The sequence below is a fragment of the Pseudomonas sp. B424 genome (assembly GCF_055408345.1).
The window spans coordinates 55,874-112,153 of the sequence record NZ_JBUZTL010000009.1 but is presented as its reverse complement, the minus strand read 5'-3'; the positions used below and the strand labels follow the sequence as shown (position 1 = coordinate 112,153).

The 56,280-nt window shown below is 58.7% G+C and carries 56 protein-coding genes (2 of these 56 only partly in view); 26 read left to right on the top strand and 30 right to left on the bottom strand.

All coding sequences use genetic code 11. The features are described from left to right. Positions 1-179, bottom strand: partial view of a glutathione peroxidase gene (locus ACZRMS_RS13265; protein ID WP_463995613.1) — the 5' portion only. The gene continues 316 nt to the left of window position 1, outside the view; the window shows 179 of its 495 coding nt (coding positions 1-179); the start codon lies at positions 177-179; its stop codon lies beyond the left edge, outside the window. 134 nt (positions 180-313) lie between these two features. After that, positions 314-799, bottom strand: a complete 486-nt coding sequence (locus ACZRMS_RS13260) for an FKBP-type peptidyl-prolyl cis-trans isomerase (protein WP_048360060.1) — start codon at positions 797-799, stop codon at positions 314-316. Here ACZRMS_RS13260 and ACZRMS_RS13255 point away from each other — a divergent pair. Genes ACZRMS_RS13255 through ACZRMS_RS13245 form a run of 3 tightly spaced genes read left to right on the top strand, consistent with a single transcriptional unit; the run spans position 768 to position 4,172 of the window. Continuing rightward, complete coding sequence (locus ACZRMS_RS13255; protein ID WP_463995612.1) at positions 768-1,106, top strand: DUF3565 domain-containing protein; 339 nt, start codon at positions 768-770, stop codon at positions 1,104-1,106. The two genes, ACZRMS_RS13260 and ACZRMS_RS13255, sit on opposite strands and share 32 nt — an antisense overlap. Before the next feature lie 60 nt (positions 1,107-1,166). Continuing rightward, on the top strand, positions 1,167-3,266 hold the full coding sequence (pta, locus tag ACZRMS_RS13250; RefSeq protein ID WP_463995611.1) for a phosphate acetyltransferase: 2,100 nt from the start codon (positions 1,167-1,169) through the stop codon (positions 3,264-3,266). Then, a complete protein-coding gene (locus ACZRMS_RS13245) occupies positions 3,267-4,172 on the top strand; it encodes an acyltransferase (protein WP_463995610.1) in 906 nt (301 codons plus the stop codon). 174 nt (positions 4,173-4,346) lie between these two features. On the opposite strand, the gene cysN is transcribed toward ACZRMS_RS13245, so the two are convergent. From cysN to ACZRMS_RS13230, 3 genes are all read right to left on the bottom strand, one after another. Next, the gene (gene cysN, locus ACZRMS_RS13240) at positions 4,347-6,245 is read right to left on the bottom strand and encodes a sulfate adenylyltransferase subunit CysN (protein WP_463995609.1); all 1,899 of its coding nucleotides are present in this window, start codon (positions 6,243-6,245) and stop codon (positions 4,347-4,349) included. Between the two features lie 9 nt (positions 6,246-6,254). Then, positions 6,255-7,172, bottom strand: a complete 918-nt coding sequence (cysD, locus tag ACZRMS_RS13235; RefSeq protein ID WP_131655038.1) for a sulfate adenylyltransferase subunit CysD — start codon at positions 7,170-7,172, stop codon at positions 6,255-6,257. 222 nt (positions 7,173-7,394) lie between these two features. Further along, positions 7,395-8,153, bottom strand: coding sequence for a Nif3-like dinuclear metal center hexameric protein (locus tag ACZRMS_RS13230; RefSeq protein ID WP_463995608.1), 759 nt, complete (start codon positions 8,151-8,153; stop codon positions 7,395-7,397). A 99-nt stretch (positions 8,154-8,252) separates the two neighbouring features. On the opposite strand from ACZRMS_RS13230, the gene algW reads away from it, so the two are divergent. Further along, complete coding sequence (algW, locus tag ACZRMS_RS13225) at positions 8,253-9,410, top strand: Do family serine endopeptidase AlgW (RefSeq protein ID WP_048360066.1); 1,158 nt, start codon at positions 8,253-8,255, stop codon at positions 9,408-9,410. Between the two features lie 46 nt (positions 9,411-9,456). Here the strand turns inward: algW and hisC are convergent, their stop codons facing one another. From hisC to ACZRMS_RS13175, 10 genes are all read right to left on the bottom strand, one after another. Further along, positions 9,457-10,509, bottom strand: a complete 1,053-nt coding sequence (hisC, locus tag ACZRMS_RS13220; RefSeq protein WP_463995607.1) for a histidinol-phosphate transaminase — start codon at positions 10,507-10,509, stop codon at positions 9,457-9,459. Positions 10,510-10,511: 2 nt separating this feature from the next. After that, the gene (gene hisD, locus ACZRMS_RS13215; RefSeq protein WP_463995606.1) at positions 10,512-11,840 is read right to left on the bottom strand and encodes a histidinol dehydrogenase; all 1,329 of its coding nucleotides are present in this window, start codon (positions 11,838-11,840) and stop codon (positions 10,512-10,514) included. A 162-nt stretch (positions 11,841-12,002) separates the two neighbouring features. Further along, positions 12,003-12,638: an ATP phosphoribosyltransferase gene (gene hisG, locus ACZRMS_RS13210; RefSeq protein WP_048360068.1), complete on the bottom strand. Its 636-nt coding sequence runs from the start codon at positions 12,636-12,638 to the stop codon at positions 12,003-12,005. Positions 12,639-12,818: 180 nt separating this feature from the next. Next, positions 12,819-14,084 (bottom strand): UDP-N-acetylglucosamine 1-carboxyvinyltransferase, encoded by a 1,266-nt coding sequence (murA, locus tag ACZRMS_RS13205; RefSeq protein ID WP_463995605.1) that lies wholly within the window; start codon positions 14,082-14,084, stop codon positions 12,819-12,821. Positions 14,085-14,115: 31 nt separating this feature from the next. Beyond that, the gene (locus tag ACZRMS_RS13200) at positions 14,116-14,355 is read right to left on the bottom strand and encodes a BolA family protein (RefSeq protein WP_003439919.1); all 240 of its coding nucleotides are present in this window, start codon (positions 14,353-14,355) and stop codon (positions 14,116-14,118) included. Positions 14,356-14,470: 115 nt separating this feature from the next. Continuing rightward, positions 14,471-14,776, bottom strand: a complete 306-nt coding sequence (locus tag ACZRMS_RS13195) for an STAS domain-containing protein (RefSeq protein ID WP_463995604.1) — start codon at positions 14,774-14,776, stop codon at positions 14,471-14,473. Beyond that, positions 14,773-15,432 carry an MlaC/ttg2D family ABC transporter substrate-binding protein gene (locus ACZRMS_RS13190; protein ID WP_463995603.1) on the bottom strand — a complete coding sequence of 220 codons (660 nt, stop codon included), beginning with the start codon at positions 15,430-15,432 and terminating at the stop codon, positions 14,773-14,775. Before ACZRMS_RS13190 ends, ACZRMS_RS13195 begins: the two co-directional genes overlap by 4 nt. Before the next feature lie 11 nt (positions 15,433-15,443). Next, the gene (mlaD, locus tag ACZRMS_RS13185) at positions 15,444-15,911 is read right to left on the bottom strand and encodes an outer membrane lipid asymmetry maintenance protein MlaD (RefSeq protein WP_463995602.1); all 468 of its coding nucleotides are present in this window, start codon (positions 15,909-15,911) and stop codon (positions 15,444-15,446) included. Beyond that, on the bottom strand, positions 15,911-16,708 hold the full coding sequence (gene mlaE, locus ACZRMS_RS13180) for a lipid asymmetry maintenance ABC transporter permease subunit MlaE (protein ID WP_463995601.1): 798 nt from the start codon (positions 16,706-16,708) through the stop codon (positions 15,911-15,913). The genes mlaD and mlaE overlap by 1 nt, the downstream gene beginning before the upstream one ends. Further along, on the bottom strand, positions 16,708-17,517 hold the full coding sequence (locus ACZRMS_RS13175) for an ATP-binding cassette domain-containing protein (RefSeq protein WP_048360074.1): 810 nt from the start codon (positions 17,515-17,517) through the stop codon (positions 16,708-16,710). Before ACZRMS_RS13175 ends, mlaE begins: the two co-directional genes overlap by 1 nt. A gap of 292 nt (positions 17,518-17,809) precedes the next feature. Between ACZRMS_RS13175 and ACZRMS_RS13170 the strand changes: the two genes are divergently transcribed. From ACZRMS_RS13170 to ACZRMS_RS13125, 10 genes are all read left to right on the top strand, one after another. Continuing rightward, positions 17,810-18,784, top strand: a complete 975-nt coding sequence (locus ACZRMS_RS13170; protein WP_463995600.1) for a KpsF/GutQ family sugar-phosphate isomerase — start codon at positions 17,810-17,812, stop codon at positions 18,782-18,784. Then, positions 18,784-19,308: a KdsC family phosphatase gene (locus ACZRMS_RS13165; RefSeq protein WP_048360076.1), complete on the top strand. Its 525-nt coding sequence runs from the start codon at positions 18,784-18,786 to the stop codon at positions 19,306-19,308. The genes ACZRMS_RS13170 and ACZRMS_RS13165 overlap by 1 nt, the downstream gene beginning before the upstream one ends. Positions 19,309-19,316: 8 nt before the next feature. Further along, the gene (gene lptC / locus ACZRMS_RS13160) at positions 19,317-19,889 is read left to right on the top strand and encodes an LPS export ABC transporter periplasmic protein LptC (protein ID WP_463995599.1); all 573 of its coding nucleotides are present in this window, start codon (positions 19,317-19,319) and stop codon (positions 19,887-19,889) included. Beyond that, entirely contained in the window at positions 19,876-20,421 is a 546-nt protein-coding gene (gene lptA / locus ACZRMS_RS13155) for a lipopolysaccharide transport periplasmic protein LptA (RefSeq protein ID WP_048360078.1), read from the top strand. Before lptC ends, lptA begins: the two co-directional genes overlap by 14 nt. Continuing rightward, positions 20,421-21,146, top strand: a complete 726-nt coding sequence (lptB, locus tag ACZRMS_RS13150) for an LPS export ABC transporter ATP-binding protein (protein WP_016781798.1) — start codon at positions 20,421-20,423, stop codon at positions 21,144-21,146. The genes lptA and lptB overlap by 1 nt, the downstream gene beginning before the upstream one ends. Before the next feature lie 238 nt (positions 21,147-21,384). Further along, positions 21,385-22,878 carry an RNA polymerase factor sigma-54 gene (locus tag ACZRMS_RS13145; protein WP_463995598.1) on the top strand — a complete coding sequence of 498 codons (1,494 nt, stop codon included), beginning with the start codon at positions 21,385-21,387 and terminating at the stop codon, positions 22,876-22,878. 75 nt (positions 22,879-22,953) lie between these two features. After that, positions 22,954-23,262: a ribosome hibernation-promoting factor, HPF/YfiA family gene (gene hpf, locus ACZRMS_RS13140; RefSeq protein WP_016781796.1), complete on the top strand. Its 309-nt coding sequence runs from the start codon at positions 22,954-22,956 to the stop codon at positions 23,260-23,262. A 12-nt stretch (positions 23,263-23,274) separates the two neighbouring features. Continuing rightward, the gene (ptsN, locus tag ACZRMS_RS13135; protein ID WP_463995597.1) at positions 23,275-23,739 is read left to right on the top strand and encodes a PTS IIA-like nitrogen regulatory protein PtsN; all 465 of its coding nucleotides are present in this window, start codon (positions 23,275-23,277) and stop codon (positions 23,737-23,739) included. Between the two features lie 2 nt (positions 23,740-23,741). Next, positions 23,742-24,599, top strand: a complete 858-nt coding sequence (rapZ, locus tag ACZRMS_RS13130) for an RNase adapter RapZ (RefSeq protein ID WP_048360081.1) — start codon at positions 23,742-23,744, stop codon at positions 24,597-24,599. Between the two features lie 15 nt (positions 24,600-24,614). Next, the gene (locus tag ACZRMS_RS13125) at positions 24,615-24,887 is read left to right on the top strand and encodes an HPr family phosphocarrier protein (RefSeq protein WP_463995596.1); all 273 of its coding nucleotides are present in this window, start codon (positions 24,615-24,617) and stop codon (positions 24,885-24,887) included. 138 nt (positions 24,888-25,025) lie between these two features. Here the strand turns inward: ACZRMS_RS13125 and ACZRMS_RS13120 are convergent, their stop codons facing one another. Genes ACZRMS_RS13120 through ACZRMS_RS13100 form a run of 5 tightly spaced genes read right to left on the bottom strand, consistent with a single transcriptional unit; the run spans position 25,026 to position 28,801 of the window. Next, positions 25,026-25,919 (bottom strand): ZIP family metal transporter, encoded by an 894-nt coding sequence (locus tag ACZRMS_RS13120; RefSeq protein WP_463995595.1) that lies wholly within the window; start codon positions 25,917-25,919, stop codon positions 25,026-25,028. A gap of 27 nt (positions 25,920-25,946) precedes the next feature. Then, the gene (locus tag ACZRMS_RS13115; protein ID WP_463995594.1) at positions 25,947-26,558 is read right to left on the bottom strand and encodes a superoxide dismutase; all 612 of its coding nucleotides are present in this window, start codon (positions 26,556-26,558) and stop codon (positions 25,947-25,949) included. Position 26,559: 1 nt separating this feature from the next. Then, positions 26,560-27,009, bottom strand: coding sequence for a hypothetical protein (locus ACZRMS_RS13110; RefSeq protein ID WP_463995593.1), 450 nt, complete (start codon positions 27,007-27,009; stop codon positions 26,560-26,562). Between the two features lie 27 nt (positions 27,010-27,036). Further along, positions 27,037-28,413, bottom strand: coding sequence for a class II fumarate hydratase (locus ACZRMS_RS13105; protein WP_463995592.1), 1,377 nt, complete (start codon positions 28,411-28,413; stop codon positions 27,037-27,039). Continuing rightward, complete coding sequence (locus ACZRMS_RS13100; RefSeq protein ID WP_463995591.1) at positions 28,406-28,801, bottom strand: FagA protein; 396 nt, start codon at positions 28,799-28,801, stop codon at positions 28,406-28,408. Before ACZRMS_RS13100 ends, ACZRMS_RS13105 begins: the two co-directional genes overlap by 8 nt. A 318-nt stretch (positions 28,802-29,119) precedes the next feature. Between ACZRMS_RS13100 and ACZRMS_RS13095 the strand changes: the two genes are divergently transcribed. The 5 genes from ACZRMS_RS13095 to ACZRMS_RS13075 all read left to right on the top strand — a co-directional run bounded on the left by ACZRMS_RS13095 (position 29,120) and on the right by ACZRMS_RS13075 (position 35,254). Beyond that, positions 29,120-29,683, top strand: a complete 564-nt coding sequence (locus ACZRMS_RS13095) for a fimbrial protein (RefSeq protein ID WP_463995590.1) — start codon at positions 29,120-29,122, stop codon at positions 29,681-29,683. A 62-nt stretch (positions 29,684-29,745) separates the two neighbouring features. Continuing rightward, entirely contained in the window at positions 29,746-30,480 is a 735-nt protein-coding gene (locus ACZRMS_RS13090; RefSeq protein ID WP_463995589.1) for a fimbrial biogenesis chaperone, read from the top strand. Between the two features lie 148 nt (positions 30,481-30,628). After that, positions 30,629-33,118, top strand: a complete 2,490-nt coding sequence (locus tag ACZRMS_RS13085) for a fimbria/pilus outer membrane usher protein (protein ID WP_463995588.1) — start codon at positions 30,629-30,631, stop codon at positions 33,116-33,118. A gap of 50 nt (positions 33,119-33,168) precedes the next feature. Beyond that, on the top strand, positions 33,169-34,197 hold the full coding sequence (locus tag ACZRMS_RS13080; protein ID WP_463995587.1) for a fimbrial protein: 1,029 nt from the start codon (positions 33,169-33,171) through the stop codon (positions 34,195-34,197). 43 nt (positions 34,198-34,240) lie between these two features. After that, entirely contained in the window at positions 34,241-35,254 is a 1,014-nt protein-coding gene (locus ACZRMS_RS13075) for a fimbrial protein (RefSeq protein ID WP_463995586.1), read from the top strand. Positions 35,255-35,532: 278 nt separating this feature from the next. Here ACZRMS_RS13075 and pmbA read toward each other — a convergent pair whose 3' ends face one another. Beyond that, positions 35,533-36,879 carry a metalloprotease PmbA gene (pmbA, locus tag ACZRMS_RS13070; protein ID WP_463995585.1) on the bottom strand — a complete coding sequence of 449 codons (1,347 nt, stop codon included), beginning with the start codon at positions 36,877-36,879 and terminating at the stop codon, positions 35,533-35,535. Between the two features lie 107 nt (positions 36,880-36,986). Here pmbA and yjgA point away from each other — a divergent pair, with 107 nt between their 5' ends. Further along, entirely contained in the window at positions 36,987-37,508 is a 522-nt protein-coding gene (gene yjgA / locus ACZRMS_RS13065; RefSeq protein ID WP_048360091.1) for a ribosome biogenesis factor YjgA, read from the top strand. Positions 37,509-37,555: 47 nt separating this feature from the next. On the opposite strand, the gene tldD is transcribed toward yjgA, so the two are convergent. The 8 genes from tldD to mreB form a co-directional block, all read right to left on the bottom strand. Beyond that, complete coding sequence (gene tldD / locus ACZRMS_RS13060) at positions 37,556-38,998, bottom strand: metalloprotease TldD (protein WP_463995584.1); 1,443 nt, start codon at positions 38,996-38,998, stop codon at positions 37,556-37,558. A gap of 180 nt (positions 38,999-39,178) precedes the next feature. Further along, entirely contained in the window at positions 39,179-40,018 is an 840-nt protein-coding gene (locus ACZRMS_RS13055; protein WP_463995583.1) for a carbon-nitrogen hydrolase family protein, read from the bottom strand. 91 nt (positions 40,019-40,109) lie between these two features. Beyond that, positions 40,110-43,922: a YhdP family protein gene (locus ACZRMS_RS13050; protein ID WP_463995582.1), complete on the bottom strand. Its 3,813-nt coding sequence runs from the start codon at positions 43,920-43,922 to the stop codon at positions 40,110-40,112. A 75-nt stretch (positions 43,923-43,997) separates the two neighbouring features. After that, complete coding sequence (rng, locus tag ACZRMS_RS13045; RefSeq protein WP_463995581.1) at positions 43,998-45,455, bottom strand: ribonuclease G; 1,458 nt, start codon at positions 45,453-45,455, stop codon at positions 43,998-44,000. 56 nt (positions 45,456-45,511) lie between these two features. Then, positions 45,512-46,117, bottom strand: coding sequence for a Maf family protein (locus tag ACZRMS_RS13040; RefSeq protein ID WP_463995580.1), 606 nt, complete (start codon positions 46,115-46,117; stop codon positions 45,512-45,514). Positions 46,118-46,169: 52 nt separating this feature from the next. Next, positions 46,170-46,658, bottom strand: coding sequence for a rod shape-determining protein MreD (mreD, locus tag ACZRMS_RS13035; protein ID WP_463995579.1), 489 nt, complete (start codon positions 46,656-46,658; stop codon positions 46,170-46,172). After that, positions 46,658-47,725, bottom strand: coding sequence for a rod shape-determining protein MreC (gene mreC, locus ACZRMS_RS13030; RefSeq protein WP_463995687.1), 1,068 nt, complete (start codon positions 47,723-47,725; stop codon positions 46,658-46,660). Before mreC ends, mreD begins: the two co-directional genes overlap by 1 nt. A gap of 143 nt (positions 47,726-47,868) precedes the next feature. Next, a complete protein-coding gene (gene mreB / locus ACZRMS_RS13025; RefSeq protein ID WP_003439856.1) occupies positions 47,869-48,906 on the bottom strand; it encodes a rod shape-determining protein MreB in 1,038 nt (345 codons plus the stop codon). Positions 48,907-49,116: 210 nt separating this feature from the next. Here mreB and gatC point away from each other — a divergent pair, with 210 nt between their 5' ends. The 6 genes from gatC (at position 49,117) to ACZRMS_RS12995 (ending at position 55,553) form a co-directional block, all read left to right on the top strand. Next, entirely contained in the window at positions 49,117-49,404 is a 288-nt protein-coding gene (gatC, locus tag ACZRMS_RS13020) for an Asp-tRNA(Asn)/Glu-tRNA(Gln) amidotransferase subunit GatC (RefSeq protein ID WP_016781778.1), read from the top strand. A 15-nt stretch (positions 49,405-49,419) separates the two neighbouring features. Further along, on the top strand, positions 49,420-50,871 hold the full coding sequence (gatA, locus tag ACZRMS_RS13015; RefSeq protein ID WP_463995578.1) for an Asp-tRNA(Asn)/Glu-tRNA(Gln) amidotransferase subunit GatA: 1,452 nt from the start codon (positions 49,420-49,422) through the stop codon (positions 50,869-50,871). An 11-nt stretch (positions 50,872-50,882) separates the two neighbouring features. Next, positions 50,883-52,328 carry an Asp-tRNA(Asn)/Glu-tRNA(Gln) amidotransferase subunit GatB gene (gene gatB, locus ACZRMS_RS13010; RefSeq protein ID WP_463995577.1) on the top strand — a complete coding sequence of 482 codons (1,446 nt, stop codon included), beginning with the start codon at positions 50,883-50,885 and terminating at the stop codon, positions 52,326-52,328. A gap of 138 nt (positions 52,329-52,466) precedes the next feature. After that, on the top strand, positions 52,467-52,838 hold the full coding sequence (locus ACZRMS_RS13005) for a septal ring lytic transglycosylase RlpA family protein (protein WP_463995576.1): 372 nt from the start codon (positions 52,467-52,469) through the stop codon (positions 52,836-52,838). 51 nt (positions 52,839-52,889) lie between these two features. Beyond that, positions 52,890-53,930, top strand: a complete 1,041-nt coding sequence (locus tag ACZRMS_RS13000) for a calcium/sodium antiporter (RefSeq protein WP_463995686.1) — start codon at positions 52,890-52,892, stop codon at positions 53,928-53,930. A gap of 138 nt (positions 53,931-54,068) precedes the next feature. Continuing rightward, positions 54,069-55,553 carry a PhoPQ-activated pathogenicity-related family protein gene (locus ACZRMS_RS12995; protein ID WP_463995575.1) on the top strand — a complete coding sequence of 495 codons (1,485 nt, stop codon included), beginning with the start codon at positions 54,069-54,071 and terminating at the stop codon, positions 55,551-55,553. Here the strand turns inward: ACZRMS_RS12995 and ACZRMS_RS12990 are convergent. Next, positions 55,550-56,280, bottom strand: partial view of an AEC family transporter gene (locus ACZRMS_RS12990; RefSeq protein ID WP_463995574.1) — the 3' portion only. 211 nt of this gene lie beyond the right edge of the window; only the last 731 of its 942 coding nucleotides appear in the window; its start codon lies off the right edge, out of view — the gene reads right to left on this strand; its stop codon occupies positions 55,550-55,552. The two genes, ACZRMS_RS12995 and ACZRMS_RS12990, sit on opposite strands and share 4 nt — an antisense overlap.

Genomic DNA, 56,280 nt, shown 5'->3' with positions numbered 1-56,280 from the left:
AATACGCTGAAGCCCTGGCCCTTGTACTGCTGATAGAGGTTTTCCAGCGCCGCATATTGCGGCGTCAAACCACATTTGGAGGCGACGTTGACCACCAGCACCACGTTGCCCTTGAAAGTTTCCAAGGGCAGTGGCTGGCCGTTCAGCGTGTCTAAGATCAGGTCGTGAAAAGCACTCATGACGGACTCCAAAATTCCCGGTCTATGTTCAGGCAATCGCTCAAGATGCCGATTGCCATAATCATCAATGATGCAAAAAGGCGCCCGCAGGCGCCTTTTTTAAGCTAGTTCACACGTGAGCTTAGCAGCACTTGTCAGTGCTGATGACCGCCTTCACCGTGGACGTGGCCGTGAGCGATTTCTTCTTCGCTCGCGTCACGGATAGCAACAACCTTGACCTTGAAGTTCAGACGCTGACCAGCCAATGGGTGGTTGCCGTCTACAGTCACGTCGTCGCCGTCCAGATCACGGATGGTCACGATTTGCATCTGGCCGTCCGGCGCCGAAGCGTGGAACTGCATGCCAACTTCCAGTTGGTCAACGCCTTCGAACATGTTGGCGCTCAAAGTGCTTACCAGCTCGGCGGAGTACTCGCCATAAGCGTCTTCAGGTTCAACGCTGACTTCCAGCTCATCACCAACTGCCTTGCCAACCAGAGCCTTTTCCAGACCCGGAATGATGTTACCTGCGCCTTGCAGGTAGACCAGCGGCGCGCCGCCGGCGGAGCTGTCGATGACCTCACCAGCGTCATTGGTCAGGGTATAGTCGATGGAGACAGCCTTATTGGCGGCGATCGTCATGGGGCGAGACCTTTTGCAAAAAAATAATGAGTGCGCAAGTTTAACCAAGCAATCGCCTGAAAGCGAACACAACCAAGACCAACGGATAATTTTGAAAACTTCAACGATCATTGGCTGGCGTCAGGATGAAGAGCAACACTGGGTTGTCGTGCTTTCCTGCGGCCACACCCAGCACCAGCGTCACCAGCCGCCCTGGCAATCGAGGCCCTGGGTGCTTGATCCATTGCAGCGCCAGAAAAAAATAGGCCAGCCCTTTGCCTGTGGCTGGTGTGCTCAAGACGCGGATAGCGCTAATCTTGGCAATTGATTCAGGCACCAGCCCCGTTAATCGGGCGTTGCCCTTGCAATGCCACGTCAGGAAGCTCGCATGCAAACTTTCTTTATCGCCCCCACTGACTTTGGTGTGGGCCTGACATCCATCAGCCTCGGCCTGGTTCGCACACTGGAACGCGCCGGTTTGAAAGTCGGCTTTTTCAAGCCCATTGCCCAGCCCCATCCGGGCGACCTTGGCCCCGAGCGCTCCACCGAGCTGATGGCCCGCACCCACGGCCTCAAGCCGCCTACCCCGCTGGGGCTGGCGCATGTCGAGCGCATGCTCGGCGACGGCCAGCTGGATGAATTGCTCGAAGAAATCATCAGCCTTTATCAGCAGGCCGCCATCGGCAAGGACGTGCTGATCGTCGAAGGCATGGTGCCCACCCGTACTGCCAGCTACGCGGCGCGGGTCAACTTGCACCTGGCCAAGAGCCTGGACGCCGAAGTGATACTGGTCTCGGCCCCGGAAAACGAAGTGCTGACCGAGCTCTCCGGCCGTGTCGAGTTGCAGGCCCAATTGTTTGGTGGCCCCAAAGACCCGAAAGTGCTCGGCGTCATCCTCAACAAGGTTCGCACCGACGAGACCATGGAGGCCTTTGCGGCACGCCTCAAGGAACACTCGCCGCTGCTGCGCAGTGGTGATTTCAAGCTGCTGGGCTGCATTCCGTATCAACCTGAACTCAACGCCCCGCGCACCCGCGATGTGGCCGAGTTGCTCGGTGCCCAGGTGCTCAATGCCGGGGATTATGAAACCCGGCGCATGTCGAAAATCATCCTGTGCGCACGCACGGTGCTCAACACCCTGCAACTGCTCAAGCCGGGCGTGCTGGTGGTGACCCCGGGCGATCGCGACGACATTATCCTGGCTGTCAGCCTGGCCGCCATGAACGGCGTGCCCCTGGCCGGCCTGCTGCTGACCAGCGACACCCAGCCCGACCCGCGCCTGATGGAGCTTTGCCGGGGGGCCTTGCAGGCGGGGTTGCCGGTGCTCTCGGTAAGCACCGGCTCGTACGACACTGCCAACCGCCTCAATAGCCTGAACAAGGAAATCCCGATTGATGACCGCGAACGTGCGCAAATCATCACCGACTTTGTTGCCAGCCACCTCGACGCCCAGTGGCTGCATCAACGCTGTGGCACGCCACGGGAAATGCGCCTGACCCCGGCGGTGTTCCGCTACCAGCTGATCCAGCGCGCCCAGCAAGCCAACAAACGTATCGTGTTGCCAGAAGGCAGCGAGCCCCTGACCGTACAGGCCGCCGCTATTTGCCATGCTCGCGGTATCGCCCGCTGCGTCTTGCTGGCCAAGCCCGAAGAGGTTCAGGCGGTGGCCAAGGCCCACGGTTTCGAACTGCCCGAAGGCCTGGAGATTCTCGACCCGGATCTGATCCGAGCCCGCTACGTCGAACCAATGGTGGCCCTGCGCAAAACCAAAAGCCTCAACGCCCCGATGGCCGAGCAGCAACTGGAAGACCCGGTGGTGATCGGCACCATGATGCTGGCACTGGACGAGGTCGACGGGCTGGTTTCCGGCGTGATCCACTCCACGGCCAACACCATCCGCCCTGCCCTGCAACTGATCAAGACGGCGCCGGGCTGCACCCTGGTGTCGTCGGTGTTCTTCATGTTGTTCCCCGAGCAGGTACTGGTGTACGGCGACTGCGTGATGAACCCGCACCCGAGCGCCACCGAGCTGGCGGAAATCGCCCTGCAAAGCGCCGACTCCGCCGCCGCATTCGGCATCACCCCGCGGGTGGCCATGATCAGCTATTCCAGCGGTGAGTCCGCCACTGGCGAGGAAGTCGAAAAAGTCCGCGAAGCCACCTTGCTGGCCCACGAAGCCCAGCATTCACTGCTGATCGACGGTCCACTGCAATACGATGCCGCCGCCAACGAAGCGGTGGCCAGACAACTGGCGCCCAACAGCCAGGTGGCAGGCCGGGCCACGGTTTTCGTGTTCCCGGACCTGAACACCGGCAACACGACGCACAAGGCCGTGCAGCGCAGTGCCGATTGCGTCAGCCTCGGGCCGATGCTGCAAGGCCTGCGCAAACCGGTGAACGACCTGCCACGCGGCGCGCAAGTGGACGACATCGTCTACACCATCGCCCTCACGGCAATTCAAGCCGCCAACCGACCTATGGATGTGTAAATGCTGGACTTCCTCCCTGCGCCGATACGCGGCGTCATTGCTTCACTGCTGCTGGCGATCAACACCATCCTGTGTTGCACGCCCCTGTTTATCGTCGCGATTTTCAAGCTGTGCCTGCCGTTCCCGGCGGCGCAACGGGTGACAGACGAGTTGATGCGCCGTATCCACGAAGCCTGGGTCGGCAACAACAATCGCTGGATGGATTTGCTGCGCAAGACCCGCTGGCATATCAAGGGCCTTGAGGGGCTGGACTATGAGCACTCGTACCTGGTCACCAGCAACCACCAGAGCTGGGTCGACATCATGGTGCTGCAATACGTGCTCAATAAACGCATTCGCCCGCTGAAGTTCTTCCTCAAGCAGGAGCTGATCTGGGTGCCCGTGATTGGCCTGGCGTGGTGGGCACTGGGGTTCCCGTTCATGAAGCGCTACTCCAAGGCGTACCTGGCCAAGCACCCGGAGAAGAAAGGCGCAGACCTTGCGACTACCCGTAAAACCTGTGCCAAGTTCAAGAACCAGTCGGTGGGGATTTTCAACTTCGTCGAAGGCACGCGCTTTACCGAGGCCAAGCACGCGCAGCAGAACTCGCCGTTCCGCTACCTGCTCAAACCCAAGGCCGGCGGCATCGCCTTTGTGCTGGATGCCATGGGTGAGCAATTGCAGTCGATCGTCAACGTGACGATCCACTATCCCGGCGGTCGCCCGGGGTATTGGGACTTGCTGTGCGGCAATGTGAAGGAAGTGGTCGTGGTGTTTGAAGAACTGCAAATACCGGCTGAGTTTCTGGGCAAGAACTACGACCAGGACCCTGAATACCGGCTGGCATTCCAGAGCTGGATCAACCAGCTGTGGGAAGACAAGGACCGGTTGTTGGGGGAGTTGCATCGGGAATATCCCAACACCTGATGTCCCTGGATCTTGTGGGAGCGGGCTTGCCCGCGATGGCAGCACCGCATTCTGGCAGGTAAACCGCATCGCCCGCATCGCGAGCAAGCCTGCTCCCACAGGGGCATTTTCAGCATCGGCCACCCAATAAAAAGCCCGCCACCGATCTCTCGGTGGCGGGCTTTTTAATGCGGCTTAGATAGCGCCGCGTTGACGCAACAGGTCCAGTACCAACTTGACGCTGTCTTCCAGCGACAGCGATTGGGTGTCGACCACAAGGTCAGCATCCAGCGGCACGTCATACGGGAAAGACTCACCCGGGATGTTGTCACCCCCCGCCGCATACAGCCCTTGCGGGTCACGCTCGGCGCACACGGCTGGAGATGCCTGGACATACACGGTGACCAGACGGTCGCTGCCAATCAGCGCCCTGGCCTGTTCACGGCCTTCGGCATCCGGCGCCACGAACGCGGCCAATGTCAGCAGGCCGGCTTCGTTGAACTGACGCGCAACGTGAGCGGCACGACGCCAGTTTTCAGTACGCCCGGCACGATCCTGTGGCAGACCCTTGTTCAAGTCATGGCGCAGGTTCTGGCCGTCCAGTACGAAAACCGCACGGCCCATGTCGAACAACTTGCGCTCGACCGCATAGGCCAGGGTGCTTTTGCCAGCGCCCGACAGGCCACTGAACAGCACGGTGGCTGGCTGCTGGCCAAAACGCTGGGCGCGTTCTTCAACAGCCACGTGCGCCAGCTTGCCATGATGGGTTGCGCTGCCATGACTCAACGGCTGTGCAACGATCATCCCGGCACCGACGGTGCCATTGGTCAGGCGGTCGATGATGATGAACGAACCGGTGGTGCGGTTGCTGTCATAGCCATCCAGCGCAATCGGGGCGTCGAGGCTGACCTTGACCTTGCCGATTTCGTTCAGCTGCAAGGCACTGGCCGGGCCTTCTTCCAGAGTGTTCACATCGACTTTGTTGACGATGCTGGCAATCGAACCCGGCACATAGCTGGTCGCACGCTTGATGTCGTACTTCTTGCCCGGCAGCATCGGCTCTTCAGCCATCCACACCAGCATGGCTTCGAAGTTGTCAGTCACCAGCGGCTGGTTGTCGGCATGCACCAACAGGTCGCCACGGGAGATGTCGATCTCGTCTTCCATGGTCAACGTGACCGCCTGGCCCGGGCCTGCGTGTTCCAGCTCACCTTCAAAGGTAACGATGGATTTTACGCGGCTGCTCTTGCCCGACGGCAGCACCACGATCTCGTCGCCCTTGCGCACGATGCCGCTGGCCAGCGTACCGGCAAAGCCACGGAAGTTCAGGTTCGGACGGTTCACGTACTGCACCGGGAAGCGCAGGTCGGTGAGGTTGCGGTCGGCCGCCACTTCCACGGTTTCAAGAATTTCCATCAGCGACTGGCCGGTGTACCACGGCGAGCGCTCGGACCTGTTCACCACGTTGTCGCCTTTAAGGGCAGACATCGGCACAAAGTGCAGGCTGGTGGGCTTGAGCTTCAAGCCTTCGGCAAACGTCAGGTAGTCGGCCTTGATCGACTCGAAAACGCCTTCGTCAAACCCCTTGAGGTCCATCTTGTTGATGGCCACAACGATATGCTTGATGCCCAGCAACGAGGCGATGAAGCTGTGGCGGCGGGTCTGGGTCTGCACGCCGTAACGGGCATCCACCAGAATGATCGCCAGGTCACAGGTGGACGCACCGGTGGCCATGTTGCGGGTGTACTGCTCATGGCCCGGGGTATCGGCAATGATGAATTTGCGCTTGGCGGTCGAGAAGTAACGGTACGCCACGTCGATGGTGATGCCCTGCTCGCGCTCGGCTTGCAGGCCGTCCACCAGCAGCGCCAGGTCGATGTCATCGCCCGTGGTACCGCTCTTTTTCGAATCGCGGGTAATGGCTTCCAGATGGTCTTCGTAGATCATCTTGGAGTCGTGCAGCAGGCGCCCGATCAGGGTGCTCTTGCCGTCGTCGACGTTGCCGCAGGTCAGGAAGCGCAACATCTCTTTGCGCTCGTGCTGGCCCAGGTAGGCGAGGATGTCCTCGCTGATCAGTTCAGATTGATGCGACATGACAACCCCTTAGAAATAGCCCTGACGTTTTTTATCTTCCATGGAGCCGGCGCCATCGTGATCGATGACTCGGCCCTGGCGTTCGGAAGTTCGCGTCAGGAGCATTTCCTGGATGATGTCAGTCAGGGTTTCAGCCTCTGACTCCACCGCGCCGGTCAGAGGGTAGCAACCCAGGGTGCGGAAGCGGACCTTTTTCTTGACGATGCGCGCCTTGTCTTCATCAGACAGGTGCTCAAGGATACGTTCGTCGTCGATCATGATCAGCGTGCCGTTCTTCTCGATCACATCGCGTTCGGCGGCGAAGTACAGCGGCACAATCGGGATGCCTTCGAGATAGATGTACTGCCAGATATCGAGTTCGGTCCAGTTCGACAGCGGGAATACGCGGATCGATTCGCCCTTGTTGACGTTGCCGTTGTAGACGTTCCACAACTCGGGGCGCTGGTTTTTCGGGTCCCAGCGGTGCTTGCTGTCGCGGAAGGAGTACACGCGCTCTTTGGCACGGGACTTCTCTTCATCGCGGCGCGCGCCACCGAAGGCGGCATCAAAGCCGTACTTGTCCAGAGCCTGCTTCAGGCCCTCGGTTTTCATGATGTCGGTGTGCTTGGCGCTGCCGTGGGTGAAGGGGTTGATCCCTTGCGCCACGCCGTCCGGGTTGACGTGAGTGATCAGGTCCAGGCCCAGCTCGGCGACCATCTTGTCGCGAAAGCTGTACATCTCCTGGAATTTCCACTGGGTGTCGACATGCATCACCGGAAACGGCAGCTTGCCCGGGAAAAACGCCTTGCGTGCAAGGTGCAGCATCACGGCGGAATCTTTACCGATCGAGTACAGCATCACCGGGTTATCGAACTCGGCGGCCACCTCGCGGATGATGTGGATGCTTTCCGCCTCCAGCTGTTTCAGATGCGTCAGTTTGTCGACCATGGCTACTCACGAAAGCTATCTTATGAACGGCCTGCGGGCCGTGTTCGAGGGTCGAATGCTAGCACAGCGCCCTCTTCTATAGATGGCGCCAACTAGATCGAAACGGTCTAAGAATAGATCGCGGGGTTTGGCCTGTAATTGCCTGTGGGAGCGAGCCTGCTCGCGAAAGCGATGCAGCTGATGGCCTCTTCGCGAGCAAGCTCGCTCCCACGCGTTTTGGATTCAGATCGGGTTCGGGCAATCGATAAACAGGTGTTCAAGGGCAAAGCGGCGGGCCAGGTAATCGCCCAGGGCTTGCACGCCATAGCGCTCGGTGGCGTGGTGCCCGGCGGCAATAAAGCTGATGTCGTTTTCCCGGGCGCTGTGGAAAGTCTGCTCCGAGGCTTCGCCGCTCAGGTACAGATCAACCCCCGCCAGCACCGCCTGGTCGATGTAGCCCTGCCCGCCTCCGGTGCACCAGCCCACGCGGCGAATCATCTCGCTGCCTTCAATCAGCAACGGCTCACGCCCCAGCGCCTCTTGAACACGGCGCGCAAAGTCGCGGGCCGTGACAGGTTCTGCCAGGGAACCCACCAGCCCCACCACTTTCGGATTTCCCGGGTCCAGCGGCCCTTCGACGGTGATGTCCAGCTGCCGCGCCAATTGCACGTTGTTGCCCACCTCAGGGTGCAGGTCCAGCGGCAAGTGATAAGCCAGGAGGCTGATGTCGTGCTTGAGCAAGGTCTTGAGACGACGCTGCTTCATACCGGTCACGCAGGGGTCTTCGCCCTTCCAGAAGTAACCATGGTGCACCAGCACCAGGTCGGCCTGAGCCTCGACCGCTGCATCCAGCAAAGCCTGGCTGGCGGTCACGCCACTGACGATGCGCATCACCTGGGGCCGGCCTTCGACCTGCAGGCCGTTGGGGCAATAATCGCCAATGGCGCCACAGTTGAGATAGCGATTTGCTTCTTCTACCAGCGTGCTCAGGGCAACAGCCATAAAAGACTCCTAAATAAGCGTTCAGAGGCCGACGGCCCTCGTATAATGGCGCCATTATGGGCCGTCGAGATGGCTCTGCAACCTTCAGGATCGAGTTCAATGTTTAAGGCTTTGCGTTTCTTTGGCTGGCCATTGCTGGCTGGCGTGCTTATCGCTTTGCTGATTATTCAGCGTTACCCGCAATGGGTCGGGCTGCCGAGCCTGGACGTTAATCTGCAACAAGCGCCACAAACCAGCTACATGCAGCAAGGGCCCGTGACCTATGCCGATGCCGTAACCCGTGCAGCGCCTGCGGTGGCCAACCTGTACACCACCAAGGTGGTGAACAAAAACGCCAAGCCGCTGTTTGAAGACCCGCAGTTCCGGCACTTTTTCGGCAACAACGAGCCCAAGCAAAAACGTATGGAGTCCAGCCTCGGCTCGGCGGTGCTGATGAGCCCCGAAGGCTACTTGCTGACCAACAACCACGTGGTCGCAGGTGCCGACCAGATCGTGGTGGCGCTCAAGGACGGCCGCGAAACACATGCCCGCATCATTGGCAGCGACCCCGAGACTGACCTGGCGGTGCTGAAGATCGACTTGAAGAACTTGCCGGCGATCACCATCGGCCGCTCGGACACCCTGCGCATCGGCGATATCGCTCTGGCGATTGGCAACCCGTTTGGTGTGGGTCAAACCACCACCATGGGCATCATCAGCGCCACGGGGCGTAACCAGTTGGGCTTGAACAACTACGAAGACTTCATCCAGACCGACGCCGCGATCAACCCGGGCAACTCGGGCGGAGCGCTGGTGGATGCCAATGGCAACCTGACCGGGATCAACACCGCGATTTTCTCCGAGTCCGGCGGCTCCCAGGGGATCGGTTTTGCGATCCCGATCAATCTGGCCATGGAAGTCATGAAGTCGATCATCGAGCACGGTCAGGTGATTCGCGGCTGGCTGGGGATTGAAGTGCAACCGTTGACCCAGGAACTGGCCGAGTCGTTTGGGCTCAGTGGCCGCCCGGGGATTGTGGTCGCGGGGATTTTCCGTGATGGCCCGGCGCAAAAAGCCGGTCTGCAAGTGGGGGACGTGATTTTGAGCATTGATGGCGAGCCCGCCAACGATGGTCGTCGCTCGATGAATCAGGTGGCGCGGATCAAGCCGTCGGACAAGATCACGATTCAGGTCATGCGCAACGGCCAGGAGCACAAGCTCACCGCTGAAGTGGGCCTGCGCCCGCCGCCAGAGCAGCCGCCGCAGAAGAATCAATAAGCAGGCCAGCCCTCTCCCAGGGGAGAGGGCTGGCGTAAGGCCGCGGCTACAGCTCCGACAACCCTTCAATCAGCGCCGCGTTCTGCTCCGGCGTGCCGATGCTGATGCGCAAGAACTGGGCAATGCGCAGTTGCTTGAAGTGACGCACGATCACACCCTGCTCGCGCAGCCTGGCTGCCAGCGCCGCCGCATCATGCTCAGGGTGGCGGGCAAAGATAAAGTTCGCCGCCGACGGCAGCACCTCAAAACCCAGCGCCTTCAATTGGCCCACGACCTGCTCGCGGCTGTCGATCACCAACTTGCAGGTGTGTTCGAAGTACTCGCGGTCTGCAAACGCCGCTGCCGCACCCGCTATCGCCACACGGTCGAGCGGGTAGGAGTTGAAGCTGTTCTTGATCCGCTCCAGCGCTTCGATCAGGTCTGGATGCCCTACCGCCAGGCCAACCCGCAAGCCGGCCAGCGAGCGTGATTTGGACAGGGTCTGGGTCACCAGCAGGTTCGGATAACGGTCCACCAGACTGATGGCTGTCTCGCCACCAAAGTCGATATACGCCTCATCCACGACTACAACTGAATCGGGGCTGGCCTTGAGCATCTGCTCGATGGCATCCAGCGCCAGCAGACAGCCCGTCGGGGCGTTGGGATTGGGGAAGATGATCCCGCCATTGGGCCTGGTGTAATCCGCAGGTTGAATCTGGAACTGCTCATCCAGCGGCACGGCGTCAAATTCGATGCCGTACAAGCCGCAATAAACCGGATAGAAGCTGTAGCTGATATCCGGGAACAGCAGCGGTTTGTCGTGCTGAAACAGACCGTTGAACACATGGGCCAGGACTTCATCCGAACCGTTGCCCAAAAACACCTGACCGGTCTGCACACCGTAATACTCGGCCACCGCCTGCTTGAGCAGGTCGCTGTTCGGATCAGGATACAAACGCAGGTTGTCGTTGATCTCGCCCTGCATTGCCGCCAGCGCTTTGGGCGAAGGCCCATAGGGGTTTTCGTTGGTATTGAGTTTGACCAGTTTGGTCAGTTTCGGCTGCTCACCCGGCACGTAAGGCACCAGCTCTTTAACGAACGGACTCCAGAATTTGCTCATGCTTATTGCCCCTGCTCGGTGTCGGCGATGATCCGGTATTCAGCACTGCGGGCGTGGCCGGTCAGCGATTCACCGCGAGCGAGAATCGAGGCGGTCTTACCCAGTTCGGACGCGCCCTGCTCGGAACAGAAGATGATCGAGGAGCGCTTCTGGAAGTCATACACCCCCAGCGGCGAGGAAAAACGCGCCGTGCCGGAAGTCGGCAATACATGGTTTGGACCCGCGCAGTAATCACCCAGGGCCTCGGACGTGTGACGACCCATAAAGATCGCACCGGCGTGACGGATCTGCGGCAGCCAGGCTTGCGGGTCTGCCACCGACAATTCCAGGTGCTCAGGGGCGATGCGGTTGGCGACATCAATCGCCTGCTGCATGTCTTCCACCAGAATCAGCGCACCACGACCATTGATCGAGGTTTCGATAATTTCGGCACGTTCCATGGTCGGAAGCAGCCTGGCGATGCTGGCCGCGACCTTGTCGAGAAACCCGGCGTCGGGGCTGACCAGAATCGCCTGTGCGTCTTCGTCGTGCTCGGCCTGGGAGAACAGGTCCATGGCGATCCAGTTCGGGTCGGTCAGGCCATCACACACCACGAGGATTTCCGAAGGACCGGCAATCATGTCGATACCGACCTGGCCAAACACATGGCGCTTGGCCGTCGCGACATAGATGTTGCCCGGGCCGACCACCTTGTCCACTTTCGGCACGCTTTCGGTGCCGTAAGCCAGCGCTGCAACGGCTTGCGCCCCGCCAATGGTGAACACACGGTCTACACCTGCAATGCAGGCTGCGGCCAATACCAGCTCGTTGATTTCACCGCGCGGGGTCGGCACGACCATCACCACTTCGGTGACGCCTGCCACCTTGGCCGGAATGGCGTTCATCAACACCGATGAAGGGTACGAGGCCTTGCCACCCGGCACGTACAAACCGGCACGGTCCAGCGGCGTGACTTTCTGGCCCAATACCGTGCCGTCGGCTTCGGTGTAGCTCCAGGAATCCTGCTTCTGTTTTTCGTGGTAGCTGCGTACACGCTGCGCGGCTTTTTCCAGCGCTTCGCGCTGCGGCACGGTGATGCGGGTCAGGGCCAGCTCCAGGCGCTCACGGGGCAGGATCAGATCAGCCATCGACGCCACTTTCAGCCCGTCAAAGCGCTGGGTGAACTCAACCAAAGCCGCATCGCCGCGTTCACGCACCGCCTTGATGATGTCGAGCACGCGCTGGTTGACCGAGTCATCAGACACACTTTCCCAGCTCAGCAGATGATCCAGATGCTGCGCGAAGTCCGGGTCAGCAGCGTTGAGTCGGCGAATTGCAGTGGGAGCGGTCATAGCGAGGGCCTCGGTAATGGGCGAATGCTTGGAATTTTTGATGTTGCAGATCTCAGGCACCTCAAGACTACCAAGCCATCCGCGCGGGTACCTGAGATTTCTGGCTATTGCACGGATAGATGGGCGCGGCTTCAGGGGGCAGGCCCCGGCCGCGCAGGTGAGTCAGCCGCGGTGTCGCGATTCCACTGCCTTGCGCAGGGTATCGATCAGGGCTTGAATACGGGCGTGCTGCATTTTCATTGAAGCCTTGTTGACCACCAGACGGGAGCTGATGGCGGCAATGAAATCCTGGGGTTCCAGGCCATTGGCACGCAAGGTGTTGCCGGTATCGACCACGTCGATGATCTTGTCGGCCAGGCCGATCAACGGAGCCAGTTCCATCGAACCATACAGCTTGATGATATCGACCTGACGGCCTTGCTCGGCGTAGTAACGCTTGGCGACATTGACGAACTTGGTCGCAACGCGCAGGCGGCCTTTGGGCTCAACGGCACCGATAGCGCCGGCAGTCATCAGCTTGCACTGGGCAATGCGAAGGTCCAGCGGCTCGTAAAGGCCCTGGCCACCGTATTCCATCAGCACGTCTTTGCCAGCCACGCCGAGATCGGCCGCGCCATGTTCAACATACGTCGGCACGTCGGTGGCGCGTACGATCAGCAGGCGTACATCGGGCTGGGAAGTCGGAATAATCAACTTGCGGCTTTTGTCCGGATTCTCGGTCGGCACAATGCCTGCTTCAGCCAGAAGCGGCAGGGTGTCGTCAAGGATACGGCCCTTGGACAGTGCAATGGTCAACATGGGAAACGTAAGTCCTTATCAGGGTACTTATGCCCGGACGCAATCGGCGCCGGGCAAGCATCGAGCCTGATATCAGGCTCGACTTGAACGATTCGAGGCCAGGTAAGGTAACGCTTGCAAGCCGTTACGTCACCTGGCGGCTGGACACGATCCCTGTGCCCATGAGGCCAGACAGCAAAACTAGCCCGGAACGCGGCGGATTTTGGCGCCCAGCATTTGCAGTTTTTCTTCGATGCACTCGTAACCACGGTCTATGTGGTAGATGCGGTCGATCAGGGTGTCGCCTTCAGCAACCAGAGCCGAAATCACCAGGCTGGCCGAAGCACGCAGGTCGGTAGCCATGACTGGCGCGCCCTTGAGCGTTTCAGTACCGGTCACGATGGCAGTGTTGCCTTCGACCTGGATCTTGGCGCCCATGCGGTGCAGTTCGTACACGTGCATGAAACGGTTTTCGAAGATGGTCTCGATCACAGCGCCCGTGCCTTCGGCAATGGCGTTGAGGGAGATGAACTGCGCCTGCATGTCGGTCGGGAACGCCGGGTACGGAGCCGTACGCACGTTCACCGCTTTAGGGCGCTTGCCGTGCATGTTCAGCTCGATCCAGTCTTCACCTGTGGTGATTTCGGCGCCTGCTTCCTTGAGTTTCTCAAGTACGGCTTCAAGGATGGTCGGATCAGTGTCCTTGACCTTCACACGGCCACCGGTCACAGCCGCGGCTACCAGATAAGTACCGGTTTCGATACGGTCCGGCATTACGCGGTAGGTAGCAGGGTGCAGCTCTTTGACGCCATCAATGATGATGGTGTCTGTACCGGCACCGCTGACCTTGGCGCCCATGGCGTTCAGGAAGTTGGCCAGGTCGACGACTTCAGGCTCGCGTGCAGAGTTCTGCAACACGCTGCGGCCATTGGCCAGAGCTGCGGCCATCATGATGTTTTCAGTACCGGTCACGCTGACGGTATCGAAGAAGAAGCTGGCACCGTGCAGGCCGCCTTCAGGCGCCTTGGCCTTGATGTAGCCACCTTCAACGTCAATCACTGCGCCCATGGCTTCAAGGCCGCGGATGTGCAGGTCAACCGGACGCGAACCAATGGCGCAACCGCCTGGCAAGGCAACTTCGGCATAACCGAAGCGCGCAACCATCGGGCCCAGAACCAGGATCGACGCACGCATGGTTTTCACCAGTTCGTACGGCGCAACCAGGGTCTTGATGGTGTTCGGGTTGATTTCGACGCTGAGCTTTTCATCGATCACCGGCTCAATGCCCATGCGACCGAACAGCTCGATCATGGTGGTGATGTCATGCAAGTGCGGCAGGTTGGCCACAGTGACCGGGCCATTGCACAGCAAGGTCGCTGCCAGAATCGGCAGGGCGGAGTTCTTCGCCCCGGAAATGCGGATTTCGCCATCTAGACGAACACCGCCGGTAATAATCAATTTATCCATAACAATCTCGACGCCAATGGGCTCAGGGGGCTCAGGTGCGCTCGGCCCAGGCCGCGCTGCTGAAGAATTTCATAGTGACCGCATGAATGCTGCCATCAGCAATCCACGGGTTCAAATGGGCATAGATGCTTTGTTGACGTTTTACCGGGCTCAGGGCCACCAGTTCGTCACTAATCACGTTCAGCTGAAAGTTGCAGCCTTCGCCCTCAACTTCTACCTGGGTACCAGGCAGCTTTCCCTCAAGAAAGCTCTTCACTTCTACGGCCTGCATGCTCAACCTCAATCGGCGCCTAACGCGCGCGGGTCGGCCATCATACAAAAAAGCCCCGCGCCTGCGAACCCCGGATAACAGGACTCTGACGGGGGGGCTTTTCTATAGGTGGCAGTTAATAATGTGCCAGCAGCTCGGTCAGACCCGAAACCTGGGCGATTTCACGCATGTCTTCGGGCATGGCACGAATGCTCAATGGCTTGTTAAGGGCTTGCGCATCACGGATATAGCACAACAGCAGCGACAAACCGACGCTGCTGGATTTGGTGACAGCCGAGCAATCTACAACCAGCTCCTTGGCCAGGGCTTTCTTGATCAGAGCCTGGCCTTCGGCGCGCAAACGAGGGCCAGTCTGATAATCGAGCACGCCACTGAGGTGCAGCTCGCTTTCGCCGGCCAGGGTTACGGCCGCTTCACTCATTGGCCTGCAGCCTTGGGCGAAGCCGCATCGGTGGTCTGCTTGGCCTTGGCCACTTCGCCAGCCCAGTTATCGATGGTTTTGTCCAGGTTGTTGCCGTTGCGCTGCATGGCGTCGGCGAACTGGTCACGGAACAGTTTGCCGATATTGATGCCATTGATGATCACGTTGCGCACTTTCCACTCGCCGTTAACCTTGTTAAGGGTATAGGACAAAGGATAAATGGCACCGCTATCGCCTTTTACGGTCATGTCGACGCTGGTGCGATCGCCGCTTTCATCCTTGGCAGGCGAAACGGTGATGCCCTTGTTGTTGAACTCAAGCAAGGCATTGCCATAGAACTGCATCAGGCTGCGCTTGAAGTTCTCTTGAAAACGCTGCATCTGCGCAGGAGTGGCGTTGCGCGAGTACTTGACGGTCATGATGCTTTTGGAGATGCCGTCGACATCCACCGCCGGGCCAACGATCTCGTTCAAGGCATCGTAGAACTTGCTCGGGCTTTGCTTGTACTGTTCTTTGTTGGCAGCCAGGTCGGCCAGCAACCGGGTCGTTGTATCTGAAACGATGTCATGGGCAGACTGCCCCGGTGCAGCATTCGCTGCCAGCGGAAGAGTTGCAGCCAGAATTACCAGCAGGCCACGGCGCAAGAGAGAGATCATCTTAAAGCTCCTTATTTGGCTTCTTTGCTAACGGTATTGAGCAGGAATTTGCCGATCAGGTCTTCAAGAACCAACGACGACTGAGTGTCGTGAATGGTACCGCCGTCCTTGAGCACTGTGTCTTCGCCGCCCACGCTCAGACCGATGTATTTCTCGCCCAGCAGCCCCGCAGTGAGGATAGACGCTGTCGAATCGGACGGCAGGTTATCCACCGCCTTTTCGAGCTGCAATGTGACACGGGCCATGTAATTGTCACGGTCCAGGTCAATCGCCGTCACCTTGCCGATGGTCACGCCAGCCATGGTGACTTTGGCGCGCACGGTGAGGCCGGCAATATTGTCAAAATTGGCGTATAGCTTGTACGTATCGGTACTGGCGGTCGGGGACAGCCCGCTGACTCGCAGGGCAAGCAGGAGCAAAGCCAGGATGCCAGCCAGCAGGAACAGGCCGACACCGATTTCCATGGTGCGGTTTTGCATCAGAAATCTCCAAACATCAAGGCAGTCAAAATAAAGTCCAGCCCGAGGACTGCCAGTGAGGCATACACCACGGTCTTGGTAGTGGCACGGCTGATCCCCTCTGAAGTGGGCTCACAGTCATAACCTTGAAACACGGCAATCCAGGTCACTACAAAGGCAAATACGATGCTTTTGATGATCCCGTTAATTACGTCACCACTGAAGGTTACGCTGTTTTGCATATTGGCCCAGTACGAGCCGTCATAGACACCCAGCCAGTCCACAGCAACCCACGAACCGCCCCAGATGCCGACCACACTGAAAATCATCGCCAGCACCGGCAGGGAAATAAACCCGGCCCACAACCGTGGCGCGATGATGTATTTGAGCGGGTCGACCCCGATCATTTCAAGGCTCGACAGTTGCTCGGTGGATTTCATGTTGCCGATTTCAGCGGTCAATGCAGACCCGGCACGACCGGCAAACAGCAACGCAGTGACCACCGGCCCCAACTCGCGCAACAGCGTCAGGGCAACCATCTGCCCTACCGCCTGCTCGGAGCCGTAGCTGGACAGAATGCTGAAGCCCTGAAGCGCCAGCACCATGCCGATGAAGATGCCTGACACGACAATGATCACCAGCGACATCACGCCAATGGAGTGCAGTTGCTTGATCAGCAACCCGAACCCTCCACCAATGCCGCCACGCCCCAGCAGTGCATGAAACAGGAAAATCGACGAACGCCCCAGTACCGCGACGATGTCGATCCCGGCTCGGCCAAACAGGCCGATACGGTCCATTAATGAACGCTTGCGCATCAGCGCTTCCCCAGTAGATCGGTTCGGTAGTCCGACGCCGGAAAGTGGAACGGAACCGGGCCATCCGGGTCACCGGTCATGAACTGACGAATGCGCGGATTATCGGCATTCATCAACTCTTCCGGCGTGCCCTGCCCCAGCACCTGACCATCACCGACTACATACAGATAGTCAGAGATACTCGCTGTTTCAGCCAGGTCGTGAGAAACCACAATGCTGGTGATGCCCAACGCGTCGTTGAGCAGGCGGATCAGCCGCACCAACACCCCCATAGCGATGGGGTCCTGCCCCACGAAGGGCTCGTCATACATCAGAATCTGCGGATCAAGGGCAATCGCCCGCGCCAGCGCCACCCGGCGCTTCATGCCACCGGACAGTTCGTCGGGCATCAAATCGATAGCCCCGCGCAAACCCACTGCCTGCAATTTCAGCAGCACAATGTCCCGAATCATTTCTTCCGGCAGCTCGGTATGCACCCGCAGCGGGAAGGCAACGTTCTCGAAAACGTCCAGATCGGTAAACAGGGCGCCGCTTTGAAACAGCACTCCCATGTGCTTGCGGGCATCAAACAGATCACTGCGCGACAGGGTCGGCAGGTTTTGATCGTTGACCCACACTTCGCCGCTGCTGGGACGCAGTTGCATGCCCATCAGGCGCAATAGTGTGGTTTTGCCGCAGCCCGACGGGCCCATGATCCCCGTGACTTTGCCACGAGGGATACGAATATCGACATTATTGAAGATGCTGCGCGTACCGCGCTTGAAGGACACTCCCTTCAGCTCGACCGCGTAGGCGTTATCGGCGCTCATCTAAACTCCTTGCGATGCAGCCTCTGCCTCTCACCCGGACACCAAACCTCTTGATTAAGAAGCACGCGTTCCCTGGCGGGCCGAACTGGCGGCGAACTATACCACTGCACATAGTGACCGCCCAAGACCGAAGGAGTGCCGGTTCAGCCTCAATACAGTGAAATAAATCGGTTTTTCACACAAACGTGCCACTCTTTACCTACATGAACAATAAAGCTCAGCGATCAAACGTGAGGGAAGCGCGCATAACCGCTATAATCCTTGCCTTTTCTCAGGCTACCCGACTTCAAACATGAGCCAATCCAGCGACCTGATTCAATCTGCCCAACGCACCATTCGCCTCGAACTGGAAGCCGTAGAAGGTTTGCTGGCCCATATCGACGCAGATTTCGTACGCGCTTGCGAGATGATTCTGGCAAGTAAAGGCCGGGTAGTCGTGGTCGGCATGGGCAAGTCCGGGCACATCGGCAACAAAATTGCCGCCACCCTGGCCAGCACCGGCACCACGGCTTTTTTCGTCCACCCGGCAGAAGCCAGCCACGGCGACATGGGCATGATCACCCGCGATGACATCATCCTCGCGCTGTCCAACTCAGGCTCTACCGCTGAGATCGTCACGTTGCTGCCCCTGATCAAGCGCCTGGGCATCAAGCTGATCAGCATGACCGGCAACCCCGAGTCCCCCCTGGCTAAAGCCGCCGACGTCAGCCTTGACGCCCGGGTGGCTCAGGAAGCCTGTCCGCTGAACCTGGCCCCGACCTCCTCGACCACCGCAACGCTGGTGCTGGGCGATGCCCTGGCCATTGCACTGCTCGAAGCGCGCGGCTTTACGGCCGAAGACTTTGCCTTCTCGCACCCCGGTGGCGCGCTGGGTCGTCGCCTGCTGCTGAAAGTCGAAAACGTCATGCACTCCGGCGACGAACTGCCGCAAGTGGTACGCGGCACCCTGCTCAAGGAAGCGCTGATGGAAATGACCCGCAAGGGCCTGGGCATGACCGTGGTCGTTGAGCAGGACGGCCGTCTGGCCGGAATCTTCACCGACGGCGACCTGCGCCGCACCCTGGACCGCGAGATCGATATCCGCAACGCGAGCATTGATGCCGTCATGACCCCCCACGGCAAAACTGCCCGGGCCGACATGCTGGCAGCCGAAGCCCTGAAAATTATGGAAGACCACAAAATCAGCGCGCTGGTTGTTGTCGACAAGGAAGACCGCCCCGTCGGTGCCTTGAACATGCACGACTTGCTACGCGCAGGAGTGATGTAATGACCCAGGACCTGCTCAAGCGCGGCAAAGACATCAAGCTTGCCATTTTTGACGTTGACGGCGTGCTGACCGACGGCCGCCTGTACTTCCTCGAAGATGGCAGCGAGTTCAAGACCTTCAACACCCTCGACGGTCAAGGCATCAAGATGCTGATGGCCGCGGGGGTGCAAACTGCAATCATCAGCGGCCGTAAAACCCCAGTGGTCGAACGCCGCGCACAAAACCTCGGCATTCCGTACCTGTATCAGGGTCGGGAAGATAAATTGGTCGTATTGGACGAGCTTCTTGGCCAACTCAACCTAAGCTATGAACAGGTTGCCTACCTGGGGGACGATCTGCCTGACTTGCCGGTTATCCGTCGAGTCGGCCTGGGCATGGCCGTGGCCAATGCCGCAAGCTTTGTGCGCCAACACGCCCACGGCGTTACACAGGCACGCGGTGGCGAAGGCGCCGCCCGCGAATTCTGCGAGTTGATCCTGCGTGCCCAAGGCAGCCTGGACGCAGCTCACGCCGCCTACCTATAGAGCTTTGTATGCTGAGCAAAAAGATTCGCCACATTCTGTTGTTCGCGATCATAGCCTCGCTGTTTGCAGCGGTTGGCTATTGGAATATCAGGCCGGAACGCTTTCTCGACACCCCGTCTGCGGCTGTCGATGAAAACGCTATCGACTATTACGCCACCAACGCACGCAGCCTGCAGTTCTTGCCGGACGGCAAGCTGCAGTACGAAATGACCTCTGACAAGCTGGAACATTTAAAGGCATCCGAGGTCACTCTGTTGACTCGCCCGGACCTGCAGATGTACCGGGGCACCGCATTCCCCTGGCACGTCCAGAGCGAGCGCGGTGAAGTCAACCCGGACGGTACCGAGGTTGAGCTGATCGATTCGGTGCGCGTAGCCCGCACCGACGAAAAGAACCGCACGACGATTATCACCAGTACCCGCATGACTGTATTCCCGCAGAAGCAATATGCGCAGACCGAGCGAGACGTTAGAATCGACGGCGCTGGCGGCGTAACTACTGGCAAGGGAATGAAAGCATATTTGAAAGACGGCAGGATGGACCTGCTGTCCAACGTAAGAGGACAGTATGAGTCTCGTTAAAACCCTCCCTTTATTGCTCGGTTTGAGCGCAGCACTGGGAAGCGTGAGCGCCTGGGCTCTGCCGAACGACAACGAACAGCCTATCCGCATCCAGGCCAACGAAGCGCAGCTGGATGACAAGCAAGGCGTTGCCACCTACAAGGGCGATGTGATCATCACCCAGGGCTCGATGAAAATCACCGGCAACACCGTGACCATTACGCGCAATCCCGCGGGCGAAATCGACGTGGTGACTTCCGTCGGCAACCTGGCTTACTTCGAGCAATTGCAAAAGGCCACTGACCCGAAACCGGTTCAGGCTTATGCCGTCACCATTCAGTACCATGCGCCGCAAAATCGCATCGTGCTGATCGACAAGGCTAAAGTCATCAACGACGGCAACACCACCGAAGGCGAGAAAATCGTCTACGACACGGTGAAACAAGTCGCCAACGCCGGTCGCGCCAATGGTAGCCAGGTCACTGCACCTCGCCCGCGCATCGACATGGTGATCCAGCCCAAGAAGAAAACCGACCCGCAGAAGGCCCAGTAATGGCAACTCTGAAAGCCCAGCATCTGGCCAAAAGCTACAAGAGCCGTCAGGTAGTTCGTGATGTCAGCCTGTCGATCGACAGCGGGCAAATCGTGGGTTTGCTCGGCCCCAACGGCGCGGGCAAAACCACGTGCTTCTATATGATTGTGGGCCTGGTACATGCCGATCAGGGTCGCGTACTGATCGATGACCTGGATGTCAGCCACGAGCCGATGCACGGCCGTGCACGCGCCGGTATTGGCTACCTGCCCCAGGAAGCCTCGATCTTTCGCAAGCTGTCGGTCGCCGACAACATCATGGCGATCCTTGAAACGCGCAAGGAGCTCGACAAGGCAGGTCGGCGCAAAGAGCTGGAAAGCCTGTTGCAGGAGTTCCACATCAACCACATCCGCGACAACCTGGGCATGAGCCTGTCCGGTGGCGAACGTCGCCGGGTAGAAATCGCCCGCGCACTGGCCACCGCGCCCAAGTTCATCCTGCTCGATGAACCCTTTGCCGGCGTTGACCCGATCTCGGTCGGCGACATCAAGCAAATCATCTACCACCTCAAAGCCAAAGGCATTGGCGTACTGATCACCGATCACAACGTTCGTGAAACCCTCGATATCTGCGAAACCGCTTATATCGTTAACGACGGTCAATTGATCGCTGAAGGCGATGCTGAAACGATTCTGGCCAACAAGTTGGTGAGAGAAGTGTATCTGGGCCACGAGTTCCGCCTGTAAGGCCAGGCGCACCCCTGCACTGCCAAAGTGCCATTACCCGCACAAAGCCCGCATGCTTGTTTTACCCGGGCGCCCGATCGGGCGCCCTGAATTGATTTCGCAGCAAACAAACTAATTCAGAACACCCCTAGGCAAACGCACCGGTTTCAGGCATATAATTTGCTTATGTTTGGCGCGCACGCGCCCCTGTAGTGGATGGCGCCATGCGCGCCGGCGAATAAGGTGTTAAGCCCCTGCCATGAAACCATCGCTAGTCCTGAGAATGGGCCAGCAGCTGACAATGACACCTCAGCTGCAACAGGCCATCCGCCTGCTCCAATTGTCGACCCTCGACCTGCAACAGGAAATCCAGGAAGCCCTGGAGTCCAATCCGATGCTCGAACGCCAGGAAGAAGGCGACGACTTCGACAATGCAGACCCACTGGCCGACAACATCGAGCAAAAACCCAACGCCGACATTCAGGAACCCACTTACCAGGAATCAGCGCCGACTGTAGATAACCTGGACGAAGGCGACTGGAACGACCGCATCCCCAATGAGCTGCCTGTCGACACGGCCTGGGAAGACATCTACCAGACCAGCGCCAGCAGCCTGCCAAGCAACGACGATGACGAGTGGGACTTCACCACCCGCACCTCTGCCGGTGAAAGCCTGCAAAGCCACTTGTTGTGGCAACTGAACCTGGCGCCGATGTCCGACACCGACCGCCTGATCGGTGTGACCCTTATCGACTGCATCAACAACCAGGGCTACCTGGACGAAACCCTCGAAGAAATTCTCGAGGCGTTCGACCCGGAACTGGACATTGAGCTCGATGAAATCGAAGCCGTTTTGCACCGCATCCAGCAATTCGAACCGGCCGGTATTGGCGCACGCAACCTGGGCGAGTGCCTGCTCCTGCAACTGCGCCAGCTCCCGGCCAAGACGCCTTGGCTGAACGAAGCCAAACGCCTGGTCACGGACTACATCGACCTGCTGGGTGCGCGCGACTACAGCCAGCTGATGCGCCGCATGAAACTCAAGGAAGATGAGCTGCGCCAGGTCATTGAGCTGGTGCAAAGCCTCAATCCGCGCCCCGGCTCGCAAATCGAGTCCAGCGAAGCTGAATACGTCGTGCCTGACGTGATCGTACGCAAGGACAACGAGCGCTGGCTGGTAGAGCTTAACCAGGAGTCCGTACCACGCTTGCGGGTCAACCCGCAGTACGCAGGCTTCGTGCGCCGCGCCGACACAAGTGCCGATAACACCTTCATGCGCAACCAGCTGCAAGAAGCGCGCTGGTTCATCAAAAGCCTGCAAAGCCGCAACGAAACCCTGATGAAAGTGGCGACTCAGATCGTCGAGCATCAGCGCGGTTTTCTGGAGTATGGCGACGAAGCCATGAAGCCACTGGTGCTGCATGACATTGCAGAAGCGGTCGGCATGCATGAGTCCACCATTTCCCGGGTTACCACACAAAAGTTCATGCATACCCCGCGCGGCATTTATGAGCTCAAGTACTTTTTCTCCAGCCACGTCAGCACCTCCGAAGGCGGTGAATGCTCCTCCACCGCCATCCGTGCCATCATCAAAAAACTGGTTGCCGCTGAAAATCAGAAAAAGCCGTTGAGTGACAGCAAGATCGCTGGTTTACTGGAGGCACAAGGTATTCAGGTAGCCCGTCGCACCGTCGCCAAGTACCGCGAATCCCTAGGGATAGCGCCTTCGAGCGAACGCAAGCGTTTGATGTAAGCCACGGACCCCGGCGTTTCAGTGGCAGGCTGCTCGGCCTGCCGCTTTATGCAATGGCATCAAAGGAGAAACTGTATGCAAGTCAACATCAGTGGACACCAACTGGAAGTCACCGAACCGCTACGCGCTTACATCGGCGAAAAACTCGACCGACTGGAGCGTCATTTCGACAAGATTACCAACGTACAGGTAACGATGGCGGTCGAAAAACTGAAACAGAAAATCGAAGCCACCTTGCACATCCATGGAGGAGAAGTCGTTGCCAACGCCGAGCATGACGACATGTATGCCGCCATTGATCTGCTCACTGACAAGCTTGATCGCCAACTGAAAAAGCATAAGGAAAAGACCCAAAGCCTGCTCCAGGGCGCAACCGGTCGTTAATACTCCCTACCCATGATCCGACTTGAAAGTATCCTGACCCCCGGCCGCTCCCTTGTGAACGCGCCGGGCGGCAGTAAAAAGCGCGCACTCGAACACATTGCCAACCTGATCAGCCGCGAAGTGCCTGGTCTGGAAATGCAGGATGTTTTCGAGAGCCTTATTGCCCGTGAAAAACTGGGATCTACCGGTTTTGGTAACGGCATCGCCATACCCCATTGCCGCCTCAAGGGTTGCGAGTCGCCTGTCAGCGCCTTGCTGCACCTCGATGCCCCCATAGATTTCGACGCCATCGATGGCGCGCCGGTCGACCTGCTTTTCGTTTTGCTGGTGCCCGAAGCGGCAACCGATGCACACCTGGAACTGCTCCGGCAGATCGCCAGCATGCTCGATCGCAAGGACGTGCGCGAAAAACTGCGCAGTGCATCCAGCAACGAAGCGTTGTATCAGGTTGTTCTGGACGTACAGAACGGTCATTAATCATGCGCTTAGTCATTGTCAGCGGACGCTCCGGCTCCGGTAAAAGCACTGCCCTCGCCGTCCTTGAAGACAACGGTTTCTATTGCATCGACAACCTGCCAGCCGGCTTGCTGCCTGAGCTGGCGGAACGTGCACTGATCCACACGGAACTGGCACAGCCGCTGGTGGCCGTGTCGATTGACGCGAGAAACCTGCCGAGTCACTTGTCTCGTTTCCCGCAATTGCTTGAAGAAGTGCGCAACCGTCATATCCAGTGCGATGTCCTGTACCTGGATGCCGACGAAGAAACCTTGCTCAAGCGCTTCTCGGAAACCCGTCGGCGTCACCCGCTCAGCAGCGCCAGCCGTTCGCTGGCCGAGGCCATTCGTGACGAAACCCAGTTGCTCGGCCCGATCGCCGACCTGGCCGACCTGACCATCAACACCACCAATCTGAACCTGTATCAGCTGCGCGACACCATCAAGCTGCGCCTGCTAAACAAGCCGGAGCCCGGCACTGCCTTTCTGGTTGAGTCATTCGGTTTCAAGCGCGGGATGCCGGTGGATGCCGACCTTGTGTTTGACGTTCGTTGCCTGCCCAACCCCTATTGGAAACCCGAGCTTCGGGAACAGTCAGGGCTGGACCAGCCGGTGGCTGAGTATTTGGCCGCCCAGCCGGATGTTGAAGAGATGTTCCAGGACATCTCCAGCTACCTGCTTAAGTGGCTACCCCGCTTTGCCGCAAGCAATCGTGCCTATGTGACCATTGGCATTGGGTGCACGGGCGGGCATCACCGCTCCGTGTACCTGACCGAACGCCTGGGCAAGTGCCTGCAAGAAACTCTGAAGAACGTTCAGGTTCGCCACCGCGACCTTACTTGAAGGATCTACCCTGCGATGCCTGCACTGGAAATTGAAATCATCAACAAACTGGGCTTGCACGCCCGGGCATCGGCAAAGTTCGTCGGTATCGCGGGTCAGTATCCATGTCAGATAAGAGCAGGACGCACACCTGAATCAATGGTCGACGGCAAAAGCATCATGGCCATGATGATGCTTGCGGCAGGTAAAGGCACCATCATCCACCTGAAGACTGAAGGTGAGAAAGAACAGGAAGCACTGGATGCGCTGGCCAAGCTGATCAACAACTTCTTCGACGAAGGCGAGTAAGTCAGTGGCAGATTCAGTTTGTAGCCGCTGCTGCAGGCCGCGATAAGGTCCTCAGGACCATTATCAATAGCGCGCGACCGCTTCGCGATCGACCGCAGCCTTCGGCAGCGGCTACAGGTACGTCAGATTTACGGCAACCTACCCCAACGCCGTATCCATCACCATCATCAGGCAAAAACCGACGCACAACCCCAGACTCGCCAGTTTGTCGTGACCATTGCGGCGCGACTCGGGGATCACCTCCTGCGTCACCACCAGCAGCATCGCCCCTGCCGCCAAGGCCAACCCCAACGGCAACAATACTTCGGCAAGGTTCACCAGCCAGGCACACAGCACCGCAAATACCGGCTCGACCAGACCGGAAGCCGCTCCAATCAAGAAGGCCCTGACCCGCGACATCCCTGCCCCCGCCAGAACCAGCGCAATCACCAGCCCCTCCGGAACATCCTGCAACGCAATCCCCATCGCCAGACTATCCGCATCCGGCATACCGCCACCCGCCGACACGCCGACCGCCATGCCTTCGGGAATGTTGTGCGCCACAATCGCAATCACAAACAGCCAGATACGCGGCGCGATGACTGGCTCACCAGGACGACTGACGAATATTTCCGGCCCTCCCCCCGAAACCTTGCGATCCACCAGGTACAGACAGAATGCGCCCAACATGATGCCCGCGCTGACCAGGCCACTGGAGGCCCAGGGCGACAACCCCAAGCCTTGAGCCGCGGCAATACCCGGCACAATCAGCGAAAAGGCGGTGGCCGCCAGCATCACTCCGGCTCCAAAGCCCAGCAAGGTGTCGCTGACCGCCACCGGCATATTGCGGATGACCAGCACCGGCACCGCGCCCAAGGCCGTACCCAGCGCACAGAGTGCCCCACCCTGCAGTGCCCGCAACATTCTTGGCTCAAGATCCAGCCAGACCAACCCCTTGGACACAAGCAACGTCGTGCCCGCCAACAGCAATAGCGTGCCCAGGGCATAGCGAAACATCCTCACGCCGCCGACCGCCAATAGTTGGGTGCCCATAATCCGCCTGAATCCTTATCTGTGGGCTTAGGCCGTTGCCGCCTGGTAGCGACGTGCAACTTCTGGCCAATTGATAACGTTGTAAAACGCATTGATGTATTCCGGACGGCGATTCTGATAACGCAGGTAATAGGCGTGCTCCCACACGTCCAACCCCAGAATCGGTGTGTTGCCATTCATCAGCGGGCTGTCCTGGTTGCCACTGCTTTCGACCACCAGCGTTTTTTGCGGGGTCACGCTCAACCATGCCCAGCCACTGCCAAATCGGGTCAGGGCGGCCTTCGTGAAGTTCTCCTTGAAGGTCTCCAGCCCACCCAGCTGCTCATCAATGGCCTTGGCCAGCGCACCTTCCGGCTTGCCCCCGCCTGCCGGGCTCATGACTTCCCAAAACAGCGAGTGATTGGCATGCCCGCCGCCCTGATTGATTACCGCAGCACGCAGCTTTTCAGGCAATTGATGAACACTGGCCACCAGTTTTTCCACCGGCCATTGCGCCCATTCCGTGCCATCGACCGCCGCATTCAGGTTGTTGATGTAGGTCTGATGATGCTTTGTGTAATGGATCTCCATGGTCTGCGCATCAATATGCGGCTCAAGCGCGTCGTAGGCATAAGGCAGGGCTGGCAAGGTAAAAGTCATATCAATGTGCTCCTAAGTGATGGCCGCTAACTGTCGAGAACTCATGGCTGGTCTGAGCCACATTGCTTTTGAGCAAAAGATTGGAGCGCGGGTATTCGCCGTACTCACTGATGAAATTCAAAAGTTCAACATAGGTTTTGCTGCTCTGACGCAACGCTGCTTCACGCAGCGCCGATGACAGACGAGCGTTCTGCATGGTTTGCAATAACCGCTGATGGATCGCACAGAGGTATTCGACGCTTTCCTCCGGCTGATTGAGGCGCAAATGCAGATCCGCCAGGTTATGGTGCGAAATGACGCAAGCCGCTACTGCTTCGTCGGCATCACTCCAGCGCTCGAACAGCACTTGAGCCAGCGCAAGCGCCTGCAAGTAATGCTCTCGCGCATCGACCAGCTCGCCCTCGGCGAAACAGCGATTGGCTCTTTCGATCGTGCGTTTCCAGTGTTCCATGTGAGCCTCCAAAGCAATGTGGATGCGTTAAACGCCGCCGGCTGTCAGCTTCTCGGGGTCGAGCAAGACCTCGAGCTGGCTGCGCGGCAGATCGGTGTATTCGAGAGCAACGTCGATCACCGGGCGACCTTGTTGATAAGCGGTCTTGGCGATTTCGGCGGCTTTTTGATAACCGATAATCGTGTTCAGCGCCGTCACCAGAATCGGGTTACGCGACAACGCCTCCTTGAGCTTGGCTTCGTTGACCTTGAAACTGGCGATGGCCTTGTCCGCCAGCAGGCGGCTGGAATTGGCCAGCAGTTCAATGCTGCTCAGCAGGTTCTGGGCAATCACCGGCAGCATCACGTTCAGTTCAAAGTTGCCGGACTGCCCCGCCACGGTGATCACCGTGTCATTGCCGATGACCTGCGCCGCCACCATCGCCGTGGCTTCCGGGATCACCGGATTGACCTTGCCCGGCATGATCGAGGAGCCCGGCTGCAAGGCCTCAAGTTCGATCTCACCCAGACCGGCCAAAGGGCCGGAGTTCATCCAGCGCAGATCGTTGGCGATTTTCATCAACGACACGGCAGTGGCCTTGAGTTGCCCCGACACAGACACCGCGGTGTCCTGCGAACCAATCAACGCGAACAGATCCTTGCCCGGCGTGAACTTCACCTGCGTCAGCTCGCTGAGCTGCTGGCTGAACAATCCTGCGAACTGTGGATGTGCGTTAACCCCGGTGCCCACCGCCGTGCCACCCTGAGCCAGCGATTGCAGCGCAGGCTGAAGGTTGTGCAGGTGTTCGATATTGGATTTGAGCTGCTGCGCCCAGCCATTTAGCACCTGACTCATGCGTACGGGCATGGCGTCCATCAAGTGCGTGCGGCCGGTTTTGACATGCACGTGAACTTCAACCGCCTTGCGCTCGATGACCTCCACCAGATGGGTCAGTGCGGGGAGCAGTTGCTCATGCAGCCCCAGGGCGGCGCTGACATGGATGGTGGTCGGGATGATGTCGTTGCTGCTTTGCCCGCAATTGACGTGATCGTTGGGGTTGACCTGCTCGCCCAGCAGGCGCGTGGCCAGCGTCGCAATCACTTCATTGGCATTCATGTTCGAACTGGTGCCCGAGCCGGTCTGGAAAATATCCACCGGGAAGTGCTCCATGAAATCACCGGCCAGCAGGATCTGGGCAGCCTCGACAATGGCTTCGCCCTGGGCGGCACTGATCTGTTTGAGCTCGACGTTAGCCTGGGCAGCGGCCGCCTTGGCCAGGATCAGGGCACGGATAAACTGTGCCGGCATGCGTTGATGACTGATGGGGAAGTTGTCGACCGCACGCTGGGTTTGGGCGCCATACAGCGCCGCTTCAGGTACGCGTAACTCGCCCATGCTGTCGCGTTCAATACGAGTGTTACTCATCGGGAAATCCTTGCACCAGTTCTGTTAAAGAAATTGAAGGTTCGAGCTCGCAGGTTGCCAGCAGCCAGGCAAAGCTTTGCCAGCGCTTGAGTCGGCAGGTACACAGAGCTTGGGTTTCGAGGTCACGCAGCGGGCGCCACGCGTTGTCCAGACACTGGGTGCGCCAATGCCATGGCAACGCGGTGTCGGTGGCAGTGTCGAGTAACAGCCGGAAGGTGGTGACAGCAATCATCCACGGGGAAGTGGCCGTACAGCCGGCAAGATAGCGGCCTTCAGCCAGGTAATGCTCGATCAGGCGCGGTTCGTCCGGCGCCAACCCGCAGCGGATTTGGCGGCTCATCCAACGCCAGCTTTCTAGATACGGCCCTTCACGCAAGGCAGAACTCATGATCCAAGCCCACTCGATAATGAGATTCATTATTAAGCGATATTGATTATCAAAACAAGCCTGCTTAAGACGTAGATCCCTGCCCGACGAGGCCAGCCAGGCTGCGGGCTCTGAGCCCGGCCTTTTTCACGACTAGAAAAGTATTACTTTTCATATGGTCTTATCCTACTTAACCACTACCGCCTTCCCAGAAACATATCGATTGGCCCTACGCACCACGGGCAGACTTCTCGCATCCATATACCTGGCATAAACCTATCATTCTCCGCGTACTTACTCAGCCCCCACCGCAACTTCCCGACACTTTAAGGGTTACAAATGAAAAAGCTAATTATTATTATCTCCAGCGTTATTACCGCTACTTCTTTTGTGCCGTTATCTCAGGCTAAAACAGGAGATATTAACTTTACCGGCAGACTAACCGCCGCAACTTGCTCCGCAACGGCCCCTGGCAGTACGGCTAACAATATTAACGTGCAAATGGGTATCGTATCCATTGCCGATCTGGAAGACGGTTCTACGGGTCAAGCTTCGGCAACAACCCAACTGCAACTGGATATTAACTGCACTGGCGCTACCAGCCTTTCAAATGCCCACATGTCGTTTGACCCTGTTAGCGGCTCTGGCCAGGATACTGATGACCCGCGCCTATTGAAGATCAACACGGGCGGTGCCACCGGTGTCGGCGTTGCGCTGATGGATAAAACCGACAAGATTTTGAACTTGGGTGCCGGTGAACGATTGACGACAACACTCACTGTTGACGGCACTGGTGCAGCCACGGCAAAACTAGATCTGCGCGCCGCTTATATAAAAAACGGCCAACCACTGGCTGCCGGCATTGCCAATGCGAGCATGCCTTTTACTTTCATTTACGACTAATCAACCGTTAAGGGAAGGCTGCGTACTCCCTTAACTTCCCTATTCGCCTCGAGACTGCCTATATGTCACTTCCAAACTTAAACAAGGTAGCTATTCTGCTTACCCTGTTTGTGTGCAGCCAGGCACAGGCTGCAATTACACTCAGTTCAACCCGAGTGGTATTTGAAGGGAACAAAAAAGAAGCCAGTGTCACCGTGCGCAACCTGAGCAGCGACGAAATACTGATTCAATCCTGGCTGGACAGCAACGATCCTGGGGCCCCCTCAGTATCAATCCCGTTTGCCGTTACCCCGCCATTGGCCCATATGGCCGCTCAAAGCCGGCAGGTTTTGCGAATTCTGTTTAAAGGGACTGGCGTGCCTACCGATAAAGAATCGGTGTTTTGGCTGAGTGTTCAGGAAATCCCAAAAGCCGCTGACGGCGACAACATTCTTCAACTTGCCGTGCGTCAACGCATCAAGTTTTTCTACCGCCCAACCGGATTGCCCGGTACCGCGGAAGAAGCACCCGAAGCTGTAACCTGGGCTATCGAAGGCAGCAATCTGGTTATTAAAAACCCCACTGCTTATCACGTGACACTGACGGACGTTCAAATCAAGGGCAACGCTTATACCAGCGCCCCTATCAGTAACTTCATGCTGGTACCTGGCGAAACCAAAAGTCTTAACGTACCGGGAATTTCCAGCACAAGTTCCATGACACTAGCGGCCGGCAGCATTAATGATTTTGGAGCTAAAAACTTTTACAGCACACCGCTAAGTTCCACGCCGATACACCTCAAGCCTCTCGAGCCATAACGCCCCTACCCTGGCAACCGCACCAACTTTTATATGCGCAACACCCGTGCCGAGGCGCTACATGACTGTTTCAATCGCATTAGAAAAACACAATCTTCTTTGCCAATTATCGCGACCGGCAAGTGTCAACGCGCCTATTCAAGTCAGTGTGTTTTTGCGCTCGTTGGCGTTGGGGACTGTTGTTTCTTCTTCCACAGTCACCTACGCCAGTACTTCTGCACCCATTAACACGTCAAAGTTCAGCGCTCATTTTTTGCAGAACGGCGGGCAAGGTATCGACCTGGATGAGTTCCTGAAAGGCAGCACTGTTGCAACGGGCACTTATCGGGTCGACATTTATTTAAACCGCTCGTTGGTCGGCCGTCAGGATATAAGTTTTACCCAGCAGGAAAGAAGCGGCAAAGTTGAAGCCTGTTTGACAGTACCTATTTTTGAATCACTTGGACTGGACCTGAAGCCGCTTCGAGACGCCAGCAAGCTGGATGAAACCCAGCCTGAGCGCTGCTACGACCTGGCCGGCCTGATTGAGCAAAGCAGCGTCGAATATGACGCCAGCCGCCAGCACCTCAATATCGGTGTACCGCAAGCCTCCATGCTGCGCAGCGCACGGGGCTATGTAGATCCGGCCCTGTGGGATGAAGGCGTCACAGCCGCATTTACCAACTACAACATCACCGGTCGTCGCAATACCACCCAGGCGGGCAACAACGACAGCTACTCAGTGGGCCTCAATAACGGCATCAACCTGGGAGCTTGGCGGCTGCGCAATGACTCAAACATCAGCAGCACTGAGGCCAATGGCGTCACGCTGACCAGCAACCGAACCTTTGCCCAGCGCGATATCACCTCACTGAAGAGCCAATTGACCCTGGGCCAGAGCTTCACCAGTTCGCAAGTCTTCGACAGCGTTCGTATCAAGGGCCTGACTCTGGCATCCGATGACTCCATGCTGCCAGACAGCCTGCGCGGTTATGCCCCCACCATCCGGGGTGATGCCGAATCCAATGCGACCGTCGAGGTGCGCCAGAACAACTACTTGCTGTACAGCACCACCGTGGCCCCCGGCCCCTTTGTGATTGACGACATCTACCCCAACGGCTCCAACGGCGACCTTGAAATCACCGTGATCGAGGCCGACGGCCGTCGCCGGGTGACGACCCAGGCATTCGCGTCCTTGCCGCAAATGGTGCGCCGCGGGACGTTTCGCTACAACCTGGCCATGGGTCGATACGACAGCAACGGCTACTACGGGGTCGCTCCCATGGTGGGCATCGCCGGGCTGGCTTATGGCGCGGCCGATAACACCACCCTGTTCGGCGGCGTGCAATGGGCGCCGGATTTCAGCGCAATCAATCTGGGCGCCTCGCAGAACACGGTCATCGGTGCGTTCTCGGCGGATGTCACCCAGTCCACCAGCACCAACGCTGTCGGGCAACGCCATAAGGGCCAGAGTACACGCATGCTCTACGCCAAAACCCTTGCCAGTACCGATACCACCTTCAGTCTGGCCAGCTATCGCTACTCGACCGAGGGCTATCGCACCTTGAACGAGCACGTCAGCGATATGGACTTCAATGATCGGCACAACCGTAGTGGCCGTGCAAAAAACCGTTTTGACATCACCCTCAACCAAAGCCTGGGCGGGCGTAAATACGGTGCGCTTTACCTGAGAATGGGCGAGCAGCGCTATTGGAATCTGCCAGGTAAAACCCAGCAATTTACCCTGGGATATGGCAGCAATTGGGGTTCATTGACCTTCAACCTCAATGCCACACACACACTGAGCCCTGACGCCTCCCGGAAAAAGTCGGAAGGCACAAGGGTTTCGCTGTCGCTGTCGTTCCCGTTGGGCAACAGCAGCCGCCCTACCCGGGTCAGCAGCACGTTAACGGCTGACAATAAAGGGGCCCACAGCCTGAAAACAGGGGCCAATGGCTCGGTGCTGGGGCGCGACGATCTGTTCTATTCAGTGAATGCTGGCTATGAAAGCCTGGGCGGCAAAACCTTCAGCGGCAATCTCAATGGCACCACCACCGTGGCCCAAGTGGGCGCCGGGTATGCTCAGGGGGACACGTTCAAGTCCCTCAACGGCACAGCCGCCGGCTCCATCGTGGTTCATGCTGGCGGGATCAACTTTGGCCAAACCGTGGGCGAAAGTTTTACCCTGGTAGAGGTCCCGGGCGTGGCCGGGATCCCGGTGGGCAACAACGCCGGGGTCACCACGGGCGCCAATGGCTATGCCGTGGCGCCGAACTCGCAACCCTACCGCACCAACTGGATCAACCTGGACTCCAGCCAGTTGGGCTCAGACATCGAAATCGACAACACCACCCAGCAAGTCATTCCGCGCCGTGGCTCGGTGACGGTGGCACGCTTCAACATCAAGCAGGGCCGCCGGGTGCAGTTCGAGCTGGTCAAGGCCGATGGCACGCCAATGCCCTTTGGCACCCGCGTAGAAAACGCCCAGGGCACGCTATTGGCCATCGCCGACCCAAGTGGTCAGGCACTGGTGCTGGTGGAGTCGGACAAAGGCACATTGAAGATCAAGTCGGGGGCGCTGGCGTGTGAGACGGAGTATGCATTGCCGGAACGTAGCAGTACCCAAGGTTATGACCAGATGAAGTTGGTGTGTCAATAAACAATGAAACGTAAACAATCACATTTTCAAGAAGGCGTTTCGGAGAAATAATGAACAACATTACTTATCGCTCAGCCTATAAGCCATGGCGATTTATAAAAATTGCAAAATACACCCTACTCATATCAATACTCCTAAGCAGTAGTACTGTATGCAAGGTTGCACTGGCCGATTGCACTTACACCGGAGACACCGACATTATTTTTGATGATTACCGGACCAGCAACCCAATAATAATTGACTCATCCCTACCCATTGGCGCAACCTTGGGAAGTTTAATTGTTGCCGAAACATCTGCCAATGGCATAGACATAGTCTGCACTACATACCCTGTAACGACAAAGACAACATCTGTTTACCCAGAAATCAGCCCTGGCTTATTCCAAACCGGAATAGATGGAATAGGGATGAAATTAATTTCCCATACCGAACCTTCAGGCTTTCTACCACTTAACCTTATTGCTACTGGATATATGAGAATACTTAGCGGGCCTGTATACACGTTTATTTTTATAAAAACGGGTTACATACCCGCTGGCGGCCAACTAAACCCTGGCCTATTTTCCGAAAACCGGAACATAACTGACGGTAACTCTCTAGTCGCTAGTTTTTATATCCCACAACCCATAATATTAAACTTGTTAAGACCCACCTGCGCAGTCAACACTCCCAACTTCACAGTGGATTTGGGAGAAGTTAATATTGCCGACTTCGACGTCTCTGGACGAACTTTTCCGAAAAACTTCAGTATCGACCTCACCTGCACGGGCGGCACCAACTCGGCAGATGTGCTTGTCACCCTGACCGATGCGGATAACCCTGCAAACGCCACCAGCCAACTGGACCTCTCACCCGACTCTACGGCTCAAGGTATTGCCCTTGAGGTGAACAACCGCTTTGGCCTGGTCAGATTTGGCCCCGATCTGGAAGGTGTGGGCAACCCCGGGCAGTGGAACGATGGGGCGACTGGAGAAGGCAGCTATTCAATCCCGCTGTCAGTGAACTATGTAAGGCTCCCCGGCCCCATTAAAGGCGGCACGGCAAATTCCGGTGTAACCTACACGCTTAACTATGACTAGTCACTTTCACCCAACAGCCCATCACTAAAGCCAGGCAAAGACAATGAACTACGCCATATTAAATACAGCAAAAAAAATCATCATGTATTTATTCGTTATGGGCGGGAGTTTATTTAGTTACGCCGCAGTGGCTAGTTGCACGACTGTTTCAGGGCTGCCGGATTTTAATTTACCAGCCAACCAGTTCCCACCACTTGATCCCCGCACCCCCATTAATGGAACTCTGGCGGCACTTGACACCTACGCCAACAATACTGCGGGACTTCGCGAAGTAAATTGCACTTCAGAATCAAATGCCGAAGCGTACGTGTCGTCAGATTTCACTTATCTTGGTGGCGGGCTTTTTGACACTCATCTGTCTGGTATCGCAATGCGTATAAGAATAGGAGACCCGTTTAACAACACATATATACCGGGAACCCTCATTCCACCAAGCGGTGTAGGAACAAGTAAATGGAAGGTTTTTGCCGTCCCCGTCAGAATAGAACTTATTAGAACCGGTGATACTTTAGAGGCTGGCAACATAGCTCCCACCACATTAGCCAGAGCAATAACAATCGCACATGACAGCTTCAATGTATTCAATGTACAGATGCTCGGCCCCCTAACCGTCACTCTGTTACAGCCTACCTGCTCGGTAACCACCCCCAACATGAATGTTAACCTTGGGGAAGTCAGTATTGCGGACTTCAACGCACAAGGCAGATCAACGCCTAAAAACTTTACTATTGACCTCAACTGCACGGGAGTGGCTGGCACCACAGATGTGCACGTCACACTGACCGACGGCAATAACCCGGGTAACATTACATCTCAACTAAATCTGTCACCGGACTCTGGGGCTCAAGGCATTGCACTCGAAGTCCACAATAAATTTGGCGCTGTCAGCTTCGGCCCGGACTTGTCAGGCACCGGAAACCCCGGCCAATGGCTTGACGGTGCGGCGGGCGTGGGCAGTTATTCAATCCCGCTGTCGGTGAATTACGTAAGGCTCCCCGGCCCTATTAAAGGCGGCACGGCAAATTCAGGCGTCACTTACACGCTTAATTATGACTAGCCTGCGGGTGCTGCAAGGCCTGTAGCCGCTGCGAGGACAGAAGGCTGCGCTCGTTGGGAGGGCCGGCTTACCGACGCAGAACAACTTCAACGGTGGGAGCGAGCCTGCTCGCGAATGTCCTTCGCGAGCAGGCTCGCTCCCACCCTGTAGTCCGAAACCGAAGTGAGTCAGCTGAGTCCAATGCTCAGGATTTACGACGGCTTCGCCGCCGCACGCAACCTCGCTGCGCGAGTCATCTGCTACGAGATCGCGGGCATACCCACACAGAGCTCCGTTTTTTAGCTACCCGCCACCATCATGCGCTCGATCAGCACCGAGCCGGTGCGGATGTTGCTGCGCAGTTCCAGGTCGTTACCCACGGCCACGATCTGTTTGAACATGTCGCGCATGTTGCCGGCAATGGTCACTTCCTGCACCGGGAACTGGATCTCGCCATTCTCGACCCAGAAACCGGCCGCGCCACGGGAATAGTCGCCCGTCACCATGTTCAAACCGCTGCCCATCAGCTCAGTGACAAACAGGCCGCGGCCCATGCGGCGAATCAGCGCCGCCTGGTCTTCATCGCCGTGGGTCACGAACAGGTTGTGCACGCCACCGGCGTTGGCGGTGCTTGGCATGCCCAGCTTGCGCCCGGAATAGGTGCTGAGGATGTAGGACACCAATTCGCCGTCCTTGATGAAAGGTTTGGCAAAGGTCGCCAGGCCATCGTTGTCAAAAGACGAACTGCCCATGGCGCGCATCAGATGCGGACGCTCATCCAGGGTCAGCCATTCGGGGAAAATCTGCTGCCCCATGGCATCCAGCAGGAACGAAGACTTGCGGTACAGGTTGCCGCCCGAGATCGCGCCCAGGAAGCTGCCAAACAAACCACCGGCCAGCTCGGCCGAAAACAGCACCGGCACTTCACAGGTCGGCACGGGACGCGCGCCCAGGCGGCGGGCAGCGCGTTCTGCGGCGCGTTGGCCGATGGTGACAGCGTCCATCAACAGCTCGCCCTGGCAATTGACGTCATACCAGTAGTCGCGCTGCATCTGGCCGTCACCTTCGGCGATCATCACGCAGCTCAGGCTGTGGCGGGTAGACGCCGAACCACCGATAAAACCGTGGCTGTTGCCATATACGCGGCAGCCTTGATGAGTACTGAGGGTGGTGCCATCGGCATTTTTGATCCGGCTGTCTGCCTCGAACGCCGCGGCTTCACAAACCAGCGCCTTTTCGATGGCCTGCTCGGGGGTAATGTCCCAGGTATGGAACACATCAAAGTCTTGCAACTCACGGGCCATCAGGCTGGCATCGGCCAGACCCGAGCTTTCGTCTTCGGAGGTGTGTTTGGCAATGGCCAGGGCAGCCGCGACTGTTTCGCGGATGGCATCAGGGCCGGTGGCCGAGGTGCTGGCCGAGCCTTTGCGCTGACCTACATAGAGGGTGATGCCAAAACCTTGATCGCGGTTGAACTCAACGGTTTCGACCTCTCGCTGGCGCACCGAGGTCGACAACCCCTGTTCCAGCGATACCGCTACTTCGCAGGCGCTGGCGCCCTGGCGCTTGGCTTCGGCGATGATTTGCTCGACCTGCTCCTGCAGTGCCGGCAAGGCCTGCGGGCCGACGCTTTGAACTGCACTCATGGTTTTCTCCACTCAAATTCTGTTTTCGGCAGGGCCGCCGAGCGACCGGGCCGGACAAGCGGCCCCCGACTGGTTATCATGGCGGCGTTTCTTTGCGGACTGCCACCATGGTTGATTCTTACGACGACGCCTTCGACGGCGAAAAAAGCAAATCGCAGGTCAAACGCGAGCTTCATGCTCTGGTTGATCTGGGCGAGCGTCTTACGACACTCAAGCCTGACTTGCTGAACAAAATGCCCCTGACTGACGCAATGCGAAAGGCTCTGGCAGATGCTCCAAAACACACGGCCAATATTGCGCGCAAGCGCCATATGATGTTCATCGGCAAACTGATGCGCGATCAACCGCTTGACGAAATTCTTGCTTTGATCGATCAAGTCGATGCCTCTTCTCGCCAGTACAACGAACGCTTCCACAACCTCGAACGCTGGCGTGACCGCCTGATCGAGGGTGATGACGCTGTACTGGAAAAGTTTGTCGCCGAGTTCCCTGACGCCGATCGCCAGCAAATGCGTTCGGTCATACGTCAGGCCAAACACGAGCTGGCTCAGAACAAGGCACCGGCCTCAAGCCGCAAATTGTTCAAGTACATCCGTGGGTTGGACGAGACTCAACGCGGCCTGCGTTAAGCCTCGTAGCCAGGAAGGTTGCCTTGCAGCCTTCCCGGCAACTTCCATCAACCGCCCGTACCGCCTACTGTAATCGCGTCAATCTTCAAGGTTGGCTGGCCGACACCCACCGGCACCGACTGCCCATCCTTGCCACACGTCCCCACGCCGCTGTCCAGCGACAGGTCGTTACCGACCATCGACACCTTGCTCATCGCTTCCGGCCCGTTGCCAATCAGGGTCGCGCCTTTGACTGGACGAGTGATTTTGCCGTCTTCGATCAAGTAGGCCTCACTGGTGGAGAACACAAACTTGCCGCTGGTGATATCGACCTGACCACCGCCCAGGTTGGCGCAGTAGATGCCCTTCTTCACCGAAGCGATGATTTCCGCCGGATCGCTTTCGCCAGCCAGCATGTAGGTGTTGGTCATGCGCGGCATTGGCAGGTGCGCGTACGACTCGCGACGGCCGTTGCCGGTGCGGGCCACACCCATCAGTCGGGCGTTGAGCTTGTCTTGCATGTAGCCCTTGAGCACGCCGTTTTCGATCAGCGTGGTGCACTCGGTCGGGGTGCCCTCGTCATCCACGCTGAGCGAGCCACGACGGCCGGCCAGTGTGCCGTCATCGACGATGGTGCACAGCTTGGAGGCAACCATTTCACCCATGCGCCCGCTGTAGGCCGAACTGCCCTTGCGGTTGAAGTCGCCTTCCAGGCCGTGGCCCACGGCTTCGTGCAGCAGCACGCCGGACCAGCCGGAACCCAGAACCACAGGGAAGGTGCCCGCCGGTGCCGGCACGGCTTCGAGGTTGACCAGCGCCTGACGCAGCGCCTCGCGGGCATACCCCATGGCGCGGTCTTCGGCGAGGAAATAACGGTAGTCGGTACGCCCGCCACCGCCATGCCCGCCGCGCTCGCGACGGCCATTCTGCTCAACGATGACACTGACATTGAAGCGCACCAAAGGCCGCACATCGGCCGCCAGGCCACCGTCAGTGGATGCCACCAGAATCCGTTCCCAGACCCCGGCCATGCTCACAGTGACCTGCTGAATACGCGGGTCGAGCGCACGGGTCGCGGCATCGACGCGCTTGAGCAGCTCGACTTTTTCTGCGCGGCTGATGACTTCCAGCGGGTTGTCCGAGCCGTACAGCTGAGCCACGTCCTGGGTGGTGAACGCCTGCACCGTGCCGTTTTGCCCGGCACGGGAGATGGAGCGCGCAGCCCGTGCTGCAAGGCCCAGCGCTTCCAGGGTGATTGCATTGCTGTAAGCAAAGCCGGTCTTCTCGCCAGACTGGGCGCGTACGCCTACGCCTTGATCGAGATTGAAACTGCCTTCCTTGACGATGCCGTCTTCCAGCGCCCATGACTCGGAAATCTGGCCCTGAAAGTACAGGTCCGCGGCATCGATGCCCGGCCCGGCGAGGTCGCCCAGTACCGATTGCAGGCTTTCGATGGTGACACCGCCCGGTGCCAACAGGTGTTCGCTGACTGAGGTCAACAACTCGCTCATATTCACTCCGTCTTGGCCCCTGCTTCAGCATCTTTGAGTGCTGAACCCACGGGCCTGAAAATTACTGTGGGAGCCTGCCTGCTGGCGAAGCAGACAACTCTGTCTGCCTGGCTCACCGCAGTGAGGCTATCGCTGGCAAGCCAGCTCCCACAAAAAATGCATCTGACCAAAACTGTGGTTCTAGACGTGCTTTTGCGCGCCCCTGGAAAAAAACCGTCGGTGGCTCACCACCGGCATGCGCGCCCTGATATCTGCTTGCTCAGCAGCATCACGCCGGGCCAGCAATACGCCCTCGCCTTGCGCCTGCTCGGCCAGCACCCGCCCCCAGGGGTCGATGATGGCTGCATGCCCATATGTTTCACGTGGGCCCGGATGAACACCGCCCTGGGCCGCTGCCAGCACGTAACACTGGGTTTCGATGGCCCGGGCACGAATCAGGATGTCCCAGTGCGCCGCCCCCGTCACTGCGGTGAAAGCCGAGGGCGCGCTAATCAATTCAGCACCTGCGGCTCGCAACTCGCTGTACAACTCCGGGAAGCGCAAGTCGTAGCACACGGTCAGGCCCAGCTTGCCCACCGGGGTGTCGGCCACCACCACGCGCTCGCCATAAGCATAGTCATCGGACTCACGATAGCGGCCACGATTGTCTGACACATCCACGTCGAACAAGTGCAGTTTGTCGTAACGCGCCGCTTGTTCGCCGTCGGCGCTGATCAGCAGTGAGCAGGCATTGACCTTGGCTTCAGGCTGCCCCTCGGGGGGTAGCGGCAAAGTCCCCGCCACTATCCATAAGTTGAGGGCGCGGGCGGTCTGTTTCAACCATGGCAGGATCGGGCCTTCGCCCATTGCCTCGGCGCGACCGATAGCAGCAATATCGCGCCGGCCCATGGCAGCGAAATTCTCGGGCAATACCGCCAGTTGCGCACCGCCGTCAGCAGCCTCTTGCAGCAGATGCCGGGCCCGGGCCAGGTTGGCCAGCACATCGCTCTGGCTGACCATTTGAATCACTGCTAACGACATGGCGTATTCCTGATAAACGTGAACCTGCTGTGGGGACGGCAACGCTGGCAAGCCAGCTCTCACAGTGCTTTAGCTGCGGGCCATGCTACTCCTAGTGTTTCTCAAAAGGCTTGTCGAAGGTGATCTTCGGGTCGTTCCATGGGCCTTGAATGCTGTATTGCACGCTGGCAAAACGGGACACCTGGTCACCGATCAGCTTATTGAGCAAAAACATCGCCCCGCCTGCCGCCGGCCCGCCCACCAACAGCGCGGCAAGGGGCAGGTTGTTGGTCACCGGCAAGGTCACCAGCAGCTTGGCGCTGACCTGGTCGGTGATCATATTCAAGGTGCCATTGAGTTCCAGGTTAGTGGACGGCCCGGTCATTCGAATCGGCTTACTGGTGGTGTATACGCCACTGCTGGAATTGAGCACGCCCTTGACCCGGTCGTAACTCAGACCTTTGCCGAACAGGTCGGAGAAGTCCAGGCGCAGACGACGGCCAATGGCGTTGAAGTTCAGCAGACCAAAAATGCGCAGCACCTGGGCGCTGCCATCGACCTCCACAAACTGACCTTTATTGAGCGAGGCGTCCAGAGTGCCGGAGAAACGCTTGAGGCCGATCCAGGCTGGAGAACCCGGCCAGTTACCATCAATGTCCACGTGAAAGTTTTCGCTGGTCACGCTCGGGGCAAAGCCCCAGTTCTTCAGTACATCGGCCAGATTGCCGCCACCGAGGCGGCCCTGATACCAGCTTTTGCTATTGCCCGCGACGCCTTCCCAGCCACCCGAGCCTTCGAGCAGCATGCCCTTGAGCCCCAGATTCAAACTGCTCAGGGTGATGCCCCGGCTGGTGGGGCGCACTTTGAGTGACCAGGCGCCCAGCAGGTCCGGCCCTTGGTAGAGTTGGCGAATGGTGACGTCCAGTGCCGGGATTTTACGCGGATCAACCGCGGCCAGCGGGTCCGGCGCATTGTCGTCAGCCACTGCCTTGGGGTCGGGGGCGGGCAGTCGAATGCTCTGCATCGTGACTGCAATCGGCGCGCCTTGGGCATCCGGCAAAGTCACCGCACCGATGGCCTGCTTGCTGTCGAGTTGCAGCGCCCAGGCGGCCGCGTGGCGTTTCATAATCAAACGCACCTTATCCAGCTGGGTGCCGAAGGCAATCAACTTGCCGACTTTAAAGTCCGCACTGTTGAGCATTTGCTTGGCATTGCCGCCCGGGTCATTGCCGGCATAACGCTCCACCAGCGCCTGCCACGGGGCAACGTCCAGTTCCGACAACACACCGCGGATACGCAAGCCTTTGCTGGCGGGCAACACCGGGGTGCCATCGCCCAGGAACAGTTCGCCGCGCCCGTCTTCAAACTTGCCGTCGGGGGCGGCGAAGGTCAGGTTGGCCAGGTCGCCGTAGTCAAACCAGTAACGCCGCTCAGCCCCTTGCAGGGTCATGCGGAACACGCTATTGCGGGTTTCATTGGCTGCCAGACCAAAAGGCGCAGGCAAGTCCACCACTGCGCCTTTGAGGCTAGAGCTGACGCGTAGCTGGCTGTCAGCGCCGTCCAGGGTGAGCTGTAGTTGATAAGGTAAATCACCCGTCACCGGAATCGGCTGGTTGAACTTGAGCCAGTCCGTGAGCTTTTTAACCCCGACCTGACCGCTGGCCACGACGCGGGTGCTCAGCCGGCCAGCCTTGCCGTCGGCAAAAATCTGCGCCGTGACCGGACGATCAAAGGCCCGTGCGCTGATGCCCTTGCCGGTCAGCCCCTTGGTGCTGTCAAAGCGGAAATCGCCCTTGAGCTGGGTCAGTTCCAGCTCAGGCTCGCTGAGTTTCAAACGCGCCTTGTCGGTCTTGAAGTCCACCAGGATTTTCGGCTCTTCACCCTTCTCCAGCGGAATATTCAGATCGACGCGACCCTTGAGCGAACCCTCACCCTGCCAGCCGGCAAAGGTTTCGGCGGTACCAATCGGCGCTTCCTGAAGGATTTTCAGGCCATCACCCAGCCCGCCATCAAAGTCACCGTCCAGATACAGGTGGCTGACCTTGCCGCTGGGCACATGGGGGATGCTGACGGCGACGTTGCGCACCTGGGTGTCGAGCAGTTGGCCCTTACTGGCCATGATCCGCACACCGCTGTCTTCAATAAACACATCGCCCGAGACGTTGCGCACATGGGGCCAGCCGGGCTGGAACGCCAGTTCGGCACCATGCACCTTGAAGAACAGGCTGATATTGCGCGCCGCCGCAACGGCGTCGTGGCTCAACGAGCCCTGATACTGGAAAAAGCCCTCGTCTACCGCGCCCTTGATGATCGCCGTACTCAACCATTCGGTCAGTGCCGGGCTCAATACTTCTGGCAAGTATTTGGGAGTGAAGCGGCCGTCGCCATCAGTCAGGCCGACCCGCAGGTCCATGTAGTCTTCCCGGGAATGGTCGAGATGAATACGGATCAGGAAGTCAGCCGCAATCTTGCCCTCTTCGCCCAGCACTTTGATGTACGGCGCAATCAGGGTGAAGGTGTCTTTATTCAGGGTCCAGCTCAGCAAGGCATTGGCTTGCAGGTAGTGCCAGGGCTTGGCGAAGATCGGGTCCAGGTGCAGCATGAAATCCTTGCTGTCCAGCCGCAGCTCACCCTTGCCCAGGTCGCCGCTGATCAGGCCGCTGACATTGCGCACAGCCGGCGCACCGTGGGTGGCGTTGAAACCGACCTGCTCCAGATTGGCCGCGAAGCTGAGTTTTTGATCATCCGTGGCCTGGGGCCGGTAATCGGCCAGGACATTGCGCAGCGTACCCGTGACCTTGAGCTGGTCGACGACCTTGGCCACACCCTCAGGCCAGGGCGCCAGCGAATCGAGCAACGGTGAGATCGGGGTCAGGTTCAAACGGTCGGCCTGCAAGTGCCAGCGTTCCTGCTCCTTGTCAGTGGCCGCGAACTGCTGCAGTTGCATGCGGGTTTCCCAGCGAGTCTTGCCCAGGTTCATGGCCAGTGAGTCGAGCACCACGGTGAAACCCTGTTTGCCCCGCTCAGCCCAGGCATGCAGTGCCAGGTTCTCGACGGTCTCGGGTTTGCGGGAGGCGTAGGCGCCGCTCAGCTTCGGCGCATTCAGGCGCGCCACCGCGCTCTTCACCGAGCCTTTGCTCCAGTTGAACCAGAGCTCGCCACCCGCTTTAAGCTCGGAGGCTGTCCAGGGTTGAATCAAGGAGGGAGGCAACCATTTGGCCCAATCGCTTTGCGGCAGGCTCACGTAAGCCCGCGCCGAGCCGTCACGCCAGTGACTGGCCTGGACCCGGGTTTTCAGGCTCAGCGCTACCGGCTGGCCATCGGGCAAGGTCAGTCGCGCATCCAGACGCTGGTCGGAGGGGCCGACGTCGAGCGTCAACCCCACATAGGTAAAGGTCAGCGGCGCTTGCTTGTACGGTTCGAGGGTCACCTGGCTGTCGAGCACAGACAACCGCGCCACGCGTTGCAGTTGATTGAGCAACTGCTCAGGGTCCAGTGGCTGGTCGTCCTGAACCGGCAGCCCTTCGAGGGTCCACTGGCCGTGCTCGTTCTGGCGCAAGCTCAGTTGCAGGCCATTGAGCTGTATGCGGGCGATGTGAATATCGCGATTCAACAGGCTGGCCCACACATCGGGCACCACCTGCACTTCATCCAGGCGCAGGGCGCTGTTGCCCTCGCCGATCATCACGTCGTGGGCCAGCAACACCGGCGCCATGCCACTCCAGCGCCCTTCAAGGCTGCCAATGGTCAGTGGCATGCCCAAGGCCTCGCGAGCCTTGGTCTGGACCTCTACCCGGTATTCAGCAACCAGGGGCGTGAGTTCGCGGCCCAGGCTGACGTACAACGCCGTCAGCACCAAAACAAGGGCACAGAGCCCCAGTCCCCAGCGGGTCAGCGCGGCAAAAAAGCGTGTCAGACGCTCCATGTCAGGTGGCCCCTTCAGTAATGATCGCAGGGGCTGAATACAGCCCCTTTCTAACGCTATACAGCGCCTGCAACTTCAGAGCAGCACCACGTCGTATTGTTCCTGGGAATACATGGTTTCGACCTGAAAACGAATCGTGCGCCCGATAAACCCTTCCAGCTCCGCGACGTTGCCCGACTCTTCGTCCAGCAAGCGATCGACCACTTTCTGGTTGGCCAGCACCCGATAACCGGTGGCCTGATAAGCCCGGGCCTCGCGCAGGATTTCACGGAAGATTTCATAGCAGATGGTTTCGGGGGTTTTCAACTTGCCCCGGCCCTGGCAGCACAGGCACGGCTCGCACAGCACCTGTTCCAGGCTCTCGCGGGTACGTTTGCGGGTCATCTGCACCAGGCCCAACTCGGTAATCCCGATGATGTTGGTTTTGGCGTGATCGCGTTCAAGCTGTTTTTCGAGCGTGCGAATGACCTGGCGCTGGTGCTCTTCATCTTCCATGTCGATGAAGTCGATGATGATGATCCCGCCCAGGTTGCGCAGGCGCAGTTGACGGGCAATGGCGGTGGCCGCTTCGAGGTTGGTCTTGAAGATGGTTTCTTCAAGATTGCGATGGCCCACAAATGCGCCGGTATTGACGTCGATGGTGGTCATGGCTTCTGCCGGGTCCACCACCAGATAGCCGCCGGATTTGAGTGGCACTTTACGGTCCAGTGCTTTCTGGATCTCGTCTTCTACGCCGTACAAGTCAAAAATCGGACGCTCGCCTGGGTAATGCTCAAGACGATCGGCAATTTCGGGCATCAGTTCGGCCACAAACTGCGTGGTTCTCTGAAAGGTTTCGCGCGAATCAATGCGGATTTTCTCGATCTTGGGGCTGACCAGATCGCGCAGTGTGCGCAGTGCCAGGCCCAGGTCTTCATAGATCACGGTCGGCGCGCCAACGGTTTTGATCTGAGCCCCGATCTGGTCCCACAAACGGCGCAGGTATCGGATGTCCATCAGGATTTCATCCGCCCCGGCACCTTCGGCCGCCGTGCGCAGGATAAAACCGCCGGCTTCCTGGATGCCTTCCAGGGCCACACAGTCGCTGACCACCTTTTTAAGGCGCTCACGCTCGGCTTCGTCTTCGATCTTCAGCGAAATGCCAACATGGGCCGTGCGCGGCATGTACACCAGATAGCGCGAAGGAATCGACAGTTGAGTCGTCAGACGCGCGCCCTTGGACGCAATCGGGTCCTTGGTGACTTGCACCACCAGGCTCTGGCCTTCATGTACCAGCGTGCTGATGCTTTCAACGGCCTGGCCTTCGCGCAGGGAAATCTCGGAGGCATGAATAAAAGCCGCGCGATCCAGACCGATATCGACAAAGGCGGCCTGCATGCCGGGCAAAACCCTGACAATCTTGCCTTTGTAGATGTTGCCCACAATGCCCCGGCGCTGGGTACGTTCGACATGCACCTCTTGCAGAACACCGTTCTCTACCACCGCCACGCGCGATTCCATCGGCGTGATGTTGATCAGGATCTCTTCACTCATGGCTGGGTCTCGTTCAGGCGTCATCACATTAGTGCCACGTCTCGTAGGTGCGGTATTCAGCGCACGGTAAGGTTTTGCCAACAGGGTATGCCGAAACGCCCCAGCAGTTCTGCGGTTTCGCACACAGGCAAGCCCACGACGGCGGAATAACTGCCATTAAGGCCCGCCACAAACACCGCTGCCAACCCCTGAATGGCGTAACCACCAGCTTTATCCTGCGGCTCACCGCTGGCCCAGTACAGGCTGGCTTCTTGTGTACTGATGTTGCGAAAGCGCACCCGGCTGCTGACCACTCGGGTTTCGCAGCGCCCGGCCTCAACAATGGCGATGGCGGTCAACACTTCGTGCTCTCGACCAGACAGCGCCATGAGCATAGCCAAGGCGTCGGCCTCGTCGACCGGTTTACCGAGAATGCAGTCATCAAGCACCACGGCCGTGTCGGCCCCCAGTACGCAATACCCGCTGTCAGGCATTGCGCTGGGCAGCTGTTGACGTCCGGCCAGGGCCTTCTCGCGCGCCAGGCGTTCGACATAGGCCATCGGGGACTCATTCGGAAGGGGGGTTTCGTCAATGGCGGCACTGACTGTTTGGAACGGCACGCCGATTTGAGTCAGTAACTCGCGTCGGCGTGGTGAGCCAGAGGCCAGAAAAAGCGAAGTCATCGAGACATCTCCCTGTCAAAGTGCACAAACCAGGAAATGGCTCGCGATCCGGTTAATTGATTTTAAAGCGTCTGCACAACCCGCGAAGCCCGTAGCTGATCCAAGGCCAGAGCAGTGCACTGACCAGCGCCGGCAACACCAGCGCCAGGGTTGGCTGGCGGTTCCCGGTCAAGGCACTGAGCCACAGCTGAACGAGCTGGGCCAGACCGAAAATCACCAGCAGCACCAGGCATTGCTGCCACATCGGGAATACCCGCAGACGCTGTTGAAGCGACAACACCAGGAAGGTGATCAGCGTCAGCGTCAGGGCGTTCTGCCCCAGCAAGGTGCCGTACAGCACATCTTCGGCAAGCCCCAGGCACCAGGCCGTGAGCATCCCCACTTTGTGCGGCATGTACAAGGCCCAGAAAGCCAGCAGCAAGGCCAGCCAGAGCGGGCGCAGGATTTCCATGAACTGCGGCATCGGTGAGATGCTGAGCAACAGGCCGATGGCAAACGTCAGCCAGATAAGCCAGCTGTTACTCGAACGCGTACTCGCCATTATTGCCTCTCCCGGGTAGTGGCCGGCACAGCGGCTGGCGGCCTGGCTGCGGCGGGGGTTGCAACTGGCGCAGGTTTTTTCACAGCCTTGGGATCAGTGGCCACCGGAGCAGGAGCCACGACGGGCGCAACTACCGGAGCAGGAGCGACCGGCTTGGGCACAGTTGCCGGGATAATCGGCGGTGCTTCACCGTTCTGCTCGGCCTCCTGGGCCTTGGCGGCATCGTTGGCGCGTTCTTCCGGGGTTCGGCTATCGCTGAACACCAGCAGCAGGTAGCGACTGCGGTTCAAGGCCGCCGTCGGAATCGCGCGCACAATGGCAAACGGCTGGCCCGAGTCGTGAATCACTTCCTTGACGGTCGCCACCGGGTAACCGGCCGGGAAGCGTTGCCCCAGGCCCGAGCTGACCAGCAGGTCGCCTACCTTGATATCGGCGGTGTCCGCCACATGGCGCAATTCCAGACGTTCGGGGTTGCCCGTACCGCTGGCAATCGCACGCAAGCCGTTACGATTCACCTGCACCGGAATGCTGTGGGTGGTGTCGGTGAGCAGCAATACACGCGAGGTGTAAGGCATCAGCTCAACCACTTGCCCCATCAACCCGCGTGCATCGAGCACCGGTTGCCCCAGCACGACGCCGTCGCGCTCACCCTTGTTGATGATGATGCGATGGGTAAACGGGTTGGGGTCCATACCGATCAGCTCGGCCACTTCAACCTTTTCGTTGACCAGTGCGGACGAGTTCAGCAACTCGCGCAGGCGAACGTTCTGCTCGGTCAAGGCGGCAAGCTTTTGCATGCGGCCCTGAAGCAGGAGGTTTTCGGTTTTGAGTTTCTCGTTTTCAGCCACCAGCTCGGTACGACTACCGAATTGACTGGCCACACCCTGCCACAAGCGCTGCGGCAAATCGGTGACCCAGTAGGCCTGCATCAGCACCAGCGACATCTGGCTGCGCACGGGCTTGAGCAACGTGAAGCGAGCGTCCACCACCATCAGCGCGACCGATAGCACGATCAGCACCAAAAAGCGCACGCCCAATGAGGGGCCTTTGGAAAAGAGCGGTTTAATAGGCCGCTCCTCCGGGGCAAGTGTTCAATTTATTCATACGGCTTCAAGCGGCCTGGATGAAGATTGACAGAAGATAAACGCCAAAAGGCAGCACTGCAAAGTGCTACCTCCTGGTGATAACCATAGGACTGCACCACGCGATCTTATTCGCTGGAAAGCAGGTCCATCGTGTGTTTATCCATCATTTCCAGCGCACGGCCACCGCCACGCGCAACGCAGGTCAGCGGGTCTTCGGCAACAATCACCGGCAGACCGGTTTCCTGAGCCAGCAACTTGTCGAGGTCACGCAGCAAGGCGCCACCACCGGTCAGTACCAGGCCACGCTCGGCGATATCCGAAGCCAGTTCTGGCGGAGACTGTTCCAGCGCGCTCTTCACTGCCTGAACGATGGTTGCCAGGGACTCTTGCAGAGCCTCAAGCACTTCATTGGAGTTCAGGGTGAAGGCACGTGGCACGCCTTCTGCCAGGTTACGGCCGCGCACGTCGACTTCACGGACTTCGCCACCCGGGAAGGCTGTGCCGATTTCGGTCTTGATGCGCTCAGCCGTCGACTCGCCAATCAGGCTGCCGTAGTTACGGCGCACATAAGTGATGATCGCCTCGTCGAAGCGGTCGCCGCCGACCCGTACGGACTCGGCGTAAACCACACCGTTCAGGGAGATCAGGGCGATTTCAGTGGTACCACCACCGATATCGACAACCATCGAGCCGCGTGCTTCTTCAACCGGCAAGCCGGCGCCGATGGCAGCAGCCATTGGCTCTTCGATCAGGAACACTTCACGGGCACCGGCACCGAGTGCCGACTCACGAATGGCGCGACGCTCTACCTGAGTCGATTTGCAAGGAACGCAAATCAGAACGCGAGGGCTTGGCTGCAGGAAGCTGTTTTCATGCACCTTGTTGATGAAGTACTGCAGCATCTTTTCGCAAACGCTGAAGTCGGCAATAACGCCGTCTTTCATCGGACGAATGGCAGCGATGTTGCCCGGTGTACGGCCGAGCATGCGCTTGGCCTCGGTGCCAACGGCAACGACACTTTTCTGGTTACCGTGTGTCCGAATAGCCACAACCGATGGCTCATTCAGGACAATACCGCGCTCACGCACGTAAATAAGGGTGTTGGCAGTGCCCAGGTCGATGGAAAGATCGCTGGAAAACATGCCACGCAGTTTCTTGAACATGGGAAAGGGACCCTAGGCAACGCGTGGGTAAAAAAGTGCGGCAAACTCTAACAACGACAGGGATTTTGGGCAAGGCGCCAATATGTTAAATTGACAGCTTTTGAGAGCACCAAGCCTCACAATCGCGGCCATATGACCGTAGAAATGCGGTAGTGTTCCGTCAATCTAACACACGGATAGCATCCGTCCTGTTTTCCACTGGAGAATCCCATGGCGCTAGACCGCTCCGATGTGGAAAAAATCGCTCATTTGGCCCGTCTTGGCCTCAATGATGCCGATATTCCACGCACCACCGAAGCCCTTAACAGCATTCTGGGGCTGATTGACCAGATGCAGGCTGTCGACACCACGGGTATCGAGCCTCTGGCCCACCCCCTGGAAGCCAGCCAGCGCCTGCGTGCAGACGTCGTGACTGAGAGCAATCATCGCGAGGCTTATCAGTCCATCGCTCCAGCGGTCGAAAACGGCCTCTATCTGGTTCCGAAAGTCATCGAGTAAAGGGAAAGAGCCTGCATGCATCAATTGACTCTGGCCGAGATCGCCCGCGGACTCGCCGATAAAAAGTTTTCTTCCGAAGAGCTGACCAAGACCCTGCTGGCGCGTATCGCCCAGCTCGATCCTCAGCTCAACAGCTTCATCACCCTCACCGAAGACCTTGCGCTAGAGCAGGCCAAGGCCGCTGACGCACGTCGCGCCGACGGTGAAACCGGTGCCCTGCTGGGCGCCCCCATCGGGCACAAGGACCTGTTCTGCACCTTGGGCGTACGCACCAGCTGCGGCTCCAAAATGCTCGACAACTTCAAAGCTCCATACGACGCCACCGTGGTTGCCAAACTGGCCGCAGCGGGCGCCGTGACCCTGGGCAAGACCAACATGGACGAGTTCGCCATGGGGTCGGCCAACGAGTCGAGCTACTACGGCGCGGTCAAAAACCCGTGGAACCTCGAGCACGTCCCGGGCGGTTCTTCGGGTGGTTCGGCAGCGGCAGTCGCCGCTCGTCTGTTACCTGCGGCGACCGGCACCGACACTGGCGGATCTATCCGACAGCCGGCAGCCCTGACCAACCTCACCGGCCTGAAACCGACATACGGTCGCGTTTCGCGCTGGGGCATGATTGCTTACGCCTCCAGTCTCGACCAGGGCGGCCCGTTGGCGCGCACTGCCGAAGACTGCGCCATCCTGCTGCAAGGCATGGCCGGCTTCGACCCGCAAGACTCCACCAGCATCGACGAACCCGTGCCGGATTTCAGCGCCAACCTCAATGGTTCGCTGCAAGGCCTGCGGATCGGCGTACCAAAAGAGTTCTTCAGCGAAGGTCTGGACCCGCGCATCGCCGAGCTGGTCCACAACAGCATCAAGGAGCTTGAAAAGCTCGGTGCCGTGATCAAGCCCATCAGCCTGCCAAACATGCAGCACGCCATTCCGGCGTACTACGTAATCGCCCCGGCCGAGGCTTCGTCCAACCTGTCGCGTTTTGACGGTGTGCGCTTCGGCCATCGCTGCGAAAACCCCAAAGACCTGACCGACCTGTACCAGCGCTCGCGCGCCGAGGGCTTTGGCCCGGAAGTACAACGCCGGATCCTGGTGGGGGCCTACGCCCTGTCGGCGGGTTACTACGACGCTTACTACCTGCAAGCACAAAAAATCCGTCGCCTGATCAAAAACGACTTCATGACTGCATTCAATGAAGTCGACATCATCCTCGGCCCAACCACGCCTAACCCGGCCTGGAAAATCGGCGCTAAAAACAGCGACCCGGTTTCGGCCTACCTGGAAGACGTCTACACCATTACCGCCAACCTCGCGGGCCTGCCGGGCCTGTCGATGCCTGCCGGCTTTGTCGATGGCTTGCCAGTGGGCGTGCAGTTGCTCGCACCCTACTTCCAGGAAGGTCGCTTGCTCAACGTCGCTCACCAGTATCAGCTCAACACTGACTGGCATACGCGCTCACCTGCCGGCTTCTGAGGAGAAAACACATGCAATGGGAAGTTGTGATCGGGCTGGAAATTCACTCCCAGCTCGCCACCCAATCGAAGATTTTCTCCGGTAGCGCCACCACCTTTGGCGCAGAACCGAACACCCAGGCCAGCCTGGTTGACCTGGGCATGCCCGGCGTACTGCCCGTGCTGAACCAGGAAGCCGTGCGCATGGCCGTGATGTTCGGCGTGGCCGTTGACGCTGAAATCGGTCAGCACAACGTGTTCGCCCGCAAGAACTACTTCTACCCGGACCTGCCCAAGGGCTACCAGATAAGCCAGATGGAATTGCCGATTGTCGGCAAGGGCCACCTGGACATCACCCTTGAAGACGGTACCGTCAAACGTGTCGGCATCACCCGTGCGCACCTGGAAGAAGACGCGGGCAAAAGCCTGCACGAAGACTTCAGCGGCGCCACCGGCATCGACCTTAACCGTGCCGGCACGCCGTTGCTCGAAATCGTTTCCGAGCCGGACATGCGCAGCGCCAAAGAAGCGGTGGCCTACGTCAAGGCAATGCACGCGCTGGTGCGCTACCTGGGCATCTGTGACGGCAACATGGCCGAAGGCTCGCTGCGTTGCGACTGCAACGTGTCGATCCGCCCGTTCGGCCAGGCCGAGTTCGGCACCCGCTGCGAGATCAAGAACGTCAACTCGTTCCGGTTTATCGAGAAGGCGATCAACAGCGAAGTACGCCGTCAGATCGAGCTGATCGAAGACGGCGGCAAGGTCATTCAGCAGACCCGCCTGTACGATCCAAACAAAGACGAAACCCGCGCCATGCGCAGCAAGGAAGAAGCCAACGACTACCGTTACTTCCCCGACCCTGACCTGCTGCCGGTGGTGATCGAAGATTCGTTTATCGAAGACGTGCGCGCCACCCTGCCGGAACTGCCACCGCAAAAGCGCGAGCGCTTCCAGTCGCAGTTCGGCCTGTCCGCCTACGACGCCAGCGTGCTGGCTTCCAGCCGCGAGCAAGCGGACTACTTCGAAAAAGTGGTGAGCATCAGCGACGACGCCAAACTGGCAGCCAACTGGGTCATGGTTGAGCTGGGCAGCCTGCTCAACAAGCAGGGCCTGGACATCGACCAGTCGCCGGTCACCGCCGAGCAACTGGGCGGCATGTTGCAACGCATCAAGGACAACACCATCTCCGGCAAAATCGCCAAGGTTGTGCTCGAAGCCATGGCCAATGGCGAAGGCAGTGCAGACGAGGTCATCGAGAAACGCGGCCTCAAGCAAGTGACCGACAGCGGCGCCATTGAAAAGGTGCTGGATGAAATGCTGGCGGCCAACGCCGAGCAAGTCGAGCAGTACCGTGCGGCAGACGAAGCCAAGCGCGGCAAGATGTTCGGCTTCTTTGTGGGCCAGGCGATGAAAGCCTCCAAAGGCAAAGCCAACCCGCAACAGGTCAACGAGCTGCTAAAAAGCAAACTCGAAGGCTAAGCCACTCAACTGTGGGAGCGGGCTTGCTCGCGATGGGATCGATGCGGACCTTACAGAAACACCGCGCCGCCCGCATCGCGAGCAAGCCCGCTCCCACAGGGTTTTGTGGTTTTTTTCCCGCAACATAAGGACTACCCCATGAAGCGGCTACTCGGCGCCTGCGCCCTGCTCAGCTTGCTCGCCGGCTGTGCCAGCCATGACATAGACCCCCGTGGCTATGACAAAACCGGCACCGCCTCTTATTACGGCGCTCGCCACCATGGCAAGCGCACCGCCAGCGGCGAACCTTTCGACCAGAATGCACTTACCGCCGCCCACCCCGCCCTGCCTTTCGGGACGCGGGTACTGGTCACCAATTTGAACAACGACAGGTCTGTCGTGGTGCGCATCAACGATCGCGGGCCGCATACCCGTGGCCGCCTGATCGATCTTTCACGCAAGGCCGCCCAACAGCTGGATATGCTGCGCACGGGCACAGCCAAAGTCCGGGTTCAGGGTTTGAGTGACTGACTTGAGGGAGTTGCCGTTATTTTAGGCTTGAGCGCGCTATCACCGTGGAACCTGCTGCAATTGCTCTGCGGTCTTGTATTGTTGATCGCCGGGGCAGAATTGCTGGTGCGCAGCGCCGTGCGCATGGCCGCCAGCATGAAGGTACGCCCGCTGCTGATCGGCCTCACAGTCGTGGCGCTGGGCAGCAGCGCCCCCCAGATGACCGTCAGCCTGCAAGCCGCGTTCAATGACACCTCGGACATTGCCGTGGGCAGTGTCATCGGCAGCAACATCTTCAATATCCTGGTCACTCTCGGGCTCTCGGCGCTGATCATTCCCCTGCGCGTATCCCGCCAGCTGGTGCGTCTGGACATCCCCCTGATGATCCTCGCCAGTGGCCTGGTCTTCGTTCTGGCGCTGAACAAGCAACTCGACCGCCTGGACGGCGTTGCCTTGCTGTGCGGGCTGCTGATCTATCTGGGCCTGCTGCTGCGCCAGTCACGTCACAGCGGGCATCATCACGCCAGCCATGACCTGCCCCCAACCCCATGGCTGCACAACGTACTGCTCATACTCACCGCCCTGGTGCTGCTGGGGGTTGCCGGGCATCTGCTGCTCGGCGCGGCGGTGACGGTTGCCACGGAACTGGGGCTGTCAGAGCGGATCATCGGCCTGACCATCATTGCCGTCAGCACCTCGCTGCCGGAGCTGGCCACCTCTCTGGTCGCCGCCGTTCGCGGCCAGCGCGAAATTGCGGTCGGCAACGTGATTGGCAGCAACGTGTTCAATCTGCTGGGGGTTCTGGGCCTGACGGCTCTGGTGGCGCCTGGGCCCTTGTCCGTGTCACCCAACGCCCTGGCGTTCGACTTGCCGGTGATGCTGGGGGTCGCGGCACTGTGCCTGCCGGTGTTCTATACCGGCTACCGCATCACCCGTGGCGAAGGGCTGCTGTTCCTGGGCCTGTATCTGGCCTATGGGCTGCACGTGGTGTCCTTCACCACCGGCATGCCGCTGGCCGGCAAGCTTGAACATTTGATGCTGTTTTTCATCTTGCCGGCGCTGCTGGTGTTTTTGCTGTTCAGTACCCTGCGCGCCTGGCGTCGACAGCACTGAGGGACCGTGACTCGCGGGCGCGCTCAATCACAATGCCTGCATAAAAAACGGAAGGGTCTGACAGAGCCATTCAATAGATTCACGTAAGAGTGCTCGGTCAGCTCGATACCCGCGCTGCGAATTTCTTACGAGACGACTATGCATTTCAAACTCCTATGCCTACTGCTACCAGTACTGCTCCTGAGCGGTTGCGGCAACGCCTCGGCGACCGATACGGCAATGGCTTGTTTCCAAAACAGCGGTCAGGACTTCAGCAAAGTTCTGAGCTGTTACCAACAGGCTGGAGCGGATCAACCCCTGGAATACACATCCACAGGTTCGACCACTTTCCCAGGGGTTGAAAGGCGGCGCTTTGAGTTAAAGTCACAGTCATGGTCCGGCCACGGCATGGTCAGCCCGGCCGACTGGAGCCATACCGTCGACATTTATATTCCGCAGGTGGCGTTACAAAGTCAGGCCCTGCTGATTGCCAATAACGGCATCAACGTGCCAACAGCGGACAAACCTGTACAGCCCGCAACCGACTTCACCGAAAAGATGGCACTGGCCATCGCCCGCCAAACGCACACCATTGTGGTTTCCGTCAGCAACATCCCGAACCAGTACCTGACCTACAGCGATGACGGTGTTGCGCGACGAGAAGACGACAGCGTGGCCCACAGCTGGGCGCTATTTATTCAACAGCCCGAGGCTCAGCCGTTTATTTCGCTGCATATCCCCATGATGCAAGTACTGATCAAGGCCATGGACCTTGCCCAGCAGGAATTGAAACCGTGGCAAGTCGAGCGTTTTATTGCCAGCGGTGCCTCAAAACGAGGCTGGGCGGTCTGGATGGCAGCACTGACTGACAACCGTGTCAGCGCGATTGCTCCCTTCGTCATCGACATACTCAATACCAAAACCGTACTGCAGCACACCTACAACGCCTACGGTAAAAGTTGGCCGCTGGCATTCAATGCCTACCACCACGAAGGCATCACACGACAGATTGATACTGACAATTTCGCCAAGCTGATGCAGATAGAGGACCCACTGCTGTACGCACAAAACGCTGCAAACCCAAAACTCGACATCCCTAAATACATCGTCAATGCCAGCAGCGATGACTTTTTCTTGCCGGACAACGCACGCTTCTACTTCGATCAACTGCCCGGACCAAAGGCCTTGCGTGTAGCCCCTAACGCCAGCCATTACGGCATCCAGTCATTTGTCGAAAGTTCGCTGGTGACATTTATCAACCGCATGCAGCAACAGCGCCCGTTGCCGACTTTAACCACCCTGTCGACACCTGATGCCCAAGGCACAAGCCTGACACTGAGCATCTCGGAGCCTGCGACCAAACTGGTCCAGTGGCGCGCACTCAACCCCACTGACCGTGACTTCCGCCTGCCCTGCGGCATTCGCTACGAAGCGACTGAAATCGACCTGCCCCAAGGGCAAGACCTGACCATCAAGATCCCGACGCCCGAACAAGGCTGGAGCGCGACCTACGTTGAGGCCACGATGGCCGATGGCCTGATGATAAGTACCCCGGTGCAGGCGCTACCCCAGACTTACCCTGACTGGCTGCCCAGGCAAATCGAGCCTGCGTGCAAAAACCTGACTGATCCTGTCGCGGACTAGATCCAGCCGCCCCACTGCAACACAAAGATTCCGATATTGGTCGTGATGGCCGCCATCAAGGTGGTGATCACGATGATCGCTGCTGCCAATTCGTGATTGCCGTTGGCCGCCCGCGCCATGACATAGCTGGCCGCGGCCGTCGGACTGGCAAAGTACAGAAACAGAATCCCCAGTTCCGGCCCGCGAAAGCCGCACAGCCAGGCACCCAGGGTTGCCAGCAGCGGCATGCTGACCATTTTCACCAGGCTGGCGCTCAGTGCCAAATCGCCACTTTTACGCAAACTCGCCAACGACAGCGTGCCGCCGATGCAAATCAGCGCCAGTGGCAAGGTCATCGCGGCCAGGTATTCGCCGGATGCCTGCAGCCAGCCGGGCAAACCGATCTTGAACACTGCAAAAGGCACTGCCCCCAGAACGCTGATAATCAGCGGGTTCTTGAACACACTTTTGCAGATGCTCCACGGGTCGGACTTGATCACCGGGCTGTAAACCGCCAGCACGATGGTCGACAGGGTGTTGTAGAGCAGGATCACCAGACCGGCGAGCACCGCCCCCAGGGAAATCCCGTAGTCGCCGTACATGCTGGCGGCCAGGGCCAGGCCGATGACACCGTTGTTGCCGCGAAAGGCACCCTGGGTGTAGATCCCGCGATCCTCACGCGGGCAGCGCCAGATCGACCAGCCCCAGGCCAAGGCAAAGCTGGCAAGCGTCGCCAGGACGAAATAAC

Excerpts from the sequence above, each read along its gene's own strand:
- ACZRMS_RS13095 (WP_463995590.1), top strand. The coding sequence starts at position 29,120 with ATGAAAAAGCTAATTATTATTATCTCCAGCGTTATTACCGCTACTTCT.
- ACZRMS_RS13260 (WP_048360060.1), bottom strand. The coding sequence starts at position 799 with ATGACGATCGCCGCCAATAAGGCTGTCTCCATCGACTATACCCTGACC.
- mreB (WP_003439856.1), bottom strand. The coding sequence starts at position 48,906 with ATGTTCAAGAAACTGCGTGGCATGTTTTCCAGCGATCTTTCCATCGAC.
- ACZRMS_RS13005 (WP_463995576.1), top strand. The coding sequence starts at position 52,467 with ATGAAGCGGCTACTCGGCGCCTGCGCCCTGCTCAGCTTGCTCGCCGGC.
- ACZRMS_RS13050 (WP_463995582.1), bottom strand. The coding sequence starts at position 43,922 with ATGGAGCGTCTGACACGCTTTTTTGCCGCGCTGACCCGCTGGGGACTG.
- ACZRMS_RS13080 (WP_463995587.1), top strand. The coding sequence starts at position 33,169 with ATGAACAACATTACTTATCGCTCAGCCTATAAGCCATGGCGATTTATA.
- yjgA (WP_048360091.1), top strand. The coding sequence starts at position 36,987 with ATGGTTGATTCTTACGACGACGCCTTCGACGGCGAAAAAAGCAAATCG.
- mlaE (WP_463995601.1), bottom strand. The coding sequence starts at position 16,708 with ATGCGCAAGCGTTCATTAATGGACCGTATCGGCCTGTTTGGCCGAGCC.
- mlaD (WP_463995602.1), bottom strand. The coding sequence starts at position 15,911 with ATGCAAAACCGCACCATGGAAATCGGTGTCGGCCTGTTCCTGCTGGCT.
- hisG (WP_048360068.1), bottom strand. The coding sequence starts at position 12,638 with ATGTTGACCATTGCACTGTCCAAGGGCCGTATCCTTGACGACACCCTG.
- ACZRMS_RS13255 (WP_463995612.1), top strand. The coding sequence starts at position 768 with ATGGAGACAGCCTTATTGGCGGCGATCGTCATGGGGCGAGACCTTTTG.
- ACZRMS_RS13100 (WP_463995591.1), bottom strand. The coding sequence starts at position 28,801 with ATGAGTTCTGCCTTGCGTGAAGGGCCGTATCTAGAAAGCTGGCGTTGG.
- ACZRMS_RS13115 (WP_463995594.1), bottom strand. The coding sequence starts at position 26,558 with ATGACTTTTACCTTGCCAGCCCTGCCTTATGCCTACGACGCGCTTGAG.
- ACZRMS_RS13040 (WP_463995580.1), bottom strand. The coding sequence starts at position 46,117 with ATGACTTCGCTTTTTCTGGCCTCTGGCTCACCACGCCGACGCGAGTTA.
- pmbA (WP_463995585.1), bottom strand. The coding sequence starts at position 36,879 with ATGAGTGCAGTTCAAAGCGTCGGCCCGCAGGCCTTGCCGGCACTGCAG.
- lptC (WP_463995599.1), top strand. The coding sequence starts at position 19,317 with ATGCTGAGCAAAAAGATTCGCCACATTCTGTTGTTCGCGATCATAGCC.
- hisC (WP_463995607.1), bottom strand. The coding sequence starts at position 10,509 with ATGAGCAAATTCTGGAGTCCGTTCGTTAAAGAGCTGGTGCCTTACGTG.
- ACZRMS_RS13120 (WP_463995595.1), bottom strand. The coding sequence starts at position 25,919 with ATGGGCACCCAACTATTGGCGGTCGGCGGCGTGAGGATGTTTCGCTAT.
- ACZRMS_RS13195 (WP_463995604.1), bottom strand. The coding sequence starts at position 14,776 with ATGAGTGAAGCGGCCGTAACCCTGGCCGGCGAAAGCGAGCTGCACCTC.
- rng (WP_463995581.1), bottom strand. The coding sequence starts at position 45,455 with ATGAGTGAAGAGATCCTGATCAACATCACGCCGATGGAATCGCGCGTG.
- gatB (WP_463995577.1), top strand. The coding sequence starts at position 50,883 with ATGCAATGGGAAGTTGTGATCGGGCTGGAAATTCACTCCCAGCTCGCC.
- ACZRMS_RS13145 (WP_463995598.1), top strand. The coding sequence starts at position 21,385 with ATGAAACCATCGCTAGTCCTGAGAATGGGCCAGCAGCTGACAATGACA.
- ACZRMS_RS13110 (WP_463995593.1), bottom strand. The coding sequence starts at position 27,009 with ATGGAACACTGGAAACGCACGATCGAAAGAGCCAATCGCTGTTTCGCC.
- gatA (WP_463995578.1), top strand. The coding sequence starts at position 49,420 with ATGCATCAATTGACTCTGGCCGAGATCGCCCGCGGACTCGCCGATAAA.
- ACZRMS_RS13090 (WP_463995589.1), top strand. The coding sequence starts at position 29,746 with ATGTCACTTCCAAACTTAAACAAGGTAGCTATTCTGCTTACCCTGTTT.
- lptA (WP_048360078.1), top strand. The coding sequence starts at position 19,876 with ATGAGTCTCGTTAAAACCCTCCCTTTATTGCTCGGTTTGAGCGCAGCA.
- ACZRMS_RS13175 (WP_048360074.1), bottom strand. The coding sequence starts at position 17,517 with ATGAGCGCCGATAACGCCTACGCGGTCGAGCTGAAGGGAGTGTCCTTC.
- ACZRMS_RS13190 (WP_463995603.1), bottom strand. The coding sequence starts at position 15,432 with ATGATCTCTCTCTTGCGCCGTGGCCTGCTGGTAATTCTGGCTGCAACT.
- gatC (WP_016781778.1), top strand. The coding sequence starts at position 49,117 with ATGGCGCTAGACCGCTCCGATGTGGAAAAAATCGCTCATTTGGCCCGT.
- hpf (WP_016781796.1), top strand. The coding sequence starts at position 22,954 with ATGCAAGTCAACATCAGTGGACACCAACTGGAAGTCACCGAACCGCTA.
- cysN (WP_463995609.1), bottom strand. The coding sequence starts at position 6,245 with ATGTCGCATCAATCTGAACTGATCAGCGAGGACATCCTCGCCTACCTG.
- ACZRMS_RS13170 (WP_463995600.1), top strand. The coding sequence starts at position 17,810 with ATGAGCCAATCCAGCGACCTGATTCAATCTGCCCAACGCACCATTCGC.
- ACZRMS_RS13200 (WP_003439919.1), bottom strand. The coding sequence starts at position 14,355 with ATGCAGGCCGTAGAAGTGAAGAGCTTTCTTGAGGGAAAGCTGCCTGGT.
- tldD (WP_463995584.1), bottom strand. The coding sequence starts at position 38,998 with ATGAGCGAGTTGTTGACCTCAGTCAGCGAACACCTGTTGGCACCGGGC.
- mreD (WP_463995579.1), bottom strand. The coding sequence starts at position 46,658 with ATGGCGAGTACGCGTTCGAGTAACAGCTGGCTTATCTGGCTGACGTTT.
- ACZRMS_RS13245 (WP_463995610.1), top strand. The coding sequence starts at position 3,267 with ATGCTGGACTTCCTCCCTGCGCCGATACGCGGCGTCATTGCTTCACTG.
- lptB (WP_016781798.1), top strand. The coding sequence starts at position 20,421 with ATGGCAACTCTGAAAGCCCAGCATCTGGCCAAAAGCTACAAGAGCCGT.
- ACZRMS_RS13165 (WP_048360076.1), top strand. The coding sequence starts at position 18,784 with ATGACCCAGGACCTGCTCAAGCGCGGCAAAGACATCAAGCTTGCCATT.
- rapZ (WP_048360081.1), top strand. The coding sequence starts at position 23,742 with ATGCGCTTAGTCATTGTCAGCGGACGCTCCGGCTCCGGTAAAAGCACT.
- pta (WP_463995611.1), top strand. The coding sequence starts at position 1,167 with ATGCAAACTTTCTTTATCGCCCCCACTGACTTTGGTGTGGGCCTGACA.
- ACZRMS_RS13075 (WP_463995586.1), top strand. The coding sequence starts at position 34,241 with ATGAACTACGCCATATTAAATACAGCAAAAAAAATCATCATGTATTTA.
- ACZRMS_RS13230 (WP_463995608.1), bottom strand. The coding sequence starts at position 8,153 with ATGGCTGTTGCCCTGAGCACGCTGGTAGAAGAAGCAAATCGCTATCTC.
- ACZRMS_RS13055 (WP_463995583.1), bottom strand. The coding sequence starts at position 40,018 with ATGTCGTTAGCAGTGATTCAAATGGTCAGCCAGAGCGATGTGCTGGCC.
- ACZRMS_RS12995 (WP_463995575.1), top strand. The coding sequence starts at position 54,069 with ATGCATTTCAAACTCCTATGCCTACTGCTACCAGTACTGCTCCTGAGC.
- hisD (WP_463995606.1), bottom strand. The coding sequence starts at position 11,840 with ATGACCGCTCCCACTGCAATTCGCCGACTCAACGCTGCTGACCCGGAC.
- ACZRMS_RS13125 (WP_463995596.1), top strand. The coding sequence starts at position 24,615 with ATGCCTGCACTGGAAATTGAAATCATCAACAAACTGGGCTTGCACGCC.
- murA (WP_463995605.1), bottom strand. The coding sequence starts at position 14,084 with ATGGATAAATTGATTATTACCGGCGGTGTTCGTCTAGATGGCGAAATC.
- algW (WP_048360066.1), top strand. The coding sequence starts at position 8,253 with ATGTTTAAGGCTTTGCGTTTCTTTGGCTGGCCATTGCTGGCTGGCGTG.
- ptsN (WP_463995597.1), top strand. The coding sequence starts at position 23,275 with ATGATCCGACTTGAAAGTATCCTGACCCCCGGCCGCTCCCTTGTGAAC.
- ACZRMS_RS13105 (WP_463995592.1), bottom strand. The coding sequence starts at position 28,413 with ATGAGTAACACTCGTATTGAACGCGACAGCATGGGCGAGTTACGCGTA.
- cysD (WP_131655038.1), bottom strand. The coding sequence starts at position 7,172 with ATGGTCGACAAACTGACGCATCTGAAACAGCTGGAGGCGGAAAGCATC.